Source organism: Neobacillus vireti, assembly GCF_036962465.1.
Lineage (GTDB): Bacteria > Bacillota > Bacilli > Bacillales > Cytobacillaceae > Neobacillus > Neobacillus vireti_B.
The window spans coordinates 57,672-107,139 of sequence record NZ_JBALNF010000013.1; the positions used below are offsets into that span (position 1 = coordinate 57,672).

At 39.2% G+C, this 49,468-nt stretch carries 38 protein-coding genes and 2 riboswitches (1 of these 40 running past the window's edge); of the genes, 22 read left to right on the forward strand and 16 right to left on the reverse strand.

The window, feature by feature from the left end; all coding sequences use genetic code 11:
* From V7077_RS05195 to V7077_RS05220, 6 genes are all read left to right on the forward strand, one after another.
* Window positions 1-147: the 3' end of a hypothetical protein gene (locus V7077_RS05195; protein WP_335499043.1), read on the forward strand. 222 nt of this gene lie to the left of the window's left edge; the window shows 147 of its 369 coding nt (coding positions 223-369); its start codon lies off the left edge, out of view; the stop codon is at window positions 145-147.
* Window positions 148-384: 237 nt separating this feature from the next.
* Window positions 385-2,757 (forward strand): polyprenyl synthetase family protein, encoded by a 2,373-nt coding sequence (locus V7077_RS05200; RefSeq protein WP_335499046.1) that lies wholly within the window; start codon window positions 385-387, stop codon window positions 2,755-2,757.
* Between the two features lie 175 nt (window positions 2,758-2,932).
* Window positions 2,933-4,486, forward strand: a complete 1,554-nt coding sequence (locus V7077_RS05205) for a sensor histidine kinase (RefSeq protein WP_335499048.1) — start codon at window positions 2,933-2,935, stop codon at window positions 4,484-4,486.
* Window positions 4,479-5,162: a response regulator gene (locus V7077_RS05210; RefSeq protein ID WP_335499050.1), complete on the forward strand. Its 684-nt coding sequence runs from the start codon at window positions 4,479-4,481 to the stop codon at window positions 5,160-5,162. The genes V7077_RS05205 and V7077_RS05210 overlap by 8 nt, the downstream gene beginning before the upstream one ends.
* Window positions 5,163-5,328: 166 nt before the next feature.
* Window positions 5,329-6,621: a CitMHS family transporter gene (locus tag V7077_RS05215; RefSeq protein WP_335499052.1), complete on the forward strand. Its 1,293-nt coding sequence runs from the start codon at window positions 5,329-5,331 to the stop codon at window positions 6,619-6,621.
* A gap of 72 nt (window positions 6,622-6,693) precedes the next feature.
* Complete coding sequence (locus V7077_RS05220; protein WP_335499054.1) at window positions 6,694-7,617, forward strand: AEC family transporter; 924 nt, start codon at window positions 6,694-6,696, stop codon at window positions 7,615-7,617.
* A 190-nt stretch (window positions 7,618-7,807) separates the two neighbouring features.
* Here the strand turns inward: V7077_RS05220 and V7077_RS05225 are convergent, their stop codons facing one another.
* Together V7077_RS05225 and V7077_RS05230 are read right to left on the reverse strand one after the other, a co-directional pair.
* Complete coding sequence (locus tag V7077_RS05225; RefSeq protein WP_335499057.1) at window positions 7,808-8,977, reverse strand: MFS transporter; 1,170 nt, start codon at window positions 8,975-8,977, stop codon at window positions 7,808-7,810.
* A gap of 73 nt (window positions 8,978-9,050) precedes the next feature.
* Window positions 9,051-9,512, reverse strand: a complete 462-nt coding sequence (locus V7077_RS05230; protein WP_335499059.1) for a low molecular weight protein-tyrosine-phosphatase — start codon at window positions 9,510-9,512, stop codon at window positions 9,051-9,053.
* A 139-nt stretch (window positions 9,513-9,651) separates the two neighbouring features.
* Between V7077_RS05230 and pabB the strand changes: the two genes are divergently transcribed.
* Window positions 9,652-11,403, forward strand: a complete 1,752-nt coding sequence (pabB, locus tag V7077_RS05235; RefSeq protein ID WP_335499061.1) for an aminodeoxychorismate synthase component I — start codon at window positions 9,652-9,654, stop codon at window positions 11,401-11,403.
* Between the two features lie 686 nt (window positions 11,404-12,089).
* Here pabB and atzF read toward each other — a convergent pair.
* The 5 genes from atzF to V7077_RS05260 all read right to left on the reverse strand — a co-directional run bounded on the left by atzF (window position 12,090) and on the right by V7077_RS05260 (window position 20,471).
* Complete coding sequence (gene atzF, locus V7077_RS05240; protein ID WP_335499063.1) at window positions 12,090-13,829, reverse strand: allophanate hydrolase; 1,740 nt, start codon at window positions 13,827-13,829, stop codon at window positions 12,090-12,092.
* Window positions 13,789-17,448, reverse strand: coding sequence for an urea carboxylase (gene uca, locus V7077_RS05245; protein WP_335499065.1), 3,660 nt, complete (start codon window positions 17,446-17,448; stop codon window positions 13,789-13,791). Before uca ends, atzF begins: the two co-directional genes overlap by 41 nt.
* A 20-nt stretch (window positions 17,449-17,468) precedes the next feature.
* Window positions 17,469-18,119 (reverse strand): urea amidolyase associated protein UAAP2, encoded by a 651-nt coding sequence (locus V7077_RS05250; RefSeq protein WP_335499068.1) that lies wholly within the window; start codon window positions 18,117-18,119, stop codon window positions 17,469-17,471.
* 2 nt (window positions 18,120-18,121) lie between these two features.
* Entirely contained in the window at window positions 18,122-18,859 is a 738-nt protein-coding gene (locus V7077_RS05255; RefSeq protein WP_335499070.1) for an urea amidolyase associated protein UAAP1, read from the reverse strand.
* A 54-nt stretch (window positions 18,860-18,913) separates the two neighbouring features.
* A riboswitch (guanidine-I (ykkC/yxkD leader) is annotated at window positions 18,914-19,016 on the reverse strand.
* A gap of 102 nt (window positions 19,017-19,118) precedes the next feature.
* Window positions 19,119-20,471 (reverse strand): APC family permease, encoded by a 1,353-nt coding sequence (locus tag V7077_RS05260; RefSeq protein ID WP_335499072.1) that lies wholly within the window; start codon window positions 20,469-20,471, stop codon window positions 19,119-19,121.
* Between the two features lie 65 nt (window positions 20,472-20,536).
* A riboswitch (guanidine-I (ykkC/yxkD leader) is annotated at window positions 20,537-20,645 on the reverse strand.
* 672 nt (window positions 20,646-21,317) lie between these two features.
* On the opposite strand from V7077_RS05260, the gene V7077_RS05265 reads away from it, so the two are divergent.
* The 7 genes from V7077_RS05265 to V7077_RS05295 all read left to right on the forward strand — a co-directional run bounded on the left by V7077_RS05265 (window position 21,318) and on the right by V7077_RS05295 (window position 29,975).
* The gene (locus V7077_RS05265; RefSeq protein WP_335499074.1) at window positions 21,318-22,355 is read left to right on the forward strand and encodes a Bug family tripartite tricarboxylate transporter substrate binding protein; all 1,038 of its coding nucleotides are present in this window, start codon (window positions 21,318-21,320) and stop codon (window positions 22,353-22,355) included.
* A gap of 58 nt (window positions 22,356-22,413) precedes the next feature.
* A complete protein-coding gene (locus V7077_RS05270; protein ID WP_335499076.1) occupies window positions 22,414-22,866 on the forward strand; it encodes a tripartite tricarboxylate transporter TctB family protein in 453 nt (150 codons plus the stop codon).
* 31 nt (window positions 22,867-22,897) lie between these two features.
* Window positions 22,898-24,424 carry a tripartite tricarboxylate transporter permease gene (locus V7077_RS05275; protein WP_335499078.1) on the forward strand — a complete coding sequence of 509 codons (1,527 nt, stop codon included), beginning with the start codon at window positions 22,898-22,900 and terminating at the stop codon, window positions 24,422-24,424.
* A gap of 71 nt (window positions 24,425-24,495) precedes the next feature.
* Entirely contained in the window at window positions 24,496-26,097 is a 1,602-nt protein-coding gene (locus V7077_RS05280; RefSeq protein ID WP_335499080.1) for a sensor histidine kinase, read from the forward strand.
* Complete coding sequence (locus tag V7077_RS05285) at window positions 26,084-26,788, forward strand: response regulator (RefSeq protein WP_335499082.1); 705 nt, start codon at window positions 26,084-26,086, stop codon at window positions 26,786-26,788. Before V7077_RS05280 ends, V7077_RS05285 begins: the two co-directional genes overlap by 14 nt.
* A 240-nt stretch (window positions 26,789-27,028) precedes the next feature.
* Window positions 27,029-28,276, forward strand: coding sequence for a GGDEF domain-containing protein (locus V7077_RS05290; RefSeq protein WP_335499084.1), 1,248 nt, complete (start codon window positions 27,029-27,031; stop codon window positions 28,274-28,276).
* A gap of 229 nt (window positions 28,277-28,505) precedes the next feature.
* The gene (locus V7077_RS05295) at window positions 28,506-29,975 is read left to right on the forward strand and encodes a tagaturonate reductase (RefSeq protein ID WP_335499086.1); all 1,470 of its coding nucleotides are present in this window, start codon (window positions 28,506-28,508) and stop codon (window positions 29,973-29,975) included.
* A 57-nt stretch (window positions 29,976-30,032) separates the two neighbouring features.
* Here V7077_RS05295 and V7077_RS05300 read toward each other — a convergent pair whose 3' ends face one another.
* Together V7077_RS05300 and V7077_RS05305 are read right to left on the reverse strand one after the other, a co-directional pair.
* Window positions 30,033-30,206: a hypothetical protein gene (locus tag V7077_RS05300; protein WP_335499088.1), complete on the reverse strand. Its 174-nt coding sequence runs from the start codon at window positions 30,204-30,206 to the stop codon at window positions 30,033-30,035.
* A 48-nt stretch (window positions 30,207-30,254) separates the two neighbouring features.
* Window positions 30,255-30,767, reverse strand: a complete 513-nt coding sequence (locus V7077_RS05305; RefSeq protein WP_335499090.1) for a DUF3231 family protein — start codon at window positions 30,765-30,767, stop codon at window positions 30,255-30,257.
* A gap of 265 nt (window positions 30,768-31,032) precedes the next feature.
* On the opposite strand from V7077_RS05305, the gene V7077_RS05310 reads away from it, so the two are divergent.
* Window positions 31,033-32,988, forward strand: a complete 1,956-nt coding sequence (locus tag V7077_RS05310) for an LTA synthase family protein (protein WP_335499092.1) — start codon at window positions 31,033-31,035, stop codon at window positions 32,986-32,988.
* Between the two features lie 45 nt (window positions 32,989-33,033).
* On the opposite strand, the gene V7077_RS05315 is transcribed toward V7077_RS05310, so the two are convergent.
* The 3 genes from V7077_RS05315 to V7077_RS05325 all read right to left on the reverse strand — a co-directional run bounded on the left by V7077_RS05315 (window position 33,034) and on the right by V7077_RS05325 (window position 34,346).
* Window positions 33,034-33,465 carry a spore coat protein gene (locus V7077_RS05315; protein ID WP_335499094.1) on the reverse strand — a complete coding sequence of 144 codons (432 nt, stop codon included), beginning with the start codon at window positions 33,463-33,465 and terminating at the stop codon, window positions 33,034-33,036.
* A 28-nt stretch (window positions 33,466-33,493) separates the two neighbouring features.
* Window positions 33,494-33,988, reverse strand: a complete 495-nt coding sequence (locus V7077_RS05320) for a spore coat protein (RefSeq protein ID WP_335499097.1) — start codon at window positions 33,986-33,988, stop codon at window positions 33,494-33,496.
* 145 nt (window positions 33,989-34,133) lie between these two features.
* Window positions 34,134-34,346, reverse strand: a complete 213-nt coding sequence (locus V7077_RS05325) for a spore coat protein (protein ID WP_335499099.1) — start codon at window positions 34,344-34,346, stop codon at window positions 34,134-34,136.
* A 172-nt stretch (window positions 34,347-34,518) separates the two neighbouring features.
* On the opposite strand from V7077_RS05325, the gene V7077_RS05330 reads away from it, so the two are divergent.
* From V7077_RS05330 to V7077_RS05340, 3 genes are all read left to right on the forward strand, one after another.
* Window positions 34,519-36,549: a YhgE/Pip domain-containing protein gene (locus tag V7077_RS05330; RefSeq protein WP_335499100.1), complete on the forward strand. Its 2,031-nt coding sequence runs from the start codon at window positions 34,519-34,521 to the stop codon at window positions 36,547-36,549.
* 148 nt (window positions 36,550-36,697) lie between these two features.
* Window positions 36,698-38,575 carry a molecular chaperone HtpG gene (gene htpG, locus V7077_RS05335; RefSeq protein ID WP_335499102.1) on the forward strand — a complete coding sequence of 626 codons (1,878 nt, stop codon included), beginning with the start codon at window positions 36,698-36,700 and terminating at the stop codon, window positions 38,573-38,575.
* 169 nt (window positions 38,576-38,744) lie between these two features.
* A complete protein-coding gene (locus V7077_RS05340) occupies window positions 38,745-39,629 on the forward strand; it encodes a YitT family protein (RefSeq protein ID WP_335499105.1) in 885 nt (294 codons plus the stop codon).
* 61 nt (window positions 39,630-39,690) lie between these two features.
* Here V7077_RS05340 and V7077_RS05345 read toward each other — a convergent pair whose 3' ends face one another.
* Window positions 39,691-40,923 carry an MFS transporter gene (locus V7077_RS05345; RefSeq protein WP_335499106.1) on the reverse strand — a complete coding sequence of 411 codons (1,233 nt, stop codon included), beginning with the start codon at window positions 40,921-40,923 and terminating at the stop codon, window positions 39,691-39,693.
* A gap of 179 nt (window positions 40,924-41,102) precedes the next feature.
* Here V7077_RS05345 and V7077_RS05350 point away from each other — a divergent pair, with 179 nt between their 5' ends.
* Window positions 41,103-41,531 carry a MarR family winged helix-turn-helix transcriptional regulator gene (locus V7077_RS05350; protein ID WP_335499108.1) on the forward strand — a complete coding sequence of 143 codons (429 nt, stop codon included), beginning with the start codon at window positions 41,103-41,105 and terminating at the stop codon, window positions 41,529-41,531.
* Window positions 41,532-41,669: 138 nt separating this feature from the next.
* Here V7077_RS05350 and V7077_RS05355 read toward each other — a convergent pair whose 3' ends face one another.
* Window positions 41,670-44,072 carry a cytochrome P450 gene (locus V7077_RS05355; RefSeq protein ID WP_420489611.1) on the reverse strand — a complete coding sequence of 801 codons (2,403 nt, stop codon included), beginning with the start codon at window positions 44,070-44,072 and terminating at the stop codon, window positions 41,670-41,672.
* A 377-nt stretch (window positions 44,073-44,449) separates the two neighbouring features.
* Between V7077_RS05355 and aspA the strand changes: the two genes are divergently transcribed.
* Both aspA and V7077_RS05365 read left to right on the forward strand, forming a co-directional pair.
* Window positions 44,450-45,868 (forward strand): aspartate ammonia-lyase, encoded by a 1,419-nt coding sequence (gene aspA, locus V7077_RS05360; RefSeq protein ID WP_335499110.1) that lies wholly within the window; start codon window positions 44,450-44,452, stop codon window positions 45,866-45,868.
* Window positions 45,869-45,997: 129 nt separating this feature from the next.
* A complete protein-coding gene (locus tag V7077_RS05365) occupies window positions 45,998-47,323 on the forward strand; it encodes a GntT/GntP/DsdX family permease (RefSeq protein ID WP_335499113.1) in 1,326 nt (441 codons plus the stop codon).
* Between the two features lie 47 nt (window positions 47,324-47,370).
* On the opposite strand, the gene V7077_RS05370 is transcribed toward V7077_RS05365, so the two are convergent.
* Window positions 47,371-47,721, reverse strand: a complete 351-nt coding sequence (locus V7077_RS05370) for a hypothetical protein (RefSeq protein WP_335499115.1) — start codon at window positions 47,719-47,721, stop codon at window positions 47,371-47,373.
* Window positions 47,722-48,010: 289 nt separating this feature from the next.
* Here V7077_RS05370 and V7077_RS05375 point away from each other — a divergent pair, with 289 nt between their 5' ends.
* Window positions 48,011-49,003 carry a VanW family protein gene (locus V7077_RS05375; RefSeq protein WP_335499116.1) on the forward strand — a complete coding sequence of 331 codons (993 nt, stop codon included), beginning with the start codon at window positions 48,011-48,013 and terminating at the stop codon, window positions 49,001-49,003.
* Window positions 49,004-49,063: 60 nt separating this feature from the next.
* Here V7077_RS05375 and V7077_RS05380 read toward each other — a convergent pair whose 3' ends face one another.
* The gene (locus V7077_RS05380; RefSeq protein WP_215046289.1) at window positions 49,064-49,270 is read right to left on the reverse strand and encodes a methionine aminopeptidase; all 207 of its coding nucleotides are present in this window, start codon (window positions 49,268-49,270) and stop codon (window positions 49,064-49,066) included.
* Window positions 49,271-49,468 lie beyond the last annotated feature (198 nt).

Sequence of the window (49,468 nt, forward strand, 5' to 3'; positions counted from 1 at the left end):
ATTGATGGCTTTAAAAGAGGAATCGACGTTATCGATGATTACGTAAAAAACAACTATGAAGAGCTATATCTTTTAACAGCTAAACTTTATACATTAAAGGACCTGCTTCAACTATTTAACAGTATGGATACGGAAACTTATGTTTAGGATACACCCAAAAAGGCCTGTTCCAATATGGATGGAAAAGGTCTTTTTGGGTACTATCTTACTTTAAGGATTAATTTGTTCTCGTAGTTAATTTAATCGAATAAAATAAGATACCTGCTGCCTTTTATTATTTGAGAAAAAAGTTTAACCTTTTTATAATTTAAGGTATACATGTATTTATTAATTATAAATATCTGTTTAGCAGGAAGAACAAGGAACTTTGGGCAGGGGATAAACATGAATGAAAAATTAATAAAGAATGCGGATAAATCATATCAATTAGCTGAACACAAGGCTGCACAGTATTTTCAATCACTTTATCTCCAAGTCATGGAAAAGTCTTATGTCCCTGCTTTAACAAAAGATATAAATCGATGGAAACAAAACCATATTCATCATCATCCACTATTATCCGTTTTTTCGAGAAGGAAGAATAAATCGGAAATCCAAGGGTATTCCAATTACATCAGTTGGCTTGATTATACAGGGAAACTGGATAACTACCTGGATCGCAGCATTTCCTACTTATTTATGCGCGATCTAGGCAAAGCGTTAGATTCACTTGATACCCAGCTAAAAATTCGCCAAGTCGTTGATCATTTAAAAAATAGCCTGACGAAGGGTGGAAAAGAGGAAAAAGAATCGTTTAGTATGGCCAGTTTATACCGATGGTCTCAGCGGGAAGGAATTGAAACCACGATAATCTGGGTCTTGGACAAATTAAAGACAGTTGCCCAAAATATTCCAAATGGGATGGATAGAGAACATGCCCAGCGAAAACTAATTAAAATTATTGCAGGTGTGATCATGCACGTGGTTGTAGAGATGGAAGAAGGTATTTCACCTCTTGAACGAAGAAAGAGATTAGAAAAAGCCATTAAACTTGGTTACTCCTATGGTTTAACCTACCCCTTCATTGATGATCTGCTCGACTCCCATGTTTTATCAGATGTGGAGAAAACCCATTACACCCAGTTAATTCGCACGACGATTATTACAGGAACTGTCCCCGAGTTGGGGGAGTGGGTGGGAAAGAACAGCTCACTCATTCACTATATCCATTCTGAACTCCGTGAAGCCTATGAATACATTAAAGCTAATCAGCAGGCTGAGACATTGAAGGCCTTTTTGGATCAATCCTACGTGTTTTTTAACTCCCAAGAAGTGGACCGGAAAAAGGACCTATCAAATGGCAACTATACTAATGAAGAGATTTATGTACCGGTTATCTTAAAATCCTCTTCGTCAAGATTGATTGTCCGTTCTGTTATTAATGCTCCTGAAGATGAAGGTTTTGATAACAGGACCTTCTATTATGGCATTTACAATCAGCTGGCCGATGATTTCGCTGATATGTTTGATGATCTGAGGGAGGGGGCTGTTACTCCCTATACGTATTATTTAACCTATCATGATAAGCGGCCGGATTTGATCAATCCCTTTGAATTATACTGGGCGGTTATCGCCAATTTGATTCATCACGTCTATCAATCCGATATAAAAACCTGTGAGGTTATTCTTGACCGTGCCATAAATGGTCTGAAACGGTTCAAAAAACGAATGGGAACTCCAAAATACAATGAAGTAATGGAGCTTTTTGCTTCAGGAAACCCACTTTTTAATCGGTTGATCCAAAAAATGGTTGATAAAGCAGATGATGTGGATTTCTTCGATAAACTGCTTCGTGATCATATTATTACAATTTTAAAAAAGGAACGACAAGAACAAGATGACTTTTTGCAAGAAATCGACACGGTCCGTAATCAAATTAATAACGGTCTTAGAATCTGCTCGGGTGATCATGTTCCTCTAATCGATGATTTGATCACGGACGCTGCCAACTATAGTCTATTTGGTGATGGAAAAAGATTAAGACCGATTGTCGCTTGGCAAATAGCCGTAAAGGGATATGGATTAAAGCCAACTGCCATCATGCCGTTGTTAAAATCATTGGAATATATGCATACTGCATCCCTCATATTTGATGATCTTCCGTCACAAGATAATGCATCTATCCGTAGAGGCCGTCCGACTCTTCATACGGTATATAACGCAGCAATTGCAGAATTAACTGGCCTATTTCTTACCCAGAAAGCAATGGAGGAGCAAGCATCTCTCCATAATTTTGATGCAAAAACAGTCCTGAAAATGATTCAGTACTCGGCCCGGATGACCGAGAAAATGTGTACGGGGCAAGCAATGGATTTGGGCTCAAAAGGAAAGCCGTTAACATTGGAACAACTAACCATCATGAGTTTGTATAAAACTGGAATTGCTTTTGAAGCGTCCATCCTTATGCCTGCTATTCTTGCTCAAGCGAAGGAGCCTGAAATGGAGGCATTGAAAAAATTTGCCCGCCATGCCGGCATTGCCTTTCAAATCAAGGATGACCTGCTGGATGTAGAAGGGGATCAAAGTATACTCGGTAAACCATTGGGTATAGATAAAGAAAATAATAACTCCACATTTGTATCAATCCTCGGTCCTGAACAGGCTAGAATAGAGATGTGGGAGCATTACTGTTTAGCCGTGGAGGCACTTCAAGAAGTTCCTCGTAATATTACTTTCTTAAAGCATTTATTAAATTATATGGTAAATCGTGATCGTTAATTTGACCGAACAGAAACTATCAAAATGATAGTTTTTTTTCGTTTTTCCAAAGAAATTTATACTAACAAAAGTTATAATAAAACCATGTTTTATGGAGAAGGTTCAAAAGGAGGAATGTGGCCTGAAAAATAAAAATATTTCGTTGCAGACTAAAATCTTTGGGCTGGCCTTATTATTGGGCTTATTGTTAATCCTGCTGATGAGCGCATTTTATAGCTATATGGAAAGTAAGCAAATAGAGGAAAATAAGGGGAAATTAGCTCTCGAAATTTCAAAAACAGTCTCTTTTATGCCAACGATTATTGAAGGCATCGAATCTAGTAATCCAACAAAAACCATTCAGCCCTTAGCAGAAAAAATCCGAAAAGAAACGGGTGCTGAATTTGTGGTAGTAGGAAACCTAGATGGGACAAGGTATTCACACCCATTAAAATCGATGATTGGAAAAAAAATGAAGGGCGGAGACAATGACAAGGCGATTAAAAAAGGGGAGTATTATGTTTCCAAAGCAAACGGTTCACTAGGTCCATCGATTAGAGGGAAATCACCGATCCTAAATAAAAATGGAGAAGTGATCGGGGTTGTATCAGTGGGATTTCTATTAGAAGATGTTAACCAGCAAATCACCAAAAATATTAAAAAAGTACTCTTAGTCTCGATTGTTGCTCTACTCATTTCATTTTTCGGAAGTATGCTGCTTGGCAGAGATATTCGTAAAGATACTCTTGGGCTCGAACCATATGAAATTGCCGCACTTTATAAAGAAAAAAACGCAGTCCTCCACGGGGTAAAGGAAGGAATATTAGCCATTAATAAAGATGGATTCATTACCATGATGAATCAGCCTGCAAAAAAACTATTACATATAAAAGGTTCTGTCCGCCATATAAAAGTTGAGGGTCTCTTTCCTTCAGAATATTTATATGAAGTATTAAATGCGGGAAATCCGGTCGTTGATAAAGAATTAATTTGGAAAGATAAAACGGTTATTGTCAATTGCACGCCACTATTTGATGAAAGCGGGATAAGCGGTGTGGTGGCTTCTTTTCGTGATAAAACAGAAATTGAGCAAATGGTCAACACGATATCAGAAGTAAAGAGTTATTCGGAGGACCTTCGTGCTCAAACACATGAGTATACGAACAAGTTGTATGTGTTATCGGGCTTGCTTCAACTCGGTGAATTTGAACAGGCGATTGCCATGATCCAAGCGGAAACACAGATCTTAGAAGTTCAAAATACGATTTTATTTAACCAGATTAAAGATTCTAAAGTCCAAGCGATTTTATTAGGGAAATTGGGAAAAGCTTCGGAAAAAAAGATAAAGTTTGAGATTGTTGCTGAGAGCTATTTAGACCATTTGCCAACACATATGAAGTTATCTAATTTGATTGTTATTCTAGGAAATTTAATTGATAATGCCTTTGAGGCTGTCACTGAGAGTAATCCTCCTATTGTTAAATTTTTTGCCACAGATATTGGCAGTGATATCATTTTTGAAGTTTCAGATAATGGGAGAGGGATAAGTGAAAGGGATATTCCCCAATTATTTAAGCGGGGATTTACCTTGAAAAATGGGGATAAGCCGAGGGGCTTTGGACTATCCAATGCTGAAGAAGCAGTGGTCGAGATGAATGGAATGATTGAGGTCCAAAGTAATCCGGACAGTGGAACCATCTTTACCGTGTATCTTCCTAAGCAAGATGAGAGGAGCCAAGAACATGCATAAGATAAAAACAGCAATTGCAGAAGATGATTTTCGAGTTGCCGAGATCCATGAAAAATTTTTAAAAAAGTTTAACGAAATCGAAGTAGTTGGAAAAGCATTAAATGGGGTTGAGACATTGAAAGTGTTGACAGAGGAAGCCATAGATTTATTGCTTCTAGATGTGTATATGCCTGATATGCTTGGAACGGAGCTGCTTCCGATTATAAGAGAACGGTTTCCCAAAGTAAGTATTATTATGATAACCGCCGCAACTGATAAGCTTTTTATTGAAAAAGCATTAAGCTATGGGGTAGAGAATTATTTAATTAAGCCAGTGAAAAGGGAACGATTTGATGAAGTTATTTTAGAATATGTAAAGAAATACTCACTGTTAATTTCTGAACAGGAAATAAATCAGCAGTATGTTGACCTATTGTTTGGCAAAAAAGAAGCCGAAAATGTGGGAAAAGGAAATGGTTTACCTAAAGGAATTGATGAAATTACCCTCAGTAAGGTGGAAAACGTCCTTCTGAATATAAACCATGGCCTATCCGCTGAAGAAGTGGGGAAAGAAATTGGTGCTTCGCGGATTACTGCTCGCCGTTATTTAGAGTATCTATCCTCGATTAATGAAGCCAGAGCGGAAGTGGTCTACGGAATTGTAGGAAGACCAGAAAGAAAGTATTATCCCAAATAGTGAAGGTGCCAAGGGCATCTTCACTATTTTGCAATCATATGTAGTCAGTCTGTGAACAATATGTACAAAATACACTTTAAATTACTTAAAAAACTTAATTTTGTAATCGTTTTCAACCACTAATATTTAGACTATTATAAATTTACAAACAAAAGGGGTGGGAATGATGTTAGCGATTCTAGGTTTTTTAATGATACTTATTTTTATGATTTTGATTATGACCAAACGTCTATCTGCCATGATTGCATTAATGGTGGTGCCTGTTGTCTTTGCCTTAATCGGGGGATTCGGCAAAGAACTGGGACCAATGGCGCTTGAAGGGATCAAAAGTGTCGCACCAACGGGAATCATGATTCTGTTTGCAATTCTCTTTTTCGGAATTATGATTGATGCTGGCGTTTTTGATCCTATTATTTCAACCATTTTAAAACTTGTAAAAGGGGACCCTGTAAAAATAGCCATCGGAACAGCAGTCCTTGCCTTATTAATTTCTCTTGATGGAGATGGAACTACTACATATATGATTACGATTTCAGCCATGCTTCCATTGTATAAACGGATTGGTATGAAACCTTTAGTCCTTGCTGGAATTGCGGTCTCTGCTTCTGGTGTAATGAATCTCCTTCCATGGGGAGGGCCTACTGCAAGAGCCATGACCGCACTTCATCTGGAAATGGGTGATATCTTTACCCCAGTTATTCCGAGTATGGTTGGCGGTGTGCTGTTTGTATTGTTCATGGCCTTTTGTCTTGGAAGAAAAGAACGACAGCGCATTGGTGTTTTAGAAATCGATTATAGTACTCTTTCTATGATGGCAGCTACAACAGAGGATGCTTACCTTAAACGTCCAAAGTTAATTGTTGTAAACTACCTTCTTACCATCGTCCTTTTAGTGGCGCTTATTGAGGAACTATTGCCGAGCACCGTATTATTTATGATTGGATTTGCCATTGCCATTACGATTAATTATCCAAATATTCATGAACAAAAAGAACGGATTATGCACTATGCTGATAATGCTTTATCGGTTGTTTCAATGGTTTTTGCTGCCGGAATTTTTACAGGTATTCTTGCTGGAACAAAAATGGTGGATGCGATGGCTAATTCGATGATTACGCATATTCCAGCGGACTTGGGCTCTCATTTTGCTCTGATTACAGCGATTATCAGTGCACCTTTTACATTCTTTATGTCAAATGATGCATTTTACTACGGGGTGCTTCCACTCCTTGCGAAAGCGGCTAATGGCTATGGTATTGATCCTGCGATGATTGGCCGGGCATCATTATTAGGATTGCCAGTCCATTTATTAAGTCCGTTAGTTCCTTCCACCTACTTACTAGTCGGTATGGTTGGAGAAGATTTTGGAGATTTACAGCGCTCCTTTTTAAAATGGGCTTGCGGTTCGACTGCAGTAATGATTTTAGTCGCACTGGTACTATCAATAATTCCAATCTAATAATCTAGTTAAAATCCAGAAGCTCCTTGATTGGGGCTTTTGGATTTTGTCTTTAAAAAATAGGAGAGTCATATGGAAGTTTTTTTTCTCATTTTATTAAATGTAGTTTTACCAGTATTTCTTTTAATTGCAGCAGGTGTATTGCTGCATCGGAAGTTTAAGTTTGATATGGGCACATTATCCAAATTGAATACGTATTTTCTAATGCCAGCAGTTGGCTTTGTAAATATTTATCAAAATAATGTTGGCGGAAAAACGCTTGTGCATATAATTGGTTTTTTAGTTATTCAATGTACATGTTTAATGATCATAAGTGCAGTGATATCAAAGGCAGCAAAGTTTGATAACGGACTATCTTCTACCTTTAAAAATAGTATCGTTCTAAATAATTCCGGTAACTTTGGGCTGCCAGTAAGCCAGTTGGTCTTTCAACACAACCCATTAGGGGCGTCCATTCAGATTGTGGTAATGATTTTTCAAAATTTGTTAACCTATACCTATGGGTTGTTTAATTCGGTTTCAGTTGAGCAGAGAGGATTTAGTGCATTAAAGGAATTTCTAAAGAATCCTGTCATTTATGCATTTATATTAGGTTTGATTCTTCATTCCTGCGATGTTAAAATTCCGAAGTTTATTTGGACACCGATCCATAATACGTCCAATGCGTTCTTGGCAGTGGCGTTAGTTACTCTTGGGGCACAAAGTGCTTATATAAAGATACGTCGATTGTCCTTACCGCTATTTTTAAGTCTGTTTGGCCGGTTAATTCTATCGCCATTAATCGCGATGGCTATTATTACAACATTAAATTTGGAGGGAACCACGGCACAGGCATTGTTTATTGCCAGCTCTTTTCCTACCTCCAGAAACAGCGCGTTATTCGCCTTAGAGTATGGAAATCATCCTGAATTTGCAGCTCAAGTCGTTTTGATGTCGACTATATTTAGCATGATTACGGTGACAACTACTGTGTATTTGTCAGGAATCTTATTTTAGGACTGTTGTAGAATCTTTGGGAACCACATTTAAAAAAAGCGGGTTGCCCCAGTATATAAATAAATAGAAGACCAAAGTAAAAAAAGGCTGCCTAAAGGAAGTCCCAGGACAATTTCTTTCAGGCAGCATTCTTTTTTATAAGTCATTGGCTAAATTTGGAGATGAACAGCTTATTGCTGTATTTGCATTATTAAACCGTTGCCTTTTGCACAGTTCTTGATTCTTTTAAGAAAATAAAGATAAATACTAAAAAGGTAAGGAAAGCAACCACGGAATTGTATAAAAAAACTTCACGCATCCCGATATATTCACTGGCAATCCCGCCTGCCATACTGCCTATAATTCTAGCCAAACCTAAACTTAGCAAACCGTTCAGCGTTTGACCAGAGGCCTTTAATTCTTTGGGAACTTCTTGATTGATATAAATCGCAAGGGTTACGGACAATACGATAAAAATTAGTCCATGCAGCATTTGAATCGGCAGGACAAGATACGGATTGTGAACAAAATAAAAGAACAGCCAGCGCAGTCCAGCGAAAAAAGCAGTTGCAACCAAGACAACGGGAATCCCAAATCTCTCGATGATCTTATGGCCAAATAGTAAAAAAGGCAGCTCGCTTATCGATGAAAAAAGCATCGACCAGCCAAGCAAACTATTATCTGCTCCTAGTTGATTAAAATATATAGGAAAAAAAGCGTAATAATACCCAAGGGTAATCTGAACGATAAAATTTAATAAGGTAAACAACATAAGCTTTCTGTTTTTTAATAAAACTGAGAGAGAAACCTTGTTTTTACTAGACTGATGACCTTTTATTTTTGGTAATTGTGTACAGATTATAAGTGTAAATAGCATGACTAGGGAATAAACGATCGAGATACTATTAATATTCTTTTTTGCGACAATCCCAAAAGCAACAGACATAATGGCAAAACCAATTGTACCAGCCAATCGAATCGGACCGAAGTTCCATTTTGTCCTGGCTAGATGTTCTAACGTAATTGCGTCACTTAAGGGATTGATTGACGTTTGAAAAAAAGTGACCACACAAATAATTATTAATAAATATAGGTACTGATTGGATACCGGAAGGAACAGGATGGAAACCGCACTTCCTAATGATAAAACCTGAAGAACACGGTTTTTACTTTCGGCCCGGTCGCCAATGCTTCCCCAAAGCGGCTGCGCCAGGATTGCAATCAATGGGCCGAAGCTTAATAGGGTTGCAATGGATGTCTGACTTAAGCCAATACTTTTTAAGTAGACAGGCATAAATGTACCATAGACGGCATTGCCCATATAAGAAATGGCATACAAACTAAGAAATAATAGATAGGTTCGAGCTGATTTTTCCCCCAAGAAGTTCACCTCAAAAATTCATTTACTAATTCAGGTCATTAAACAGCAACTAAGTAGCTGAAGTAGGTTTATCTTAAGCATGTTCGGTATGGATTTTCTCCAGTAATGCTATGCATCCTTCGGAAACTAATTGGTAAGTTTCTTCAAAATCGCCCGTGTAATATGGATCTGGCACATCCTTTTTGTGTTCCGTTAAATCAAGCAAGCGTATAATTTTGGGATGCTTAGGCTTTCCGGTAATCTCGAAGATGTTCTTTACATTACTCTCATCCATTCCAACAATATAATCGAACTTTTCAAAATCCCTTTTTGTTAATTGTCGTCCGACCAGACCATTGGCAGAGATGTTATATTTCTTTAAAATTGCAAGGGTTCCTTTATGGGGTGCTGATCCAATGTGCCAAGAACTGGTAGCAGCTGAATCGACTTTTATTTGGTCAGATAAATCTTCTTTTTCTACTAAGTCACGAAATAAGGCTTCCGCCATAGGTGAACGGCAAATGTTCCCCAGGCAGACAAATAAAACATTAATCATATCACTAGCTCCTTTTTAATTCTTTCGATGTCCTTTACCTATTATAATAGTAGATAAAATAAAAGGAAAAGAGTTGCTTTTCAGATTAATTATTGTCACTATTTATAATGTAATAAAATTATTATTAAAGGACGTCATGATGGATACAAAACATAGAGGACCATGGATAGTTTTTGAATTTGCCAATAAGGACGGTGAAATTGAACCTCTTTTATTTAAAGAGCCAAAAAAAGTGATTGCAGCATTTACCATAGAGGAAGTATTGCCTTGCTTGCAGCTTGTTCAGGAAGAAGTAAATAATGGCTATTACGCCGCAGGATTTTTATCATACGAAAGTGCGGCTGCTTTTGATGCTGCATTTATTACAAATTCAGATAGTAAAATGCCGTTAGTATGGTTTGGGATTTTTACGGAACCAAGGAACGAAATCATTAGCAGTCAAGGATCGTATACATTAACAGAGTGGGAGTCATCCGTTAGTTTAGAAGAATATACTCAATCCATTCATGCCGTAAAGGATGGGATTGAAAGAGGGGATACCTATCAAACAAATTATACCATCCGGCTGCAAAGTCAATTCCAAGGGGATGATTATACCTTTTTTGAGAAGTTGAAAAAAGCACAGACTTCGGATTATTGCGCGTATATAAATACGGGGGAACATAGTATTTTATCGGCCTCACCTGAATTGTTTTTTCGTTTGGAGGGTAACCAGATCACCACTCGGCCAATGAAAGGGACCATTAAACGAGGGAAGACTTTTGAAGAGGACGATGCGAATGCCCGAGATCTTTACCTTTCCGAAAAAAACCGAGCTGAAAATGTTATGATTGTCGATATGCTGCGGAATGATTTATCTGTTATCGCGGAATTGGGGACCGTTCAAGTAACAAAACTATATGACATTGAAGCCTATCCAACTGTCTATCAGATGACTTCGACTATAACAGCAACAGTTGCTGAAAAGACGGAGTTAGTTGATATTTTTAAGGCACTCTTTCCTTGTGCATCCATAACCGGTGCACCTAAGGTCAGCACGATGAAAATTATTGCGGACTTGGAACCGGAGCCCCGTGAGGTGTATTGTGGAGCCATCGGTTATATATCTCCAAATAAGGATGCGGTTTTTAATGTTCCTATTAGAACGGTCTTGATTGATCAGCAATCAGGCCGAGCGACCTATGGGGTAGGAGGAGGAATTACTTGGGATTCTACTTCTGAAGGGGAATATGAAGAGGTTCTTGCAAAAGCGAGTTTACTTGAGGAAGATAGACCCGAGTTTGACCTATTAGAAAGCCTGCTTCTGGATAACGGTCAGTATTTCTTATTAACTGAACATATGGAGCGCTTGAAAAAGTCTGCTAAATACTTTGGGTTTTCTATTCAAATTGAGGAAATCCAAAGGGAATTGGATGTATTCGCCCGGCAAAACTGTAGCGGTATGTTAAAAGTGCGCCTCTTAGTAAATAAGAAGGGTGAAGTTACCCTAGATGGTCAACCTGTTTTACCTATGCTAGCCCCAATTAAGGTTAGTCTTGCCGGTAAGTCAATGGATATGGATAATCCGTTTTACTACCACAAAACAACCAATCGTTCAATTTATACTAATTTTCAACTAACGAAGCCTGCGGACGTTTTTGATGTATTACTCTGGAATAAAAATGAGGAGTTAACGGAATTTACGAATGGAAATCTTGTCTTGGAAATAGAGGGGGAATTATGGACTCCGCCTGTGAACTGCGGCTTGCTGGCAGGTACTTTCCGAGAGAAATTAATCAAGGAAGGAATGATTCAGGAGAAAGTCTTAACCATTGAGGACTTGCGTAAAAGCTCAAAGATTTGGTTTATTAACAGTGTGCGGAAATGGTTAGAGGTGGAATTAGTGGACTAGAGTGAACTATAGTGAACTATAATTTACTTCGGTCAGAATTAAGAGATCTCTTACTTGAGTTGTCCGAACTTGGGAAGTCTTTGGAGCGCTCGGAGTGATTATTGGGTTGAGCTGTCCGAACTTGGGATGACTTCGGACAGCCGCGCGTGATTACTGGCTAGAGTTGTCTGAACTTGGGATGACTTCGGACAGCTCGGCGTGATTACTGGGTTGAGTTGTCTGAACTTGGCTTGACTTCAGACAGCGGCACGTGATTACTGTCTTGAATTGTCCGAACTCGGCTCGACTTCGGACAGCTTCGCGTGATTTCTGGCTAGAGCTGTCCGAACTCGGCTTGACTTCGGACAGCCGCGCGTGATTTCTGGCCAGAGCTGTCCGAACTTGTCCTAACTTCGGACAGTTCCGCATGATTTCTAGCTAGAGTTGTCCGAACTCGGCTTGACTTCGGACAGCCGCGCGTGATTACTGTCTTGAGTTGTCCGAACTCGGCTTGACTTCTGACAGCGGCGCGTGATTTCTGGCTAGAGCTGTCCGAACTCGGGATGACTTCGGACAGCCCCGCATTATTACTGGCTAGAGTTGTTCGAACTTGTCTAAAAAAATCAAAGGTATACACGACCTAAGTATCGGCTTTAAAAAGAAAAAAAGGTTCATGTAGAGCCTTGTCTACATGAACCTTTTATTCATCATAAATAGCGCCAGCCACCAGTATATGAAATATCTTCGGCATTTTCAGCAGCAATGCCCTCACATATAAATCCTAATACTTCAGTCCCATCTTCCAGCTCAACTCTTCCTAATCCTAAAGGGGAAGGGATTAGTGCAGCAAAGGATCCAAGCTCTGACAAAGGCATTTCCCATAACTCCACTTCAATCGAAGCCCCTGCACCATTTGTTCGGATGAGCCCTGGTTTTGGAGGAAGCGAAGCTAATTTCACCATTTTGTATACAGAAGCAGTTTTAGCTTCTCGAACAAATAGCGCCCCATGATCCTTCATTTGTTTTTCAAGCGCAAAGCCTCTCATATGAAGACCGCAAACTGCTACTAGTTTAGTAGTTTTATTAACTGGAGAACCTAAACTATTTAAAAATAAATCCGATAGACCAGCAACCAAGTGTTCATTCACATGACTAGAAAACATCGTGATTCCAAAAGGAAGATTTTTTGCAGCATCATCACAAGGTACAGCAATCGCACACAGGTCCAATAAATTGCAATGATTCGTATAAAGTCCCATTTTACTATTTGTTTCAATTGGATTTTCCCGTACTTGTTCACGGGTCCAGGTACCACCGGAGGTAGGCATAATCAAAACCGCATTTCTAAGTTGTTGATGTGCACTTTGTTTAAATGCTTGCAGTTTGTGAAGAGCCTTAAATACAGAGGCCGCATCGTAATCCGGATTGGCCCCATTGCGAAGCACTTTTTCTGTTACTGGAAAAATAGCATCTTCATTGGAGTTAATGAATGATCCTAAATCGGACCAGCGCTCCGCCACCCATGGGCCATCATAAAGAATCGAAGCCGCCTCTGAAAAAAAGCTTCCATCGATGTATTCAATTGGAATAGAAAGACTCTTAATCCGGTCAACAGCATGCGCCCAAGCTTGTCGGTACTCGTTTGCAAAAGGGCCAAAGAATTCAGGTTCCTCTTTTAAAAGCAGAACTTTTTCCGGCAAAGCATTTGTTCTGCGTTTAACCTCCCGTGACCAAGGATCATTTTCCTCAAACCCGCGGACTACTTCATCCACAAGTAATGCATCTGCGAGGCAATTCGCAAAGACGGTTACGCAATCGAGGCTAGCACAAGCAGGAACAACCCCCTTTACCGGCCAAGCTCCTAGACTTGGTTTAAAGCCAACAAGTCTATTTAATGCTGCTGGTACACGGCCCGAACCTGCTGTATCTGTCCCCAGGGAAAATGCAGCAAGTCCTCGGGCAACGGAAACTGCAGAACCAGAGCTTGAGCCGCCGCTGATTAGGTCGGGGGAGAGGGCGTTTTTCGCTTCTCCATAAGGACTGCGTGTACCTACAAGTCCTGTTGCAAATTGGTCGAGGTTAGTTTTGCCGATGGGAATCGCTCCTGCTTCAATCAAGCGTTTCACTGCTGTTGCATGCTCACTTGGGGTGTAGGAATAGTCAGGGCAGCCAGCAGTCGTAGGAACATCTGCCAAATCAATATTATCTTTAATGGCAAAAGGGATTCCCCAGAGCGGTGTTTGCTCTGGGTCCATGTGTTCCAAACCATCAAGATAGGGTTGGATCCTCTCCATCGAAGGAGAGGTAATCCAAATATTAAACTCTTTGTCTGCTTCAGCACGTTTAACAATTTCCTTGCAAACAGCCTCCGGAGTAAGACTTTTAGATTGATAGTTCTTCTTCAGCTCATGAATGGACAGGGTTTGTGGTATGTTGATCGTTTTCATCGGCTGCACCTCGCATTTCTTTTGTGATAGAGACAATTAACTGGCCTGCATGAACCTCATCGCCAGGTGAAACATGTATAGAGTGAACATATCCGTCACAAGGAGCCAGCTGCGGAAACTCCATTTTCATACTTTCTTCTATTATTAACGTGTCGCCTTTTTTCACTTCATCGCCCGGAGTTACAAGGACCTTCCAAATGCTTCCTGGCAGGGCGGTGCGAACCCCTTCTGCTCCATCTGGCAAAACTTCCTCAACCGTTTCAGCTGCATCATGTTCTGAAACAAATTCAGCAAGGCCATTCTTGCGCCAATTTTCACGCTCCTCACGGAATGCAGCTTGTTGGGTCTCGCGGAAACGGGCAGTACTTTCTTTAATAGAATCGAGGAAGGTTAAATAGTCGCCTAACTTAAATGTTGTTTCCGTAATATCCACTTCGAATCGACCGCGTATAAAGTCCTCGCGCATTTCCAGCAATTCCTCGGCACTGACTGGATAAAATTGAATTTGGTCAAAGAAGCGAAGCAGCCATGGTTTGTCTGCATGGAAGCTTCTCGTTTCACGGAGGCGATTCCAAACTTGGACAGTCCTTCCGACAAATTGATAACCTCCAGGGCCTTCCATTCCATAAACGCACATATAGGCACCGCCAATTCCAACCGCATTTTCCGGTGTCCATGTACGGGCAGGATTATATTTAGTCGTCACTAAACGGTGACGGGGATCAACTGGTGTAGCTACTGGAGCCCCGAGATAAACATCCCCAAGACCGAGAACAAGGTAATTCGCATCAAAAACGATTCTCTTTACATCATCAATGTCATTAAGACCATTTACACGGCGGATAAATTCTAAATTGCTAGGGCACCATGGAGCATCCGGCCGTACATTTTGTTGATAGCGATCAATTGCCAGTCTTGTTGCCGGATCATCCCATGATAGCGGCAGACGAACAATACGAGAAGGAACTTCCATTTCTTCTAATTTAGGCAGCTTATCATTGATGGTTTCAATTACTTCACAAACCGATAAGATTGACATTTTGGTTGAATCAAAATGTACCTGAAGGGAACGAATTCCTGGTGTCAAATCTAAAACGGGGATTGCTCTTTCCGTTTCAATCGCTTCCATTAATGCATGAACCTGAAAACGAAGGAGAAGATCAAGCTCCAAATCGCCGAATTCTATTAGAACGTTCTCATCTCCAGCAGCACGTATGGTCATTGGGAAATTTCCAGCTGTATTTCTCTTAAGAATGGGGTAGTCAGTTGAAAACTGTTTAACCTCACCAGGCAAGGAAGGAATCGCAGAAACTCCATGATCCTTTGTACCAACTGCTTCCAAGAATTGCTCCTGCTGTTTGCGAAGTTCATCTGCTTCTTCCAGTGTTAGTAACCGGAACCTGACACGGTCGCCCGCATGAAGCTGGCCAATCTTCCAGAATTCAGCTGATGCGGCCGTGACAGGACAGACAAAACCACCTAAACTAGGGCCATCAGGTCCAAGTAAAATCGGCATATCACCAGTTAAATCCAGAGTTCCAATCGCATAAGCATTATCGTGTATATTCGATGGATGGAGACCTGCTTCTCCGCCATCTTCTCGTGCCCAATGCGGGGCAGGGCCAATTAAGCGGACACCGGTCCGTGAACTATTAAAATGAACTTCCCAGCTTGTATTTGTTAACTGATCTAGGTAGTCAGGCAGTAAGAATTCCTCGGTACAATGTGGACCAGGGATTACGCCAATGGTCCAGTTTCGTTCAATAATAGGCTGTTTTACGGCAGGAAGCCCGCTTCCTGTAAGAGTCGTACGTTTATTTACACGTAGTACATCTCCAGTGCGAAGTGCCCGGCCGCCATGACCGCCAAATCCACCGAGTGTGAATGTTGATGCACTGCCGAGATGAAGCGGCATATCCAATCCGCCTGCTACTAATAAATAGGTTCGCATGCCGGAAGCCGCTTCGCCAAAGGACAGCACTTGACCGCGTTTAACAGTTAGAACCTGATACATTGGAACTTCATTTTCATCGAGCTTAGCACTCATATCAGCACCAGTAAGAGCAATCCTCATATCACTGCGGAAGCGATAGGAGCCGCCGCGAAGTGTTAATTCAAGGCCAGCAGCATGATCTTCATTCCCAAGTAATTTATTCCCTATTCTAAAAGAGAACGGGTCCATTGGTCCGCAAGGCGGAACGCCTACATCCCAATGCCCGATTCGGCCAGGCCAATCCTGAACAGTTGTTTGAATGCCGCCATCAAGGACTTCTATCGCACGTTCATCTGGGAAGAATTCCTTTAACATTTGCGTATGGACATTGCCTGTTCGGCAATCCTCTTCTTCTAAAAGCGCCTGTATATATTGAAGGTTAGTAGTCACTCCATAAAGGCGGGTTTGTTCAAGGGCTAAGCTTAATTGTTTAACCGCTTCTTCCCGTGATTCTGCGTGAACAATGATTTTCGCAAGCATTGGATCATAAAGGGGAGTGACAACCAGACCATCACGCACCCACGTTTCAATTCGGGCATTTTCGGAAAAATGTACCTTGTCAAGCTGCCCGCCGCTTGGGCGAAAATCATTTAAGCAGTCTTCAGCATAGATACGAGCTTGGATACTGTGTCCATTAGGTGCGGTATACAGTGAATCTAAAGAACGTAATTCACCGGCAGCTTCACGGACCATCCATTCCACTAAATCAATATTTAACACTTCTTCGGTGACACCGTGTTCCACTTGAAGCCTTGTATTTACTTCAAGGAAGTAAAAACGCTTTTCATCTGGATCATATAAAAATTCGACTGTACCCGCACTGCGGTACCCAACTTCCATGGCTAACCGTTTCGCTGAAGCGAGCATTTCTCCTCTTACGGAAGAGGGGAGACAAGGAGCCGGGCTTTCCTCGACGACTTTTTGATTCCGGCGTTGAATCGAACAGTCACGTTCACCAAGCGCTGCGACTTCACCATACTCGTTTCCAAAAATTTGAACTTCAACATGCCGGGCTTTTTGGATATATTTCTCTAAAAATACTCCGCCGTTATTAAAATTGGCTTCTGCCAGCCTCGAGACGGATTCGAACGCATCACGGAGTGACTGTTGATTTAGACAAACACGCATGCCAATCCCGCCGCCGCCCGCAGTACTTTTTAACATGATCGGATATCCGATCCGTTCAGCCTCTAATAAGGCAGCATCCATATCAGTGATAAGTGACGTACCGGGAAGGAGGGGAACACCTGCTTTTATAGCGATCTCACGTGCCGAGTGCTTTAATCCGAATAACTCCATTTGTTCGGGCGTTGGTCCAATAAAAGTGATTCCTTTTTCACGGCACGCCCGAGCAAAATCGGCATTTTCACTTAAAAATCCATAGCCGGGGTGAATGGCCTCTACATGATTGTCTAAAGCCGCCTTCAAAATTAGGTCCGCATTTAAGTAGCTGTCTTTAGCAGCCCCTTCACCAATTAAAATAGCTTGGTCTGCAAGGTCCACATGCAGGCTGTCTTGATCGGCTTTCGTGTAGACTGCTATAGATTGGATGCCCATCTTTCGCAAAGTTCTTTCAATGCGAACGGCAATTGCGCCGCGGTTGGCAATTAATATCTTTTTAAACATAATGAGCACTCCTTTAGTTGTTATTTATCCCAAATCAGAACTTGAACAGGTGTAGGGTTATATGCGTTACAAGGGTTATTAAGCTGCGGGCAGTTACTGATTAAGACGAGCGTTCGGCAAATGGCCTGCAGTTCAACATATTTGCCTGGTGCTGAAACACCATCTTCAAATGTCAATCCTCCCGCTGGAGTAAGAGGAACGTTCATAAAAAAGTTTACATTTGGAGCCAAATCGCGTTTTGAAAACCTGCTGTCATGCTTAGCTAACTGGAGCATGAAGGTATCGCGGCAATTATGCATTGGCAGGGTATCATGTGAATACCTGACTGTGTTGCTTTGCGCTGAACAGGCACCCCCAAGTGTATCGTGACGGCCGCAAGTATCCGCGACAATTTTGACTAGCTCTTTTCCAAATTCAGAGATAAGTACGGATCCTGTCGATAAATAAACGTTCCCTTGCCTTTGAATGGTATTGACCGCACTGTAATGATCAGCAGGTTGATCGGCATCATAAAAAAGTGTATCTGCTGCTTGATTTCCTTCTAAATCGACTATACGAAGAACCTGACCTGGCTCAAGGGTGTAAATCCATCCTTCCCCAGCAGGGATGGTTTGGTGAAAGAATACATCTTCCATTTTTTTGTCACTAACAGTATGATTTAAAACGGCCATTATTAGATTCCTCCTTTGGAAAGTGAAAGGTATTCCCATGTATTTTCAAATGCACGTTGGTTTTCTGGCCGATGGTTGAAACAACTATCATTCTCTTGAATGGGTTCAGCTTCGGCAATCGTCACTTGAACAGGCACGGATGGGTAAGTGGTTGCTGGATTAAACGGGTTCGGTGTATTGGATAAGACTAAAATAACGTCCATCTCTATTCTCAGCGTGAGGGTGTCACCTTTTTTGCTGTGATCTGAAACATAATGCAAATTTCCATCATGATCACAATAAACTTTAGAAAATAAATTGACGACTGGCATAAGATCTCGAGCGGTTAAACCATTGCGGAATAGCTCCACTGCAAAGTTTTCTTCGCCGCTTCTGTAAAAATCATTTCTGTCATTTTGATAGGTAGTTATTCCATATTTTTGATTGGTAAGCACCCGTGAAGTGTAGCCAGAAAGGGGATCATGCCAGCCGAGCGAATCTTCAATGATGCTCGCAAGGACCCTGCCATTGTCACTCATCAGGACATTTCCCTTTGTTAAATGGGCAGTGTGCTGGGCTTTTAGGGTATCCGGCATATTGTAACGTTCGGAAAGATCATTTGCGTTATATAGCAGCAGGGAAACATTCGCACCCTTCTCGAGAGCAGTGAATGTGATTTGTTTTCCACGTCTAATCAGAGTAGACCATTTACCTCCCGCTGGAATCATTTTTGAGATTTTGGAAGGTGATAAAGTGTTCATGTCATTTTTCCTCCTAATAAGTAATAAAAAAAGATAAAAGCCATGGGGAGATGAATCTCCCAGGCTTTTATCCTTCCGTGTATACAGCTTAACTGTACGCTCTCTCTCGGACCAGTCTTTAAAGTTATCTTTAAACGGAACCCTAGACAGCTTTTTGTTTCCAACCTTTTGTGGAAACCTTTATTTAAGATGACTTCAGTATATCGTTTGGCGATGAGATTTAACCACAATCATGTTATATTTTCTAACACGGTTTTTACTAGTCGACTATTTGTTTAACTTTAGAAATGGAATATTTCCTTCCCTTTGCCACTTCCCATTTTGATTTAACTACTAGGTAAACAAACCCAACAGCTACCCAAATCAATCCAATAAAAAGGGTGGTTTTGTCAAGCAGAGTCAACAGCCAACCGATAAAGCTAGCACCAATGAGAGGGAAGATCAGGTACAAAAATGTTTCTTTTGGTGACCTTCTTTTTTGCCTGATATAGTAATGAAAGACGACTGAGAGATTAACGAAGGTAAACGCAGTTAGTGCTCCAAAACTTACAAATAACACAGCTGAATCAAGATTAATGAACACGGCTGAAAGGGAAATGACTGAAACAAACAATATATTGGAAACAGGTGTTTTATATTTTGGATGGATCGTCGTAAATAATTTTTTCGGTAAAATCGATTCACGGCCAAGAGCAAAAAGGAAGCGGCTGACACTTGTTACGGAAGAGACACCCTGTGTAAAAGTCGCCACAATCAGGACCATGATAAAAAGTGAGCTCAACAAGTTACCGCCAACGAGCTGAACAAGCCTGTATGCAGCATTATCTGGATTGGTAAATGTGAAATTTGGAAAGGCAATTTCCGATAAATAAGATATGGAAAGATACATAATGACGGCAATGATGACAATCAGATAAATCGCTTTCGGTATCGTTTTCTTCGCATTAATAGTTTCTTCTGCCATTGTTGTCACAGCGTCAAAGCCGAGGAAACAGAAACAGATAAGCGCTGCGCCCGATAAGACTCCGTCAATAGAGACATGATCATTAAAAAAAGGGGCTAAAGAGAGGATAGAGTGAGAATCAGTCTGGCCAGTAAGAATATCCTTTACTACTAAAATGCAAAAGAGAATGATAAACGCAATCTGGAAAAGGACCGACAAACCGCTAACACGTGCGGCTGATTTAATCCCGACAATATTAACGATGGCTAAGACAACGTTCATCAGGATAATCCATACAAAAACTGGAATAGAAGGGAATTCAGTATTCATAAAAATCCCGAAAGTAAGAATCGCAATAATGGGTGAGAAAATATAATCTAATAAAAGGGCCCATCCAACCAGATATCCAGCAATAGGGTGGACCGCTTTCTTCGCGTAGATATAGGCAGAACCAGAAATCGGATAGGCCTTAACCATTTGGCTATAGCTATAAGCAGTAAAGAAAATCGCAATAAATGCAGTTACATAGGCAGCAGCGAGCATTCCTCCGGCAGCATCGAAGGCTACACCATAGACAGTGAAATAAATCATCGGAGTCATCCAAGCCAGCCCCATAAAGACCACTTGGTGAAGTTTCAGCGTTTTAACAAGTGTTGGTGTTTCTTTCATTTTCATCCATCCTTTTCGGTGATTTGTCCAGGAAAGAAAAAGCCCGGGAGAATTTTATAAAAAAATTCTCCCGGGCTTTTATCCCTCCGTGTATACAGATAACTGTACGCTCTCTCTCGGACCAGTCCTTAAAGAGTATAGAAACCTTTAAACGGAACCCTAGAAAGCAATTCTAGTTCTGCGATTTGAAAAATGAGAACCTTTATTTGGTTGATACGTTGAAGTATAAAGCAGAAAAATAAGAAAATCACTGATTGTGTTAGGTTTGCTAACATGAAAAATGAATCAGACTGGATGAACAGGTAAAAGGTATAGGCAAAAATAGTTCACCCAGGCTGAGTATAACCGTATGACTAGACGAAAAATATGTAGAAAAATCAAATAAATTGGAGATGAAAACTAGGTTAGACTATTGGAAGATAAGGGAAAAACAACATTAAGGAAATCCTTTATATTAACCCATCTGGATTAATCGAAAATTTAATGAACAATATTCGTTAGGGGGAGTATAAAATGAAGATAAATGCACCTGAATGGCTATCACTTAGCAAGGATATAAAAGTGAAGCTGATCCGTTTAGCCATTTTAGAAAATGCAGCCAAGAAATCTTTCAAACAAGGACAATAGTATATATCATATATGCCTAAGGTCAGGAAACCACTAGATATTCTAGTGGTTTTTTGTCTATGACATTCACTATTTAATCGAAAAGCGTTTGAATCTAGAAAATCGTGAACTTTATGAACAAAATGATGAATAAGTTTTTAATGTGACTTAAATATACAATATTTAAAACATTCGTAAATTTTGTAAAATTAAGAAAACGTTTACAAGGGGGAATGTGGAATGTTTTCTTTAAAAAAAATCTCAACAGTTATGTGTGCAGGGGCTTTGGCATTAAGTTTGGGAGCTTGCAGCAGTAGTAAGGAAACAGCAGGTACGAATTCAGGTAAAAAAGAGGAAAGTACTGGCTATCCTACAAAAGCGATTACTGTAGTGGCTCCATCTGGCGCCGGTGGAGGATGGGATTTAACTGCCCGTTCATTTACAAAGATTTTAGGTGAAACAAAATTAGTCAACCAGCCAATGACGGTAGAGAATAAACCGGGCGGCGGGGGCGCAGTTTTTATGGCTGAATACGCAACCCAGCAAGCTGAAAATAATGACATGCTGTTTGTGAATTCACCGCCAATTATTATCAACAACCTCAAAAAAGAAGGGAACAGTCCATACGGTTACAAAAATACAACTCCGCTCGCACAGCTAACCAAAGATTATGGGGCAATCGTGGTTAAAAATGATTCCAAATTTAAGGATTTAAAATCAGTGTTAGAAGAAGTAAAGAAAAATCCAACAAAATTAACGTTTGCTGGCGGTTCCGCTCCAGGTTCGATGGACCATTTAATTTCGATCCTTCCTGCTTATAAATTTGGGGTTGATCCAACAAAAATTAAGTATGTCTCATACGATGGCGGCGGGGAAGCCATCACAGCTCTGCTTGGTGGTAATGCTGACGTTATTGGTACCGATGCATCGAGTGTAAAGGAGTTTTTAAAAGCGGGAAAAGTAAGGGTGCTGGCCATTACAGCTCCAGACCGATTAGCTGGCGATTTTAAAGATGTTCCAACCGCAAAAGAACAAGGAGTTGATGCGGAGTTTACCATTTGGCGCGGAGTATTTGGTCCAGAAAAAATGTCTAAGGAAGCTTTCGGCTATTGGGAAAAAACCATCGATAAATTAGTTCAATCGCCTGAATGGAAAAAAGAAGTTGAGACACAAGGCTGGGAATTAGAATACAAAAACGGATCAGACTTCAAAAAATTCTTAGGAGAACAAGATCAGCAGATCCAACAATTACTAACTGCCTTGGGAATGCAGAAGTAAAGCAGAAAGGGGAGGAGGTAACGATATCTCCTCCTTATTTTTATAGGGGGTGACTCATGTGGAGATAAAATTTGATCGTTTTGCATCTATCTTATTTTTAACTGTCGGTGTTCTTTTTATAATAGGGAGCAAACATATTTCGAGCTCTTCCTATGGAAGTGTCGTCGGCCCTGATATTTTTCCATTTGTCCTCGGCATAATACTTGTTTTACTTAGTATCCGATTATTCTACGAAACACTCATTAACAAGAATGGCCATAGCAAGAAAGAGGAATTACAGTACAAGCCTTTCGCCATTATTATTATTGCTACGTTGGTTTATATCTTAACCCTCGAATCAGTCGGGTATGTCATTACCACCTTCCTTTTTTTAGTGGTTTGTTTCCAAACCATGGAGAGAAAAAAACTGATTTCTTCTATTATAATTGCGGCAGCTTTCTCAGGAATTGTATATTTCTTATTTGTAGATGTCTTAAAGGGAACACTTCCAGGCTGGCCAATTTGGTTTTAGATTAACTTGAATCACTAGAAGGGGTGCAAAGATGAGTACACTCGATTATTTATTGCAAGGATTTGGAACAGCACTTGTTTGGTATAATATCCTATTTGCTTTTGTTGGCGTGTTAATTGGTACCGCTGTTGGGGTGCTCCCAGGAATTGGACCGATGAGCGGGGTAGCATTACTTATTCCCGTCACAGCCTCAATTACAGGTGGTCTCCCGCCGGAACAGGCAGCTACGAGTGCAATTATTCTATTAGCAGGCGTCTATTATGGGGCAATGTATGGCGGTTCAACCACTTCCATTCTCTTAAATACCCCTGGTGAATCTTCCTCAGTGGTTACAACCCTCGATGGGTATCAAATGGCTAAGAAAGGGAGAGCAGGAAGTGCACTATCCATTGCGGCCATCGGTTCATTTGTAGCAGGGATTGTTACCCTAGTTGCATTGATTGCTCTGGCAAAACCATTATCAGCAGTGGCCCTCAAGTTCGGTCCAGCCGAATATTTTTCATTAATGCTCTTGGGACTTGGAGCAGTAAGCGGTCTTGCTGGAAAATCAGTTACCAAGGCCTTAATCATGACAGTATGTGGCTTATTACTTGGGACAATCGGAATAGATACAGTTTCAGGAATTGCCCGATTTACGTTTGATATTCCCTGGCTCTTTCAAGGGATTGAATTCTTAACGATTGCCGTCGGATTGTTTGCTCTTGGCGAGGTATTTAAGACGATTTTAGAAAAAGAAGAGGAAGAAGGCGAGATTGCTAGAATCACGAATTTACTTCCATCGAGGGAAGAATTTAAGGAGTCAGCAGGTCCGATTGCCCGCGGTTCCCTCTTAGGTTTCTTTGTTGGTATTTTACCCGGCGCCGGTGCAACTCTTGCTTCATTCTTCGCTTATTTACTAGAGAAAAGAATTTCTAAAAACCCTTCTAAATTTGGAACGGGTGCGATTGCCGGGGTAGCTGCACCTGAATCAGCTAATAACGCAGCCTCTGGCGGTGCAATGATTCCGTTACTAACGCTTGGGATCCCTGGTTCCGGTACAACAGCTATATTAATGGGGGCATTAATGATGTATAATGTTCAGCCTGGTCCGTTATTATTTGAAGACCATCCACAGGTAGCTTGGGGGTTAATTGCCAGTATGTTTATTGGAAATATCATGCTGCTCATCCTCAATTTGCCGCTAGTAAAAGTATTTGCAAAAATCATTGAAACACCTAAGAAATATTTAATTCCAATGATTATCGCAGTGTCTATATTTGGTGTGTATGCAGTTCAAGTTTCAACGAATGATCTATTACTTTTACTCGGATGCGGGGTTTTTGGATATTTCCTCAGTAAACATGATTACCCCATTGCGCCGCTAGTGCTTGGCCTTGTCTTGGGACCTATGGTTGAGAATAATTTACGGAGAGCCTTAACGATTTCAAACGGGGATTATGGTGTCTTCTTTACACGTCCGATTTCGCTTGTCTTTCTACTGATTACCGCTCTTTGGCTAGTGATTCCGTTTATGATGAAGCGTCGAGGAAAGGAAGTCATTATCAATGTTGAAGGATAAATTTTTTTAATAGTTTAAAAACTCCTTTTAATAAGGAGTTTTTTTTATATAATGGAAATAGAGGTGTATGCATGCGTTTACATACGAAGTTAATGCTCGGAATATCTATATTAATAATTATCATGGGGACAATCATCGAATTTTCCTTTAAGAATATTATGGAGTCCAATCTTAAACATGAGATTGGAACAAAGGCCTTGTCAGTTGCGCAAACTATCGCAAATATGCCGGATATCCAGGCTGCATTTCGATCAAATGATCCTTCGGCTTTCATTCAGCCAATAGCTGAAAAAATTCGAAAACAGGTGGGAGCGGAGTTTATAGTAGTTGGGAACCGGAACGAAGTCAGGTATTCCCACCCCAATCCCAACAGAATTGGCCAAAAAATGGTTGGCGGTGATAATGGCCGTGTTTTTGAAGGGAAGTCTGTCATCTCAGAATCGACCGGAACACTGGGGCCTTCACTCAGAGGCAAAGCGCCTATTATTAGTGGGGGAACGGTAATTGGGGTGGTTTCCGTCGGCTACCTTCAGACAGACATTCAAAAAGAGGTAGCAAAAATACAGCAAAAAATCTTTGTTACCACCTTAGTCATCTTAATCGGGAGTTTGATTGCTGCCATACTAATCTCGTTAAATATCAAAAGGGCGATATTTGGGTTAGAACCGAGAGAGATTGCCTGGATGTACCAGGAAAAGCATGCCATCCTCGAGTCTATTCATGAAGGAATCATTGCCATCGATACGGTTGGGCGAATTACGGTAGTGAATGAAACAGCCCATACGATTTTAGGTGTACCAAATGAAGTCCTTCTACGTGGTAAACGAATTGAAACAGTCCTTGAAAATACCCAACTGTATGAAGTGGTTCAGTCCGGACAGGCGGAATATGATCAAGAAATTCTCATTAACGGTGATGTATATTTCGCTAACCGCATTCCGATTTTTGATAAAAAACGAGATGTAGTAGGTGCGGTTGCAAGCTTTCGGAATAAATCAGAACTGGCCAATTTATTAAAGGAATTATCTCATATTAAAGCATATGCAGAGGGATTGCGGGCGCAAACGCATGAATACTCGAACAGGTTATACACACTGCTTGGCCTCATTCAGCTTGGCTCTTATAAAGAGGCAATTGATTTTATCTCAAAGGAAGTAGATGTAGCACAAGGGTTTATTCAATTTTTAATGAGAGAGATACCTGACCCGATTATTGCGGGATTTGTTTTAGGGAAGGTTAGTCTCGCCAGCGAATTAAAAATTGACCTTTCCATTGATCGTGAAAGTAGTTTTAAAGATGTACCTGTAGAAATTAGTCGAGATAGGTTAGTTACGATTATCGGCAATCTTATCAACAATGCTTTTGAGGCAGTTAGAGAAAGCCAAAACGATGAAAAAAGAGTCTCGCTCTTCTTAACGGATCTAGGCAAGGAATTAATTATTGAGGTAGAAGATAATGGAGTGGGCATAGACACCAAGGTTCAAGATTACATCTTTAAGCCTGGTTTTTCTACTAAAAAGACAAACAGTAATTCTGGTATCGGTCTTAGCTTAGCCCAAAGGGCCATTAATGACTTAGGCGGCTATTTGACATTTACATCAACGAAAGGGGAAGGGACCATTTTTACGGCAGCTATACCAAAGTGCAGGGGGATGTTAAATGAAGGGGAATAAAGATATCGAAGTGCTAATAGTGGAAGATGACTTAAGAATTGCAGAAATTCAGAAACGATTTCTTGACCTGATTGAGGGCTTTCAACCCGTTGGGATTGCCGTTAGCTATGTAGAGGCCAAAACGTTAATAGAAGTGCTGCAGCCTGATTTGATCCTCCTTGATGTTTACTTTCCTGATATGAACGGATTAGATTTATTAAAAGAAACAAAGCTCCAAACGAAACAAATGGATGTCATCATGATTACAGCTGCTAAAGAGATTGATAAAGTTCAAGCGGCAATTCGGTTGGGGGTGTTTGATTACATTATTAAACCGGTGATTTTTGAACGATTTAAACAATCTTTACAAAGATATCAGGAATATCATGCCAAATTTTTAAAACTAGCCAAGGAGGATTCCTATATTTCCCAGCAGGAGGTCGATAAACTGTTTTGGAAAGAGACCGACGGCACTACAAATGAAAAGGCTTACCTTCCTAAAGGGATTGATCCTCTTACACTTGAAAAAGTAATTGAAGTCCTTGGGAAAGTAACCACCGGACTTACAGCAGAAACTGTTGCAAAAGAGGTAGGCGTTAGTCGAACTACTGCAAGAAGGTATCTCGAACATTTAGTATCAATTGAAAAAATTGATGCTGATTTGTCCTATGGAACAGTTGGCAGACCGGAACGGGTTTACCTATTACAGTAAAAGGCAGGAGTTTTTGGTTTAATTTAACAGGTAAAATGTTCATTCTGATAATGGGGTGGATTTTTTATTATTCGAACATTATCAACCAAGAGAAGTGAACGACAAATGTTTAGAAAAGTTAAAGTTAATAAAAAATAATAATTACCTATGTCTTAATATTTTGTTAATATATTATTATTAATTATGGATGATTCACAACTTCTAAAGCACTTAAGTAGATGGAGAGAAGGCCAAGACAGAATGAGCAAGGATAAAATTTATATCATCACCTTATTTTTAGTATCACTGTTAAGCTCATTATTCCCAAAGAGTCACTTCTTCGGTGAAATGCTTTTTTTCAAAGCACTACTCATCTACTGGATATTTACAGTCCTTTCTTTCCATTTACGAACGATCAGTAAGAAAGGGAATGTTACAATTGATTATGGCCTCAATTACAGTCTATCGTTTATTTTAATATTTGGCCCAATCGGTTTATTAGTATATGAATCCCTTTTTCGGATCACTGCCTATTTTTATAAAAAAGTAACAAAAACGGATGACCCTGAAGAGTTTCTCCACATCTTTTATAACATCGGTTCTTTTGTCCTGCAAAATACGATCACCTTTTTTCTATACCAAATCCTAAACAAATCCTTTTCTGTTGTTCCATTTGGATTTTGGATTTTAATGTTTATACTGGTCATTGTAAATGCGATTTTATCAGACACTTTTTTAGTTATTATTTTTTATCTGATGAAAGAAATCAGCACAAAAAAGGAACTGGTTAGTTTTGTAAAAAGTAGAAGTATTCTTGATCTCCTTCGAATTTCCTTTATTAATGGAATGTTATTTCTATTGATTAAAGAAGGATTATGGGAAATGGTCCTTGGTTTATTTATCATCAATTATTTAGTAGGTCATTCGTTTATTTCCAAGGCACAATTAATTCAGCATAAGCTTGAGCGTGATCAATTTGAACAAATGGCCTATTCAGACTTCTTAACCGGAGTCCATAATCGGGCTTATATGGATAAGAAAATGACCGAGCTTAACCACTGTGATGAATGGATTGGGATTGTGGTTTGTGATATTGACAATTTTAAAAGAATAAATGATAACTATAATCATGCTGTAGGGGACCAAGTCATTATCCATTTTGCCCATAAACTTCAAACTTATCTTGAGAAGAATGATCTCTTATTTAGGAGTGGCGGCGAAGAGTTCACTATGTTTTTACGGAATAAAGATTATGAGGAAACAACCTGTTTGTTAAAAAAAATTCTTACACATATTGAAAATTGTACTTTAAACTTAGAGTTCAAAGGTGAAACGATTCAGGTCCAATATACTTCCTCAATGGGTCTTTATTTTTTTAAATTAAATGAGCGTATATCAATAGAAAAAGGATATATTCAAGCTGACCAATTAATGCTTGAATCTAAAATAAATGGCCGAAATAGATTAACCGCACAAAAAGCACCAATCGAAATTAATTTCTTGCAGTGAAAGGAAAGAGGTGATGTGGTCTGATTAAGGACATCACTCTTTTTTTTATAATAATATTTTCAGTCTTAGCAATATGTTAACGTTAACAAAATAGTTTACTGCTTTTCACTATTTTGTTAAACTGGAATTATTATTAGAATAGCAATGGTGATACGGGCAAATAAATATGTAGTGCGTATATTTGTTAACGTGTGCAATTGAACTTAATTTGGTTAAACAGGGGTGGAAAATGCAGAGTTTAAATCGAACAAATTATAAGCAATACAATATTTATCCAGAGAAAATCCTGCAATTTGGGGAAGGAAACTTTTTAAGAGGCTTTGTTGATTGGCAGGTTCAGGTTCTCAATCAGAAAACAAATTTCAATGGAAGTGTGGTAGTTGTGCAGCCAAGAGGTTTTGAAAAAATTGACAAACTAAACCGTCAAGATGGCCTGTTCAGCCTCTATTTACAAGGAATTAAGGACGGAGGCCCTGTTAATGAACATATGGTCATTGACTCCATTAGCAGAGGAATTAACCTCTTTACAAACTATCAAGACTATATGAAACTTGCTGCGAGTACTGATCTGCGCTTTATCATCAGCAATACCACTGAAGCGGGGATTACTTTTGATCCTGACGATAAATTTGAGGATCGGCCTCAGAGGAGTTTTCCGGGTAAATTAACTGCTTTTCTATATCAACGCTTTCAAGCCTTTGACGGTGATATCAAGCGCGGATGTATCATTATTCCTTGTGAATTGATAGAAAATAATGGTGTAAAGCTTAAAGAAATCGTCCTAAGATATGCTGATTTCTGGAATTTAGGTAGTGAATTCACTGCATGGCTCGAGCAGGCCAATACGTTTTGTTCGAGTCTGGTTGATCGAATTGTCCCTGGATTCCCAACAGACAGTGCGGATGAAAAAATGGCTGAAATTGGTTATCAAGATGATTTGATGGTAGTTGGAGAACAGTATCATCTATGGGTGATTGAGGGACCCGAATTCTTAATGGAGGAGCTTCCCATCCACGGAACAGGCTTAAACACGCTTATTGTCAATAACTTAACTCCTTTTCGCACCCGAAAGGTGAAAATCCTAAATGGAGCCCATACGGCGATGACCCCTGTTGGTTATTTAGCTGGTTTGGATACGGTTGAAGAGTCGGTTAATGATCCTGAAGTTGGTCTCTTTATTAAAAACCTAATAGCAGAGGAAATCATTCCGACACTAGAAGGGGATTTGGGAGAGCTTACGGTTTATGCCGGGGAAGTATGGAATAGATTTGCTAATCCATATATTAAGCATTACTTAATGAGTATTTCTTTAAATTCGATATCGAAATTTACAACCAGGAATTTACCCGCTTTACTTGAATATGTTGCTGTGAAACAAACACTGCCAAAACGGATGGTCTTCTCGTTAAGCAGCTTAATTTATTTTTATCGAGGCAAGCGGGCCGAGGAGGATATCCAATTACAGGATCATTGCGAAATATTACAATATTTCGCAATGATTTGGAAACAATATGAAGATAATTTAATAGATATAAAGGAACTAACAGAGAGAGTTCTTAGCGAACAAAAACTTTGGGACATAAATCTTGCGTCTATTCCTGGATTAGTGGATGTTGTGTCCGCTAACCTTCTAAATATAATTCGGTTAGGTTTTAGGAAAGCACTTAAAGAATTATCCGGAACATCGATAAGGCAATGATGGAGAAACATAAAGGGACAGTAAAACAATACTGTCCTTTTTTTGCGTATTTCTAGATTACATATTTGTACTGTTGGTTTGATTTTTTAATTCGTCTTTAGCAATTTGCTCCATACTGTTTCCGCCATAATCGGGAACATCCCCTGCGTGCTCACGGTGATATTCAGAACCAGATCCCTGGGGACTTTTTATTGCATTATTGTTTGGCTGCTTAGAGTCCTGTGTAGACATTAAAATCCCTCCAATGTGGATAATGAAAAGTGCTCGAAATGCTCTCTTTTAACAGTCGTGATGTTTAGTAAAATGAAGCGGAGGTGGAATCAGCCAGCCTTTTTCTTTATTTAACCGCAAAATCTTTGCACCAAGCGCTGCTTTTTGAGTATGGAATTGTCCATACATCATGGCAACATCTTCCCTAATAGACATTCCAATGACTTGACTGCATGCGACTAATCCGGCAGCCGTGTCTGCTGCAAGGGTAGCGGCAATCGCTGGATCCGGAATTCTGGCACCAATTGGAATGTCTTCTAAACATGCCTCCGGTGGGTCAGGCATAACTGGTGGCAGACCAACACCATTTTCCTTCAAAAGTTCTTCAATCTGCTTCTTTTGCTGTTCGCCTGTTTCGATAGCTTCAAGAAGAACCTTTTTTAAATCCTCGTCACCAGCATGATTTAACATTGTTTTATAACCAGAAATCATATTGTTTCCGGCTAACTGTGAAGCCCAAATATCAAATACCTCGCCATAATGTAAGGGCTCGTCTTTTGGATTCCCACTTAATATTCCCATCGTTACCCTCCTTAAGGTGTTAGAAAAGTTGTTCAGGACTAGTGCCTCCTTCCTTGAAGTGCACAGAGATAGTTTTCCTACGCACTTCCGAATTCATTCTCTTACCCAATAGTTTCTTCTATTCATACAAAAACATTTTTAACTTTTGTTCATTAATTGTTCATATTTACCTGTTAAGATAGATGTTAGTGAATTTGGGTACAAACTTCTATTTAATTGTCCAATCTTTTTTGTCATAATATTGCACTATGAGGTGAATAGAAACATGAATAAGTTACGTATTAAGGGTCAAAGTATTTTCAATAAATATGTTGGCTTTTTATTTTTGTCTGTTCTTTTACTATGGTTGAAAACTTACTTAGTCCAATTAACGCAATTTCAATTGGGCATAGAAAATACATTGCAAAAATTTCTTTTGTTTTTTAATCCATTAGGTTCTTCCTTGATTTTTTTAGGAATATCCGCCTTCTTTAAAGGAAGAAAAAAATATATTTCAATGATGGTTATTTATTTTTTATTATCTTTTCTATTATTTGCGAATGTGGTTTTTTACCGATTTTTTAACGACTTTATCACACTGCCAACACTAACGCAGACTCAAAACTTTGGGGACGTGAGTGGAAGTGTGTTTACATTATTAAAACCATATGACTTACTATTCTTCCTTGACTTTATCGTTTTACTTGCTTTACTTGCTTTTCGGATTGTTAAGATGGAAATGATGGATATAAAGCGTAAAAAGATTTCTGTTTTATACTCTTTAGCTTTGATGATTTCATGTGTGAACTTATCGCTGGCGGAAATGGATCGTCCACAGTTATTAACTAGAGGATTTGACCGAAATTATATCGTGAAATATCTAGGAATGTATAATTACACGATCTATGATGCAGTTAAGAGCACACATGCATCCGCACAAAGAGTAATGGCTAGTAGTGATGATATTACTGAAGTTATCAACTACACAAAGTCTAACTATGCCGAACCAAATCCGGCTTACTTTGCTAAGGGTAAGGGTATGAATGTGATCTACTTACACCTTGAATCCTTCCAAAACTTTTTGATCAATTATAAGTTAAATGGGGAAGAGGTTACACCGTTTTTAAACTCATTGATAAAAGACCAAAATACAATGTATTTTGATAACTTTTTTCATCAAACAGGGCAAGGAAAAACATCTGATGCAGAATTTATGCTCGAGAATTCTTTGTTTGGCTTACCAGAGGGATCTGTTTTTACAACGAAAGGGTTAAACACATTCCAAGCTGCACCTGCCATTTTAGGGCAGAACGGCTATACTTCAGCTGTTTTCCATGGTAACTCCGGAAGTTTCTGGAATCGGAATGAAATATATAAATCGTTTGGTTTTGACAAGTTTTATGATGCCAACTATTATCAGATTAATTCCTCTGATGAGGCAGAATATGGTTTAATGGATAAACCATTCTATCAGCAATCCATCCCGCTATTGGAATCACTGCCACAGCCGTTTTATACCAAATTTATTACGGTTGCCAATCACTATCCGTATGCGATGAATCAAAAAGATGCAACGATCGCACCGGCTTCAACAGGTGATAAGTCTGTGGATGGATATTTCCAAACGGCTCGATATGCAGACGAAGCATTAAGGCAATTTTTTGATTATCTTAAGAAGTCTGGGTTATATAACAATTCCATTATTATTATGTACGGTGACCATTATGGTATTTCTGAAAATCATAATAAAGCCATGGCAAAAGTACTTGGCAAAGAAGAAATTACATCTTTTGATAGTGCTGGATTACAGCGTGTACCGTTGTTTATCCGTGTCCCTGGCGTGCAGGGTGGGGTAAACCATGAGTATGGCGGTCAAGTTGACCTTCTGCCAACTGTTCTTCATCTATTAGGTATCGATACAAAAGATAATGTCCAATTTGGTACGGACTTACTGTCTAAACAGCATGATAGTTTAGTGGCATTCCGAAACGGCGACTATGTGAGCCCAACGATAACTTCGGTCGATGGTAAATATTATGATTCAGCTACTGGGCTTAAGCTAGAATCGGACAAACTGGCTGAGGCAAAGAAATATAAAGAGATGGTCCAGGAAAAACTTACTTTTTCAGATAAAGTAGTCAATGGAGATTTATTACGTTTCTATACTCCAAAAAACTTTACCCCTGTTGACCGTTCAAAATATAATTATAATCTTGCCCAAAAAGAGGAAACAACTAAATAAAAAAGGCTGCCAGCTGGCAGCCTTTTTTTTGTTTAATCATTTTAATTATAGAACATCTAATTTTGCAACAATCGCAACTAGAACTTGAAGTAATGCTTGGATGTTCACAGAGACTTGTGTATCTGTTGTTGTCACTTCTACACATTTACTGCCCTGAATGACTGTTTTTTGAGAATTACGTTGTTTTGATTTGAAGAATTGTTTAAAATCCTGTGCGACTGCACTGCCTTTTTCAGAATCTCCAATTGTGATACTAATGACAACTGCAATAGCAACTTGAATAGCAGCTTGTAGGGAAACGGCTGCTTGAGTATCAGTTGTGTGAACAGTGACGCCTTCAGAATCTTTTACGACAATCCATTCAAAGGATTCTTGGGTAGTTGAAGACACTTGGTCTCCTTCTTGTAAAACGTTTGCTTCGTTTCCTTTACCTTTATCGTCACAGTGATCCAATGCTTTCCATTTGTTTTCGCTCATGTTATTTTCACCTCTTATTGTTTTTTTTTTATAGAACGTCTAACTTAACCACTAATGAAACAAGTACTTGTAATAGTGCTTGGATATTGACAGATAGGTCTGTATCAGTGGTTGTAATAGTGATATCTTTTGAATTTTCGACAATAACTTTTTGCTTGTTTGTCTGTTCAGAATCAAACACCTGCATTAGATCTTGCAAAACACTTTGACCTGTTGGTGAATCTCCAATTGTAATTCTAACGACAATCGCAATAGCTAGCTGTAGTCCAACTTGTAAGGAAACGGCTGCTTGTGTATCAGTCGAATGAACCTTGACGTTGCAAGAATCTTTAATAAAGATTAGCTCATCAGATTCTTGATCTACAAAAGAGAATTGGCCCGCTTCTTGTGCTACTTCTGCGTTATGATGTTTTTTCTCATGCTCGTCATGCTTGGAACTGGATTTATGCTCTTTTTTCTCGTAGTCACGATGGTTCTTCTCGCCGCTGCTGCTTTTTTGTTTATCTCTGCTGGATGATGCCATTTATAAAACACTCCTTTTTGTTAGTTTCGATTTAATATATGAGGTTGTCTCCTGTTATGATTGGACGAGTCCCTAAAACAAGCCTATTTTTTAAAAAATGAACTCAAAAAAAACGCCTATTCAGGCGTCTTAAGTGGTTCATTTATTAATCTATTTTCTTTTCGTTGGGGGGGTTTTTAACAAACGAATCCACTTGCTGAGATAAATCTTTGATTAAATCTTTTAACATTTGTTTTTGTTCCTCAGATAAGTTTCCTTTCGCTTTGTCCAAACTGATTCCATTTTTTCGAAAAATATCACTTACCAGTAAATCAATCACTGTATTAGGTATGATTGGATTGTCCGATGACTTGCTCACAGAAATGCCCCTTTCATCAAGTATTTTATATCAGCATATGCAACCACACTCATAATCACCTGAACGAAATGCCTAAATATCTCACACAAAAAAATGATTATTCATTCCCTGAATCTAGTTAAGCAAATAGTGGAAAGCTAAGTGGAGGAACTCTTACAAAAGGCGGGGGACTATGGGTAAAATATGGAACATCTATAGGACTGATTGGAAAAATATAAGTAAAGTGCCAATTGCTATCTTGTTATTGGGGGCACTCACAATACTGCCATCCGCCTATGCTTGGATTAATATTAAGGCAATGTGGGACCCATACAGCAATACCTCTGGAATTAAAGTAGCAGTGGCCAATGGAGATGAAGGAACGGAAATCCAAGGAAAAAAAATAAACGTTGGAAAAGAAATTGTCCAAAATCTAAAAGAAAATAAGAAACTTGGCTGGAAATTTGTTAATTACACTACCGCCAAATTGGGAGTCAAAAAAGGTGAATATTATGCCTATCTCTATATCCCTGCTGACTTTTCAAAAAAAATAACCAGCATTCTTGAAATTAATCCGAAAAAGCCGCAGATCTTGTTTGGGGTAAATGAAAAGATTAATGCTGTTGCTCCAAAAATTGCAAGCTCAGGGGCATCAAGTGTCACCAGTCAAATTAGCCAGGCATTTGTCAAAACAGTGGGAGATGCCATTTTTTCCGGTTTTTATAAAGCAGGAGTTGAGCTAGAGAAGGCCTTGCCATCGATTCACAATATGGAGGAACAAATCTTCAAACTAGAACAGGCATTACCGGAAATCAATGCAATGGGAAAGAAAGCGATTGAGTTAGAAGGGAAACTGCCCGAAATTAGAGAAAAAGGTCAAAAAATCATCGAACTGGAGCAAAGAATCCCTGAAATAACCCAGGCTGGGAGCAGTATTCTAAAAGTGGAAGCGAATCTGCCGCTCGTCAATGAAGCAAGTGAGAAAATATTGGCACTTCAAGAGAAATTGAGTGATTTAAATCGTGTAAATGAAATAGTAACTCAAGTCGAAGCAAATTTATCCGAAATGGAAACGACTATTACAGAAGCGATAGAGCGTACCTCACAAGCTGCCACACAGGCTGAAACTAGTGAAAATAATTCAAAGCTAACAACTCTTCATGATGATTTAGTAAGCCTTCACAATACCATTATGCGAGCTCGTGTTGATCTCCAGCAGAAGGTTTCAGAAGGGGAACAAATAATAAACAGCTCCGCCAATTTCATGAAAAATGACCTTCCCACTATTGAAAAAAAGATTCATCAAGCAGCTGATTTTGTTCGAAATGACCTGCCTTCGTTAGAGAATGATATTCAAAAAGCCGCTAATCTTGTTCGTACAAAGCTGCCTGAATTAGAATCAGCTGTACATAAAGCAGCTGATCTCGCAAGAAATGATCTACCAGGATTTGAATCGCAAATTAGAAGCACAGCTGATAAACTTCGAAGATTAAAAGGCAGTGTGGATGTGAATGATCTAATTCAATTTTTGAAGCATGATCCGCAAGCGGAGAGTAACTTTTTATCTAGTCCTGTTCTGTTAAAGACCAAAAGGATATTTCCAATTCCTAATTATGGTTCAGCAATGACACCTTTTTATACGATGCTCGCACTTTGGGTAGGTGCTACCTTCCTGATTGCCTCACTTCGAGTAGATGTAGAGGACAACAACCAACAGTATAAAAGCTATCAGGTTTACTTTGGAAGGATGCTTACTTTTCTTACGATTGGAGTCAGTCAAGCAGTTATCGTTTCACTTGGTGATTTACTAATCCTCCATACTTATGCTGTTGATAAACTATGGTTTGTTCTTTTTTGTATTTTGATTGGGCTGGTATTTGTTACGATTACTTTTACCTTATGTTCTGTCTTTGGTACAATCGGGAAAGGTTTAGCCATCATTCTTTTAGTGCTGCAAATTTCAAGTTCAGGTGCTACCTTTCCTGTTAGTACAACCTCATCGTTTTTTCAATTGATATATCCTTTTATGCCGTTTACGTATGCTGTAAGCTTGCTGCGAGAAGCGGTGGGAGGAATGGTCTGGGATGTGGTGGTGAAGGATGTGTTTTATTTACTAATCTTTACAGCAGCCAGCATTCTTTTAGCCTTAGTCTTGAAAAAACCTTTGAGCAAACGAATTCAAAAGACGGCAGAACTAGCAAGGGCTTCAAAGATTATCCAATAAAGCAATTTGCTTTTGTAAAAACGAGCATCCACCAGGGTGCTTTTTTTCTTGACAAAAATTTAATATTTATGTTATTAAAATAATTGTTAGCACTCACTGGTCAAGAGTGCTAAAATATAGTTATATTTTGCAAAAAGGAGAGGTCTTGATGGAAACCAAGCAATTTAAAGCAGAGTCAAAACGATTACTAGATATGATGATTAACTCGATTTATACACACCGAGAGATTTTCTTAAGAGAGTTATTATCAAATGCTAGCGATGCGATAGATAAAATTTACTATAAGGCTTTAACTGATGATACGTTGACCTTTGACCAAGATAGCTACTACATAAAAGTCACAGCTGATAAGGGTAATCGATTATTGAAAATCACTGATACTGGTATAGGCATGACGAAGGAAGAACTTGAAAATAACCTTGGTACGATTGCGAAAAGTGGCTCGTTAGCTTTCAAAAAAGAAAATGAAATTAAAGACGGTTACGATATCATTGGTCAGTTCGGGGTTGGTTTTTATTCAGCCTTTATGGTGGCAGATGAAGTATCCGTTCTAAGTAAGGCATTAGGCAGTGAGGAAGCCTATAAGTGGGAATCAAAAGGAGCAGATGGATACACCATCACTCCATGTGAGAAAGATTCAATTGGTACCGAGATTACCTTGAAAATTAAAGAAAATACTGAAGATGAAAATTATGATGAGTATCTTGAAGAGTACCGTTTAAAGTCAATCATCAAGAAGTATTCGGATTTTATCCGCTATCCAATCAAAATGGATGTTACAGAACGTAAGCTCAAAGAGGGCAGTGAAAATGAATTTGAAGAAGTAGTGGAAGAACAAACCATTAACAGCATGGTTCCTATTTGGAAAAAGAATAAGAAGGATTTAACAACAGAGGACTATGAACTTTTTTACTCGGAAAAACGCTATGGTTTTGATAAGCCGCTTAAACATATTCATATCAGCGTGGATGGGGCGGTAAGATATAACGCCATATTATATATCCCGGAGAATATTCCATTTGATTATTACACACAGGAATTTGAAAAAGGGTTAGAGTTATATTCCAATGGTGTGTTAATCATGAATAAATGTGCTGATTTACTTCCGGACTATTTTAGTTTTGTGAAGGGTATGGTGGACTCTGAAGATCTATCTTTAAATATCTCCAGAGAAATGCTTCAGCATGACCGTCAATTAAAGCTAATTGCCAAAAACATTAATAAGAAAATCAAAAGCGAATTGTTATCGATATTAAAGAATGACCGTGAAAAGTATGAAACATTTTTTAAATCATTTGGAAGACAACTAAAATATGGTGTTTACAGTGATTATGGAAGCCATAAAGAAGAACTCCAGGATTTATTAATGTTCTACTCATCCAAGGAGAAAAAATTGGTCACTCTTGACGAGTATCTATCAAGAATGCCAGAGGACCAAAAATATATTTACTATGCAACCGGGGAATCGAATGATCGGATTGATAAGCTGCCACAAACGGAATTAGTTGCGGACAAGGGCTATGAAATTCTCTATTTCACTGATGAGATTGATGAGTTTGCCATTAGAATGATAATGTCTTATAAAGAAAAAGAATTTAAATCAGTTTCCAGCGGTGATTTAGGCTTTGAAGCAGAAGAAAATCAAGATACGTCTGCAGAGGAGCAAGACAATAAAGAATTATTTGAGTTTATGAAAAATGTTTTAAAAGATAAGGTTAAAGATGTAAAAGTATCGAAACGACTTAAAACTCATCCAGTATGTTTAGCAACTGAGGGGGAAGTCTCGATTGAAATGGAAAAAATCTTAAATGCTATGCCGAACAGCCAAAATATTAAAGCAGATAAGATTTTGGAAATTAATGTTCATCACGAGGTGTTTGCATCATTAAAGGATGCCTTCGAACAGGACAAGGATAAGGTAACCTTATTTACAAACTTGCTATACAATCAAGCATTGCTAATTGAAGGCTTACCAATTGAAGATCCAGTTGAATTTACAAATAATATATGTAAGGTAATGGTATAAGAAATGGGGGTTGCAGAGGCTGCAATCCCTTTTTTCTTTTTTTGAAATATGAACTACGGTTCAAATTTATTTAAAAATATGGTATAATCATATAAAGAACATATTTATTTAGGGATTCCTGCTAGATTGGATGATCTTACGGCAAATACAATGAATAAGGAGTGGTTGAATGACAGAATTGATGAAGGAAAACTTTCAGCATCGGAAATTGCCTCTGAGCAAGGTGATTTTTCGAATCATCGCCATTACCATTGGAGCTATTCTAATGGCCACAGGACTAGAAATATTTTTAGTGCCTAACCACGTAATTGATGGGGGAATAACTGGTATCTCCATTATGCTGGCGCATCTGACCGGATGGAAATTAGGACTCTTTCTATTTATTTTGAACCTGCCTTTTGTTTATCTCGGTTACAAACAAATGGGAAAAACCTTTGCATTTTCAACAGTTTATGGAATTATCGTATTATCCATATTTACCTCGTTTTTTCATCCCATTCCTCCTTTTACAGAAGATATCCTCTTGGCCACCCTATTTGGCGGAATGATTTTAGGAATAGGAGTGGGGCTTGTCATACGTAATGGCGGTGCATTAGATGGCACAGAAATCCTAGCTCTTGTTATTAGCAAAAAGGTTCCTTTTTCAGTTGGTCAAATCATTATGTTTATGAATATTTTTATCTTAGGCGCAGCAGGCTTTGTCTTTACCTGGGATCGTGCTATGTACTCGTTATTAGCGTATGTCATTGCTTCGAAAGCAATCGATACGGTTGTACAAGGGCTTGAGGAAACTAAATCTGTCTGGATTATTAGTGACAATGCCGATGAAATCGGAAATGCCGTAAATGACCGGCTAGGACGAGGAGTAACCTACTTAAATGGCGAAGGGGCCTATACAGGAGATGATAAGAAAGTTATTTTCAGTATCATTTCTCGATTGGAAGAATCGAAACTCACGACCATTGTGGAAGATATTGATCCTACCGCATTTCTAGCCATTGCTGACATTGCTGAAGTTCGCGGCGGACGTTTTAAGAAGCGGGATATTCATTGACTAATGACAGATTTCAAAAAGAAAAAGGGGCTGTCAGCAAGACAGATCCCTTTACGTACGTTTAATGACCTAATTCAACATCATCAACATGATTAATGTGCTTTTTGTTTATTAAAATAAACAGTACAGAAATGATAACAAAACTTCCTCCAACAATAAAAGGAACAGATGGATTATAAATTTCTGCCAGCTTACCAGCCATAAAAGGGGCAATGGCGCCGCCGATAAAGCGAAGGAAGCTATACGCAGCTGACGCTGTTGAGCGTTGAACAGGGGCAGCATTCATTACTGCAGTAGTAATAAGTGTATTGTTATTACCTAATAATGCACCAGCGGCAATAACGCAAGTAATGATAACTGCTTGTGAAGATGTCCATGTACCCATGACAAAAAGGAGGATACCAAACAACACTAACATTGCACACATTGATTTAATGGTTCCAAACCTAGACTGTAATTCAGGAGCCATAAAGACAGAGGTAATCGCAAGTAAGATTCCCCATCCTAGGAATACAAAGCCCAGTCCATGTTCATCCAATCCCATCACAAACGGGGCATAAGCGAGCAGTGTGAAAAAGCCAAAATTATAAAGGGCGGCCGCAATTCCAAAGACAAGTAATGAACGGTGTTTGAGGGCGCGGAATGGGTCTAGAATAGATGTTTTTGCCTGGTTAGCATGTTGATGTTGTTGAGACTTTGGCATTAATACAATTAATCCAATAAAAGCTATCACCATTAGGACAGCAACACCCAGAAAAGGTCCTCTCCAGGACATTGCCCCTAACCAGCCTCCAAGCAGCGGACCTACAGAAATCCCCAGACCAATTGCTGCTTCATACAAAATAATGGCTTTAGCTGTTCCGCTTTTGGATAGCGAGACAATGGCAGCAAGTGCAGTTGCAACGAATAAAGCATTTCCTAATCCCCAGCCGCCGCGAAGACTTACAAGGGTCCATATTCCATTTGAAAATCCTCCAAGTGCGGAAAATACAGCAATGATAACAATGCCGGAAAGGAGGGTCCACTTAATACCGAGTCTTGAAGAAATCATCCCGGTGATGAGCATGGCGACTGCCATAACAGCATTGTAGCTGGTGAACAGTAAGGTAACTTGACTATGTGTGGCGTGCAATTGTTCTGCAATGGCAGGCAGGATGGGGTCTACTAAACCTAGACCCATGAAAGCAATGATACAAGCGAAAAACACGGCCCATACTGACTTTGGCTGTGTTAGTAATGATGGTTGCACCTCTGATTTTGAGGCTGACGCAATCGATTGTGGTGTGGATGACATTCACATCTCTCCTTTTTAATTGGTTGAATATAGTTGTATGATGAAAGTATATATGATTGTATTATACAACTATTTTCCACTTCGTCAATGATGTTTTCTGTTGCTGACGCGAAAATAAAAATGAATTATGATTATGATATGATAATGATTAGGAATATTGAATACTGTGAGGTTATAAAATGAATGAAAATGCTCTAGAAATGATCGAACTTGAATTAGCAATCTTGCTCCGACGAACCACTTCGGATAATAATCATAAGAAGGTTGGGAGTCTCGACCGATCTGCCTATCTGTTACTTCGTCGCATCGCCATGAAAGGGGCGGTAGGCGTAAAGGTGTTAGCAGGTGAATTCCAATTGGATATATCAACGGTTAGCAGACAAGCAGCAGCTTTAGAGCAGAAAGGCTGCTTATATAAAATTCCTGATCCGTTAGATGGAAGGGCTTATACGTTTGAAATTACGGAGGTAGGAAAAAAAGAATTAAAAGAACATATGCAGGCGCGTTTTGAACGGATTACAGAATTACTTCAAGATTGGCCGGAAGAGGAGTGCCGAGTTTTCGGCGAGCTGCTAAGAAAATTCAATCATTCTTTTTTAGAACGGTAAATTTGCCGCCACTTATAGAAAAACAAAAGAGGTACCATTGAGTTGAAGGACTCATTGGTTACCTCTTTTTAATTTCGACAGTTATTAGCTGGTATCCGCCAGCAGCGAACCGCCAGCAGCTGGAGCAGGGTCAGCAATTTACCCTTTTAAAGGTGATAACATTTGGATAAACCTTTCAAAAGGAAGTTCGCAGGCCGGATATTTTTCTAATAAATCCAGCATTGTCAGCCTTTTTTCAGCAATTATTTCTTCATTACTTTCAAGCTGCTCCAATTCTTTTTTGTGTGGAGGGCAGACTGTCCATTCAATCAATTCGTGGAGCTGGATCTGCGTAACACTCTCTTCCAAGTTCACACTATATTTTAAGAGATCCGAAGTACGTATAGGAAAATCAAGTGGAAGGTGGAACATTTTTTCCTTGTCTCCGGATAGAATTAGTTGTTCATTGCTCTCCAAAGCATATCGACTTAATACACGTTCAACTAGTTCAGATGAATTCTGAGGAAGTAGAGCGGTTTGGAGGGTGTCCATAGACACAGCAACTTGCTGGTTATCTTGGTTCTGCAAGCTAATAAATTGAATCGAAAGTGAGTTATCAACCCTTTTTTCTCTATCCTCAATTCCCAACGCATTAAAAACAGCGGGCCATAATTGCTCGTGCCATGATTCGAATTGGTTTTCAAAATCCGCACTCGCATCTCCCTGACCTTTCTGAACGATACGGCTCGCGCCTTTTTCAGCAAGCTTTTCATCAAGGAAGGTAGGAATACTTTGATAGGTACTTGCCCAATTTGTATCACCGCAGCCAAACACAGCAAACCGGATGGATGATAGTGATTCACTCTCCGATTCTTTTAACCATTTCACAAATTTACGAGCATTTTTTGGCGGGTTACCATTATAAGAGGAACAGATAATGATAACAGCCCCTTGTTTAGGAAGTTTGCCAACAAACTCATCGAGAGGGGCAACCTCACTTTGGAACCCTTTAAAACGTGCTGTTACAGATAAATCATGGGCAAGTCCTTCAGCCGTGCCCATATTTGATCCATACAACACCAGCAGCGGTGTGCTATGTGAAGAGGGAGCACGCTCTGCTTGAAATTTGTTCCCTGCCGCCATAAGAGCTGCACGTGGTGTATCCTGTAAAAAAGAAACAGGAGAATCATATTTACGCGGTTGAACTTTTATGTATAATTCATCCGGTTTAAATGTTAACGTCTCTTTTATTTTCAATTGATAGTTCGTATAATCAATTAACTCAAATTGTTTTAAAATCATCCCGATTAACAGGGTAGCCTCATGCATGGCAAATTGCTGCCCTATACAAGCTCGTTGTCCATTCCCAAATGGTTTGAAAGCGTGGTGTGGGATTTTTTTAGGATCGGCAAACCGTTCGGGAATAAATTCTTCGGCATCATCACCCCAGGCATTGGGGTCGCGATGTAATACGGGCAATAAAATGTTGACTACATCTCTTCGCTTAAGCGGATAGGTTCCTGCTAACAATGTATCCTCCTTTGCGTACAAAGAGAAAAGCGGTGCGGTTGGCCAGAGTCGTAAAGATTCATTTAAAATCATTCGAATATACTTTAATTGGCGGACTTGCTGATAGGTTGGGATCGAACTTGTCAGCACCCGGTCTACTTCTTCATAGGCTTTTGCACGAACTTCAGGGTGTTTCATTAAGAAATAAAGGGCAAAGGATAGTAACCCGCTTGTGGTTTCATGTCCTGCTATTAAAAATGTAATGATTTGATAACGAATATTTTCATCGCTTAGTTTTTCACCTGTGACCGGGTCTTCACAATCCAGCATACGGGATAGTAAGTCTTCCGCATCATGGCTTTCACTCTGTTTTCTCTCTTCGATTATTCGATCTACTAGGGAAAACATGTACTCGATATCACGATTAAACTGGCGCTTTTTTTTGATCAGCAGCTTGTCTTGAACGCCGAGACGATTACTTTGATTCATTGCTTCGTCAAGGGCACGTCCCATACTTTTAATAAATCGGTGCGGCTTTTCTCGATAGAAACTATTAAAGCGATAATTGAAACCGCATAAGCCAATGGTATCCAGTGTAAGCCTTGTCATATCTTCAGGAACATTAATACTTTCATCCGAATTGAGGCGCGACCATTTTTGTACAAGCTGTAAGGCTATGTCAACCATCATGGAATGATACCCCTTCATGGCACTTTGGCTAAAGCTGGGAAGAAGTATGTTATGGGCCTTGCGCCAGTTATCCTCTTTGGTCCAGCTTGTAAACAGCCCATCCCCAGAAAATGCCCGTACCTTCTGCAATGGGGCATTTACCAGCTTATCAAAACGGGACTCATCAGATGCATCTTTCACTAAGTCAGCAGAGGATATAAAAATACCTGTGCCGGTAGGAAATTTAAGTTTAAAAATGGGACCATATTCATAGGAAAGTTTCATAATGGATTGAGATGGTTGATGTAAATCTAGTTGTGGGAGATTGCCAAGCGGGCCGTACGTTTTGGGTTGTGGAATAATTCCAAGAGTAGTTGTAACCATTTCAACTAGTAAACCTCACTTTCAAATTACCTTCATTTTTTAAAATTTTATAATATTGAAATAATATTGAGATGATTATAACATGAATAACTTATTAATATAAGATATTAGTAAAATAAAGATTATGACAAATTTCTACACAGGTAACTAAAACCGACATGAAACCACTCTTTCTTCTGTGGAAATTAATGACGGAATGATGGCTTATTTGGCAAAACTATAAAAAAATTTATAACGCGTCCCGAAATATTATTATTTTAACAGAACAATTTTGAATTTGACCGAGAATTATGGCCGAAAGTAGAGACAGAGTCATTTTTTATTGTTATTATTTTTTTGTGAGGAAAGTACGTTTTTAAAAAGGAGACAGAAAAGCTATGATTACAAACAGAACCGAACAAGATTTCTTAGGGAAAAAAGAAATTCCACTAGATGCCTACTATGGAATCCAAACACTAAGGGCGGTTGAGAATTTCCCAATTACAGGGTACTCCATTCACGAAGAATTAATCAAAGCATTGGCAATGGTAAAAAAGGCAGCAGCTAAAGCCAATATGAATACTAAGAGATTATATTCAGGGCTTGGTGAGGTGATTTGTCAAGCAGCTGATGAAGTTATTGCTGGTAAGTGGAATGATCAATTTATTGTCGATCCAATTCAAGGCGGCGCGGGGACATCTATGAACATGAACGCAAATGAAGTAATCGCCAATCGTGCACTTGAATTACTTGGTCATGCCAAAGGTACCTATATTCACTTAAGTCCAAATACGCATGTCAATATGTCACAATCTACGAATGATGTATTCCCGACAGCCATTCATATCTCTTCTCTAACATTACTGGAGAAATTACTTGTAACGATGGATGATATGCTTGCCGTTTTCAGGGAGAAGGCAAAACAATTTGAAAACGTTATCAAAATGGGACGAACCCACCTGCAGGATGCCGTTCCAATCCGCCTTGGACAAGAATTTGAAGCCTACTCCCGTGTTGTTGAACGAGATATAAAGAGGATCTCAAATTCGAAAAAACATTTATATGAAGTTAATATGGGGGCCACTGCGGTTGGTACGGGTTTAAATGCCGATCCTCAATATATTAAAGATGTGGTAAAACAGTTGGCCGATATTAGCGGACTCCCATTAGTCAATGCTGAACATCTCGTTGATGCGACTCAAAATACGGATGCCTATACCGAGGTGTCGGCTGCATTAAAAGTTTGTATGATGAATATGTCCAAAATAGCCAATGACCTGCGTTTAATGGCATCTGGTCCGCGAGCAGGACTTGGGGAAATTAACTTGCCGCCCCGCCAGCCAGGTTCGTCCATCATGCCAGGAAAAGTAAACCCGGTCATGCCGGAACTAATTAACCAAATTGCCTTCCAGGTAATTGGAAACGATCATACCATCTGTCTGGCTTCAGAAGCTGGTCAACTGGAATTAAATGTGATGGAGCCTGTACTGGTGTTTAATTTACTTCAGTCTATTAGTATTATGAATAATGGATTCCGTTCCTTTACTGATTTTTGCCTAAAGGGGATTGAAGCAAACGAAGCGCGTTTAAAAGAATATGTAGAAAAAAGTGTCGGTATTATCACAGCTGTTAATCCGCATCTGGGTTATGAAGTGGCTGCTCGAATTGCCAGAGAAGCGATTGTAAGTGGCAAATCGGTTCGCGAATTATGTTTGCAGCATGATGTACTGACGGAAGAAGAATTAGACCTTATCTTAAATATATTTGAAATGACTAAACCAGGAATAGCTGGTGCAGCGCTTTTAGATCGAGATTAATAAGTAAGCCTTCATCCTTAGATTTCTTAGGATGAAGGCTTTTTAGTTTAACGTAAATCGAATTTTAATAAAACAAATGTTAACAATAAGAGGGAATATAACAACAATTTCTATGAGGATGGTGTTTGTATGGATACTTTTTTATTACTGATGACGCTCGTGTCAATTGTCATCGTTGTTCTGGGTGTATCATGGTTTAAATGGCATGCATTTATCAGCTTACTAGTGGCAAGTTTGTTTTTAGCATTAGTATCAGGGCTATCACTAGATAAAATTGTGTCTGCATATGAAACAGGGGTAGGCGGGGTCCTTGGGCATTTAATCGGCATTTTGGCTTTAGGAACCATTCTAGGTAAAATGATGGCAGACTCTGGAGCGGGCATGCAGATAGCAGAATACTTTATACGCATTTTTGGGGTTAACAAATTACCCTGGGCCATGATGTTATCAGGATTTATTATTGGGATTCCTGTATTTTTTGAAGTGGGGATTTTAATCCTATTACCTTTAGTCATTTCAGTTCATAAATCATCTAAACAAAATATTTTATTAATTGCCTTACCTTGTATTGCCGGATTATCGATCGTTCATGGACTGGTTCCGCCACATCCAGGGGCATTGGCAGCCATCAGTATCTACAAAGCAAATCTAGGAAAAGTCCTCTTATATTCGCTAATCATTGCAATTCCAGCTGTTATTATTGCAGGTCCATTGTTTGCCATGTGGGTTAATAAAAGAGTCATACCACAAGGAGAACCTGAGTTGATTCGAATTAGCAATAAAGCTAAATCATTACCTAGTACAGGTATTTCTTTTTTTATCATTCTACTGCCTGTATTACTGATGATCCTATCAGCCATCGCTCCTTACTTAAAATTAACGGCAGGAATAACAAAATTTCTCATTTTTATCGGGAGTCCTATTATTGCTCTGCTTATCTCTGTTTTTGTAGCCTACTATTTCCTTGGCATGCGAAGAGGGATGGGTAAAGAGGCTATTAAAACATTGACAGAGGAATGTTTGCTGCCGGTCGGTTCCATCGCCTTAATCATTGGGGCTGGGGGTGGATTTAAACAAATATTAATTGAAAGTGGGGTAGGGGATACCATCGCACGAATGGCTGAGAATTTATCTCTATCTCCACTAGTTTTGGCTTTTTTAATTGCAGGATTAATTCGGATTGCAACTGGATCAGCTACAGTAGCCTTAACCACGGCCGCCGGGATTGTTTCGCCAGTGGTTGCTGGGATGACAGACGTGAATCTAGAATTACTTGTAATAGCGACGGGAGCAGGATCGTTAATGTTTTCACATGTTAATGATGCAGGTTTTTGGATGGTAAAAGAATATTTAGGACTAAGTGTTCCGGAAACGTTTAAAACATGGACAGTCTTAGAAACAATCCTTTCATTTGTCGCATTTGGGGGTGCAATGCTCTTAAATATGCTGTTATAAGACAAAACAAAAAGGGCTAAGCGCCCTTTTTGTTTTTTTTGAAGTTTTTATTTATCCTTTTCTTTTTCCTTCTTATTGTCCGGTTTTTTTTCACTTAAGGAACGATAAATTTGTGTATACATACTGCCTTGTTCAATATTTTCTAGGAAGAAGGGACCGATTAGCTCTAAGTATTCTTCGTCTTCAAACATTTTTTTATTTTGTAATTCCATTTCAGCTAATCCCTCATAAATGGTGAGAAGGGCGTAAGTATGATCTTCTCCTGATATAGGAGTCAGGATCTCGACCTTGTGATCATAATTTTCGCTTCTAAACTTTTTAATCTCCCTTAAATTATCTATTCCTTCTTTAAACTTATCTTGTTTAATGACAAACGTCTGATGGACATATACAGACATTTAAGCACCTCCTATAAATGAACAAACCTAGGTATTACTATTTACCTATCTCGTGTATTTATTCAAAGTTTTTAGTCCGAAAGTTATATTTTTCTTTTATGACAGCAGAAAAGTCATTTTATTACTAGAAAAAGTGATAGAATGAACCCATGTCAAATGTAGGAAAGTGGAAATAAAAATGGAATAAATAGGATTATGAATGAAACCAAATTAGCGGATATTCGTCAAATCATATAGTAATAGGTTAAGAGAAATATTCAAACGAAATAACGAGTAAAGTTGGGGGAAAATGAAAAAGTTTACTAGAATCATCATCATTTTATTGGCAGGCTGTTTAGTAGGATTAGCTGGTTGTTCAGAGCAAAACACAAAAGAAAAAGAAGCGATTGCGGCAGGTCCGCAAAAAAGCGAGCAAGACAAACAATTGAAGGCAAAGCAGAAAAAGAAAGCGGAAAAACCGGTTTTTGTAAACCTTATCGATCCGAATTCCAAAAGTGTCATTAAAACATTAAAACCAAAAGAAATGGGATATGGATCAGATGATGGAAAATATAAAGCCCAATTAGCCGAATTATCGAGGGAATTGGCGAGGGGTACAAATGAGACGCCTGGATATGACAAAAGAATGAACCTCGACAAACTTGATGTAAATGGTCAAGTAATAAAAGGTTCGCCGCAAACGATCCTTGAAGAGGAAGAACTGATTGATAAAATTATTCAAGCCTCTTTAAAAGGCGGTGACGTTGAAATCCCCTTGTATGTGACAGGAAGCGGCTACAAGCCTGAAGAGGCAGCTCAGTTAGGAGAGGTAGTCGTTGCCTCTTATACGACCCGCTTTAATAGCGGCGTGGCCGGCAGGTCGAAAAATATTGCACTATCGGCGGACGCGATTAATAATGTTATTCTGGGTGCTGGAGACTCCTTTTCCTTTAACACCACTGTAGGACCAAGTGATGCTGAGCATGGGTATCAACCTGCACCGGAAGCTCTAGATGGAAAGTTAGTGGACGGAATTGGCGGTGGCATTTGTCAAACCTCGTCCACCTTGTATAACGCAATTGATAAATTAGCTGTTAGTTATATTGAAAAACATCATCACTCTCTGCATGTGGGCTATGTCCCAACTGGAAGAGATGCAACCGTTTCTTATGGCGGCTATGATTTTCGATTTAAAAATACGACGGGTGTCCCTCTTATGATAAAATCAACTGTCCGGAGAGGTTCCCTCACGGTTGAAATTAGAACCGCGAGGGTTTATCAAAATCAAGTTAAAAAGAGTTAATAAGTAAAAATCCCAGCCTCGGTATGCTGGGATTTTTCTTTTTTAACATTTCCTTACCAACTACCTCATTTCTTCCCAATCAACATATTGACCGCTGCCTTGGCATCCAGGGCATTCAAATGAATTAAAGTAGGCAAACTCATTATAAGGATATACCGTATAGCCTCGACCTTCACAATCAGGGCATTTTCCTTGGTCTTTCATAGTCGAGACATGATTTTGATATCTTGCCTCTTTCCATTGATTAAATGAGTTGAGTAGTCCCATTTTCTTCACCTCATCATTTTTTCTTAGTATGGGGGAAAAATGGAATATTTATGCTTGTATGTTTTAATAATAAAAGGGGTATCGTAGAAAATTGTTGATAGATTTCATTTTGCTCCTGCTATATTATATGAAAGCGCTCTCCGGAAAGTGAGTCATCCGTTGTTTAGCTTGTACAAAATTTTTAAAAAATGGCTGTGT

Coding starts and splice junctions, on each gene's coding strand:
- V7077_RS05260 (WP_335499072.1), bottom strand. CDS start 20,471: ATGAAAGAAACACCAACACTTGTTAAAACGCTGAAACTTCACCAAGTG.
- V7077_RS05345 (WP_335499106.1), bottom strand. CDS start 40,923: ATGTCATCCACACCACAATCGATTGCGTCAGCCTCAAAATCAGAGGTG.
- V7077_RS05365 (WP_335499113.1), top strand. CDS start 45,998: ATGGATACTTTTTTATTACTGATGACGCTCGTGTCAATTGTCATCGTT.
- V7077_RS05355 (WP_420489611.1), bottom strand. CDS start 44,072: ATGGTTACAACTACTCTTGGAATTATTCCACAACCCAAAACGTACGGC.
- V7077_RS05370 (WP_335499115.1), bottom strand. CDS start 47,721: ATGTCTGTATATGTCCATCAGACGTTTGTCATTAAACAAGATAAGTTT.
- V7077_RS05265 (WP_335499074.1), top strand. CDS start 21,318: ATGTTTTCTTTAAAAAAAATCTCAACAGTTATGTGTGCAGGGGCTTTG.
- V7077_RS05250 (WP_335499068.1), bottom strand. CDS start 18,119: ATGGCCGTTTTAAATCATACTGTTAGTGACAAAAAAATGGAAGATGTA.
- V7077_RS05290 (WP_335499084.1), top strand. CDS start 27,029: ATGAGCAAGGATAAAATTTATATCATCACCTTATTTTTAGTATCACTG.
- V7077_RS05200 (WP_335499046.1), top strand. CDS start 385: ATGAATGAAAAATTAATAAAGAATGCGGATAAATCATATCAATTAGCT.
- V7077_RS05320 (WP_335499097.1), bottom strand. CDS start 33,988: ATGGCATCATCCAGCAGAGATAAACAAAAAAGCAGCAGCGGCGAGAAG.
- atzF (WP_335499063.1), bottom strand. CDS start 13,829: ATGAAAACGATCAACATACCACAAACCCTGTCCATTCATGAGCTGAAG.
- V7077_RS05330 (WP_335499100.1), top strand. CDS start 34,519: ATGGGTAAAATATGGAACATCTATAGGACTGATTGGAAAAATATAAGT.
- V7077_RS05275 (WP_335499078.1), top strand. CDS start 22,898: ATGAGTACACTCGATTATTTATTGCAAGGATTTGGAACAGCACTTGTT.
- V7077_RS05310 (WP_335499092.1), top strand. CDS start 31,033: ATGAATAAGTTACGTATTAAGGGTCAAAGTATTTTCAATAAATATGTT.
- V7077_RS05305 (WP_335499090.1), bottom strand. CDS start 30,767: ATGGGAATATTAAGTGGGAATCCAAAAGACGAGCCCTTACATTATGGC.
- V7077_RS05315 (WP_335499094.1), bottom strand. CDS start 33,465: ATGAGCGAAAACAAATGGAAAGCATTGGATCACTGTGACGATAAAGGT.
- V7077_RS05285 (WP_335499082.1), top strand. CDS start 26,084: ATGAAGGGGAATAAAGATATCGAAGTGCTAATAGTGGAAGATGACTTA.
- V7077_RS05220 (WP_335499054.1), top strand. CDS start 6,694: ATGGAAGTTTTTTTTCTCATTTTATTAAATGTAGTTTTACCAGTATTT.
- V7077_RS05295 (WP_335499086.1), top strand. CDS start 28,506: ATGCAGAGTTTAAATCGAACAAATTATAAGCAATACAATATTTATCCA.
- V7077_RS05255 (WP_335499070.1), bottom strand. CDS start 18,859: ATGAACACTTTATCACCTTCCAAAATCTCAAAAATGATTCCAGCGGGA.
- V7077_RS05375 (WP_335499116.1), top strand. CDS start 48,011: ATGAAAAAGTTTACTAGAATCATCATCATTTTATTGGCAGGCTGTTTA.
- pabB (WP_335499061.1), top strand. CDS start 9,652: ATGGATACAAAACATAGAGGACCATGGATAGTTTTTGAATTTGCCAAT.
- uca (WP_335499065.1), bottom strand. CDS start 17,448: ATGTTTAAAAAGATATTAATTGCCAACCGCGGCGCAATTGCCGTTCGC.
- V7077_RS05380 (WP_215046289.1), bottom strand. CDS start 49,270: ATGGGACTACTCAACTCATTTAATCAATGGAAAGAGGCAAGATATCAA.
- V7077_RS05350 (WP_335499108.1), top strand. CDS start 41,103: ATGAATGAAAATGCTCTAGAAATGATCGAACTTGAATTAGCAATCTTG.
- V7077_RS05280 (WP_335499080.1), top strand. CDS start 24,496: ATGCGTTTACATACGAAGTTAATGCTCGGAATATCTATATTAATAATT.
- V7077_RS05340 (WP_335499105.1), top strand. CDS start 38,745: ATGACAGAATTGATGAAGGAAAACTTTCAGCATCGGAAATTGCCTCTG.
- htpG (WP_335499102.1), top strand. CDS start 36,698: ATGGAAACCAAGCAATTTAAAGCAGAGTCAAAACGATTACTAGATATG.
- V7077_RS05210 (WP_335499050.1), top strand. CDS start 4,479: ATGCATAAGATAAAAACAGCAATTGCAGAAGATGATTTTCGAGTTGCC.
- V7077_RS05215 (WP_335499052.1), top strand. CDS start 5,329: ATGTTAGCGATTCTAGGTTTTTTAATGATACTTATTTTTATGATTTTG.
- V7077_RS05300 (WP_335499088.1), bottom strand. CDS start 30,206: ATGTCTACACAGGACTCTAAGCAGCCAAACAATAATGCAATAAAAAGT.
- V7077_RS05230 (WP_335499059.1), bottom strand. CDS start 9,512: ATGATTAATGTTTTATTTGTCTGCCTGGGGAACATTTGCCGTTCACCT.
- aspA (WP_335499110.1), top strand. CDS start 44,450: ATGATTACAAACAGAACCGAACAAGATTTCTTAGGGAAAAAAGAAATT.